This window comes from Nostoc sp. DedQUE12b, from assembly GCF_034530835.1.
Lineage (GTDB): Bacteria > Cyanobacteriota > Cyanobacteriia > Cyanobacteriales > Nostocaceae > Nostoc.
In genome coordinates this window covers 1-57,671 of record NZ_JAVRCI010000024.1, presented here as the reverse complement: position 1 = coordinate 57,671, position 57,671 = coordinate 1, and the positions used below count along the sequence as shown (strand labels likewise).

At 40.0% G+C, this 57,671-nt stretch carries 45 protein-coding genes (1 of these 45 running past the window's edge); 26 read left to right on the top strand and 19 right to left on the bottom strand.

Going from position 1 to position 57,671, the window contains the following annotated elements:
* Both RMY16_RS14550 and RMY16_RS14545 read right to left on the bottom strand, forming a co-directional pair.
* Nucleotides 1-1,984 carry the 5' portion of a GAF domain-containing sensor histidine kinase gene (locus RMY16_RS14550; RefSeq protein ID WP_322736935.1) on the bottom strand. The gene continues 302 nt to the left of window position 1, outside the view, so 1,984 of the gene's 2,286 nt are visible here — the first part of the coding sequence; it begins with the start codon at nucleotides 1,982-1,984; the stop codon falls past the left edge of the window.
* Nucleotides 1,985-3,126: 1,142 nt separating this feature from the next.
* Complete coding sequence (locus tag RMY16_RS14545) at nucleotides 3,127-4,794, bottom strand: iron uptake porin (protein WP_322736951.1); 1,668 nt, start codon at nucleotides 4,792-4,794, stop codon at nucleotides 3,127-3,129.
* 254 nt (nucleotides 4,795-5,048) lie between these two features.
* Between RMY16_RS14545 and RMY16_RS14540 the strand changes: the two genes are divergently transcribed.
* Nucleotides 5,049-7,406: a hypothetical protein gene (locus RMY16_RS14540; protein ID WP_322736934.1), complete on the top strand. Its 2,358-nt coding sequence runs from the start codon at nucleotides 5,049-5,051 to the stop codon at nucleotides 7,404-7,406.
* A 100-nt stretch (nucleotides 7,407-7,506) separates the two neighbouring features.
* On the opposite strand, the gene RMY16_RS14535 is transcribed toward RMY16_RS14540, so the two are convergent.
* On the bottom strand, nucleotides 7,507-7,701 hold the full coding sequence (locus RMY16_RS14535) for a hypothetical protein (protein WP_194041136.1): 195 nt from the start codon (nucleotides 7,699-7,701) through the stop codon (nucleotides 7,507-7,509).
* A 930-nt stretch (nucleotides 7,702-8,631) separates the two neighbouring features.
* On the opposite strand from RMY16_RS14535, the gene thrC reads away from it, so the two are divergent.
* The gene (thrC, locus tag RMY16_RS14530; RefSeq protein ID WP_322736933.1) at nucleotides 8,632-9,723 is read left to right on the top strand and encodes a threonine synthase; all 1,092 of its coding nucleotides are present in this window, start codon (nucleotides 8,632-8,634) and stop codon (nucleotides 9,721-9,723) included.
* Nucleotides 9,724-9,817: 94 nt separating this feature from the next.
* Here the strand turns inward: thrC and RMY16_RS14525 are convergent, their stop codons facing one another.
* Nucleotides 9,818-10,294 (bottom strand): hypothetical protein, encoded by a 477-nt coding sequence (locus RMY16_RS14525; protein ID WP_322736932.1) that lies wholly within the window; start codon nucleotides 10,292-10,294, stop codon nucleotides 9,818-9,820.
* 132 nt (nucleotides 10,295-10,426) lie between these two features.
* Here RMY16_RS14525 and RMY16_RS14520 point away from each other — a divergent pair, with 132 nt between their 5' ends.
* The 3 genes from RMY16_RS14520 to RMY16_RS14510 all read left to right on the top strand — a co-directional run bounded on the left by RMY16_RS14520 (nucleotide 10,427) and on the right by RMY16_RS14510 (nucleotide 12,870).
* Nucleotides 10,427-11,332 (top strand): YihY/virulence factor BrkB family protein, encoded by a 906-nt coding sequence (locus RMY16_RS14520; protein ID WP_322736931.1) that lies wholly within the window; start codon nucleotides 10,427-10,429, stop codon nucleotides 11,330-11,332.
* Between the two features lie 80 nt (nucleotides 11,333-11,412).
* Nucleotides 11,413-11,919 (top strand): DUF4112 domain-containing protein, encoded by a 507-nt coding sequence (locus RMY16_RS14515; protein WP_322666751.1) that lies wholly within the window; start codon nucleotides 11,413-11,415, stop codon nucleotides 11,917-11,919.
* A gap of 18 nt (nucleotides 11,920-11,937) precedes the next feature.
* Nucleotides 11,938-12,870, top strand: a complete 933-nt coding sequence (locus RMY16_RS14510; RefSeq protein WP_322736930.1) for an alpha/beta hydrolase — start codon at nucleotides 11,938-11,940, stop codon at nucleotides 12,868-12,870.
* Nucleotides 12,871-13,428: 558 nt separating this feature from the next.
* Here the strand turns inward: RMY16_RS14510 and RMY16_RS14505 are convergent.
* Both RMY16_RS14505 and RMY16_RS14500 read right to left on the bottom strand, forming a co-directional pair.
* The gene (locus tag RMY16_RS14505; RefSeq protein ID WP_322736929.1) at nucleotides 13,429-14,079 is read right to left on the bottom strand and encodes a hypothetical protein; all 651 of its coding nucleotides are present in this window, start codon (nucleotides 14,077-14,079) and stop codon (nucleotides 13,429-13,431) included.
* 200 nt (nucleotides 14,080-14,279) lie between these two features.
* Nucleotides 14,280-15,380, bottom strand: a complete 1,101-nt coding sequence (locus RMY16_RS14500; protein WP_322736928.1) for a D-alanine--D-alanine ligase family protein — start codon at nucleotides 15,378-15,380, stop codon at nucleotides 14,280-14,282.
* 310 nt (nucleotides 15,381-15,690) lie between these two features.
* Here RMY16_RS14500 and RMY16_RS14495 point away from each other — a divergent pair, with 310 nt between their 5' ends.
* Nucleotides 15,691-17,382 carry an NAD-binding protein gene (locus RMY16_RS14495; protein ID WP_322736927.1) on the top strand — a complete coding sequence of 564 codons (1,692 nt, stop codon included), beginning with the start codon at nucleotides 15,691-15,693 and terminating at the stop codon, nucleotides 17,380-17,382.
* Between the two features lie 40 nt (nucleotides 17,383-17,422).
* Here the strand turns inward: RMY16_RS14495 and def are convergent, their stop codons facing one another.
* Together def and RMY16_RS14485 are read right to left on the bottom strand one after the other, a co-directional pair.
* Entirely contained in the window at nucleotides 17,423-17,953 is a 531-nt protein-coding gene (gene def / locus RMY16_RS14490; RefSeq protein WP_322704675.1) for a peptide deformylase, read from the bottom strand.
* A gap of 101 nt (nucleotides 17,954-18,054) precedes the next feature.
* Nucleotides 18,055-19,296 (bottom strand): HhoA/HhoB/HtrA family serine endopeptidase, encoded by a 1,242-nt coding sequence (locus RMY16_RS14485; protein ID WP_322736926.1) that lies wholly within the window; start codon nucleotides 19,294-19,296, stop codon nucleotides 18,055-18,057.
* Nucleotides 19,297-19,551: 255 nt separating this feature from the next.
* On the opposite strand from RMY16_RS14485, the gene dnaA reads away from it, so the two are divergent.
* A complete protein-coding gene (gene dnaA, locus RMY16_RS14480) occupies nucleotides 19,552-20,934 on the top strand; it encodes a chromosomal replication initiator protein DnaA (RefSeq protein WP_322736925.1) in 1,383 nt (460 codons plus the stop codon).
* A 590-nt stretch (nucleotides 20,935-21,524) separates the two neighbouring features.
* Nucleotides 21,525-22,688 carry a DNA polymerase III subunit beta gene (gene dnaN, locus RMY16_RS14475; RefSeq protein WP_322668869.1) on the top strand — a complete coding sequence of 388 codons (1,164 nt, stop codon included), beginning with the start codon at nucleotides 21,525-21,527 and terminating at the stop codon, nucleotides 22,686-22,688.
* A 156-nt stretch (nucleotides 22,689-22,844) separates the two neighbouring features.
* On the opposite strand, the gene RMY16_RS14470 is transcribed toward dnaN, so the two are convergent.
* The 3 genes from RMY16_RS14470 to RMY16_RS14460 form a co-directional block, all read right to left on the bottom strand.
* Nucleotides 22,845-26,153: a GAF domain-containing protein gene (locus RMY16_RS14470; RefSeq protein WP_322736924.1), complete on the bottom strand. Its 3,309-nt coding sequence runs from the start codon at nucleotides 26,151-26,153 to the stop codon at nucleotides 22,845-22,847.
* A 256-nt stretch (nucleotides 26,154-26,409) separates the two neighbouring features.
* Entirely contained in the window at nucleotides 26,410-27,597 is a 1,188-nt protein-coding gene (locus RMY16_RS14465) for a TRC40/GET3/ArsA family transport-energizing ATPase (protein WP_322668866.1), read from the bottom strand.
* Nucleotides 27,598-28,083: 486 nt separating this feature from the next.
* Complete coding sequence (locus tag RMY16_RS14460; RefSeq protein WP_322736923.1) at nucleotides 28,084-28,461, bottom strand: hypothetical protein; 378 nt, start codon at nucleotides 28,459-28,461, stop codon at nucleotides 28,084-28,086.
* A 122-nt stretch (nucleotides 28,462-28,583) separates the two neighbouring features.
* On the opposite strand from RMY16_RS14460, the gene RMY16_RS14455 reads away from it, so the two are divergent.
* Nucleotides 28,584-28,769 (top strand): hypothetical protein, encoded by a 186-nt coding sequence (locus RMY16_RS14455; RefSeq protein ID WP_292775647.1) that lies wholly within the window; start codon nucleotides 28,584-28,586, stop codon nucleotides 28,767-28,769.
* Nucleotides 28,770-28,903: 134 nt separating this feature from the next.
* On the opposite strand, the gene RMY16_RS14450 is transcribed toward RMY16_RS14455, so the two are convergent.
* Nucleotides 28,904-29,092 (bottom strand): hypothetical protein, encoded by a 189-nt coding sequence (locus RMY16_RS14450; protein WP_322736922.1) that lies wholly within the window; start codon nucleotides 29,090-29,092, stop codon nucleotides 28,904-28,906.
* Between the two features lie 381 nt (nucleotides 29,093-29,473).
* Here RMY16_RS14450 and RMY16_RS14445 point away from each other — a divergent pair, with 381 nt between their 5' ends.
* Nucleotides 29,474-29,929: a hypothetical protein gene (locus RMY16_RS14445; RefSeq protein WP_322736921.1), complete on the top strand. Its 456-nt coding sequence runs from the start codon at nucleotides 29,474-29,476 to the stop codon at nucleotides 29,927-29,929.
* Nucleotides 29,930-30,498: 569 nt separating this feature from the next.
* Here the strand turns inward: RMY16_RS14445 and RMY16_RS14440 are convergent.
* The 3 genes from RMY16_RS14440 to RMY16_RS14430 all read right to left on the bottom strand — a co-directional run bounded on the left by RMY16_RS14440 (nucleotide 30,499) and on the right by RMY16_RS14430 (nucleotide 34,326).
* The gene (locus RMY16_RS14440) at nucleotides 30,499-31,914 is read right to left on the bottom strand and encodes a site-specific integrase (RefSeq protein WP_322736920.1); all 1,416 of its coding nucleotides are present in this window, start codon (nucleotides 31,912-31,914) and stop codon (nucleotides 30,499-30,501) included.
* A 192-nt stretch (nucleotides 31,915-32,106) separates the two neighbouring features.
* Nucleotides 32,107-32,388 carry a hypothetical protein gene (locus RMY16_RS14435; protein WP_322668865.1) on the bottom strand — a complete coding sequence of 94 codons (282 nt, stop codon included), beginning with the start codon at nucleotides 32,386-32,388 and terminating at the stop codon, nucleotides 32,107-32,109.
* Nucleotides 32,389-32,940: 552 nt separating this feature from the next.
* Nucleotides 32,941-34,326, bottom strand: a complete 1,386-nt coding sequence (locus RMY16_RS14430) for a hypothetical protein (RefSeq protein WP_322736919.1) — start codon at nucleotides 34,324-34,326, stop codon at nucleotides 32,941-32,943.
* A 723-nt stretch (nucleotides 34,327-35,049) separates the two neighbouring features.
* On the opposite strand from RMY16_RS14430, the gene RMY16_RS14425 reads away from it, so the two are divergent.
* From RMY16_RS14425 to RMY16_RS14410, 4 genes are all read left to right on the top strand, one after another.
* The gene (locus RMY16_RS14425; protein ID WP_322736918.1) at nucleotides 35,050-35,784 is read left to right on the top strand and encodes an SGNH/GDSL hydrolase family protein; all 735 of its coding nucleotides are present in this window, start codon (nucleotides 35,050-35,052) and stop codon (nucleotides 35,782-35,784) included.
* 238 nt (nucleotides 35,785-36,022) lie between these two features.
* Complete coding sequence (locus tag RMY16_RS14420; RefSeq protein WP_322736917.1) at nucleotides 36,023-36,721, top strand: HupE/UreJ family protein; 699 nt, start codon at nucleotides 36,023-36,025, stop codon at nucleotides 36,719-36,721.
* Between the two features lie 156 nt (nucleotides 36,722-36,877).
* The gene (locus RMY16_RS14415; protein ID WP_322736916.1) at nucleotides 36,878-37,441 is read left to right on the top strand and encodes a hypothetical protein; all 564 of its coding nucleotides are present in this window, start codon (nucleotides 36,878-36,880) and stop codon (nucleotides 37,439-37,441) included.
* A gap of 53 nt (nucleotides 37,442-37,494) precedes the next feature.
* Nucleotides 37,495-37,872 (top strand): DUF2358 domain-containing protein, encoded by a 378-nt coding sequence (locus RMY16_RS14410; protein ID WP_322736915.1) that lies wholly within the window; start codon nucleotides 37,495-37,497, stop codon nucleotides 37,870-37,872.
* 243 nt (nucleotides 37,873-38,115) lie between these two features.
* Here the strand turns inward: RMY16_RS14410 and RMY16_RS14405 are convergent, their stop codons facing one another.
* The gene (locus RMY16_RS14405; RefSeq protein ID WP_322736914.1) at nucleotides 38,116-38,805 is read right to left on the bottom strand and encodes a Uma2 family endonuclease; all 690 of its coding nucleotides are present in this window, start codon (nucleotides 38,803-38,805) and stop codon (nucleotides 38,116-38,118) included.
* Nucleotides 38,806-39,349: 544 nt separating this feature from the next.
* Here RMY16_RS14405 and bchB point away from each other — a divergent pair.
* The 3 genes from bchB to RMY16_RS14390 all read left to right on the top strand — a co-directional run bounded on the left by bchB (nucleotide 39,350) and on the right by RMY16_RS14390 (nucleotide 41,795).
* Entirely contained in the window at nucleotides 39,350-40,876 is a 1,527-nt protein-coding gene (bchB, locus tag RMY16_RS14400) for a ferredoxin:protochlorophyllide reductase (ATP-dependent) subunit B (RefSeq protein ID WP_322736913.1), read from the top strand.
* A 159-nt stretch (nucleotides 40,877-41,035) separates the two neighbouring features.
* The gene (locus RMY16_RS14395) at nucleotides 41,036-41,422 is read left to right on the top strand and encodes a hypothetical protein (protein WP_322736912.1); all 387 of its coding nucleotides are present in this window, start codon (nucleotides 41,036-41,038) and stop codon (nucleotides 41,420-41,422) included.
* Between the two features lie 16 nt (nucleotides 41,423-41,438).
* Nucleotides 41,439-41,795, top strand: coding sequence for a hypothetical protein (locus RMY16_RS14390; RefSeq protein WP_322736911.1), 357 nt, complete (start codon nucleotides 41,439-41,441; stop codon nucleotides 41,793-41,795).
* A 456-nt stretch (nucleotides 41,796-42,251) separates the two neighbouring features.
* Here the strand turns inward: RMY16_RS14390 and RMY16_RS14385 are convergent, their stop codons facing one another.
* Nucleotides 42,252-43,061 carry a hypothetical protein gene (locus RMY16_RS14385; RefSeq protein WP_322736910.1) on the bottom strand — a complete coding sequence of 270 codons (810 nt, stop codon included), beginning with the start codon at nucleotides 43,059-43,061 and terminating at the stop codon, nucleotides 42,252-42,254.
* Between the two features lie 549 nt (nucleotides 43,062-43,610).
* Entirely contained in the window at nucleotides 43,611-44,123 is a 513-nt protein-coding gene (locus RMY16_RS14380; RefSeq protein ID WP_322736909.1) for a hypothetical protein, read from the bottom strand.
* 580 nt (nucleotides 44,124-44,703) lie between these two features.
* Between RMY16_RS14380 and RMY16_RS14375 the strand changes: the two genes are divergently transcribed.
* The 4 genes from RMY16_RS14375 (at nucleotide 44,704) to RMY16_RS14365 (ending at nucleotide 50,205) form a co-directional block, all read left to right on the top strand.
* Nucleotides 44,704-47,871 carry a plasmid replication protein, CyRepA1 family gene (locus RMY16_RS14375; protein ID WP_322736908.1) on the top strand — a complete coding sequence of 1,056 codons (3,168 nt, stop codon included), beginning with the start codon at nucleotides 44,704-44,706 and terminating at the stop codon, nucleotides 47,869-47,871.
* Between the two features lie 89 nt (nucleotides 47,872-47,960).
* Nucleotides 47,961-48,137 (top strand): DUF6888 family protein, encoded by a 177-nt coding sequence (locus RMY16_RS33035; RefSeq protein ID WP_416211671.1) that lies wholly within the window; start codon nucleotides 47,961-47,963, stop codon nucleotides 48,135-48,137.
* On the top strand, nucleotides 48,134-48,325 hold the full coding sequence (locus tag RMY16_RS14370) for a DUF6887 family protein (protein ID WP_322709461.1): 192 nt from the start codon (nucleotides 48,134-48,136) through the stop codon (nucleotides 48,323-48,325). Before RMY16_RS33035 ends, RMY16_RS14370 begins: the two co-directional genes overlap by 4 nt.
* A 62-nt stretch (nucleotides 48,326-48,387) precedes the next feature.
* Nucleotides 48,388-50,205 (top strand): tetratricopeptide repeat protein, encoded by a 1,818-nt coding sequence (locus RMY16_RS14365; RefSeq protein WP_322687981.1) that lies wholly within the window; start codon nucleotides 48,388-48,390, stop codon nucleotides 50,203-50,205.
* Between the two features lie 304 nt (nucleotides 50,206-50,509).
* Here the strand turns inward: RMY16_RS14365 and RMY16_RS14360 are convergent, their stop codons facing one another.
* Nucleotides 50,510-51,721, bottom strand: a complete 1,212-nt coding sequence (locus RMY16_RS14360) for an FAD-dependent oxidoreductase (protein WP_322736907.1) — start codon at nucleotides 51,719-51,721, stop codon at nucleotides 50,510-50,512.
* A 278-nt stretch (nucleotides 51,722-51,999) separates the two neighbouring features.
* Here RMY16_RS14360 and RMY16_RS14355 point away from each other — a divergent pair, with 278 nt between their 5' ends.
* The 5 genes from RMY16_RS14355 (at nucleotide 52,000) to RMY16_RS14335 (ending at nucleotide 57,050) form a co-directional block, all read left to right on the top strand.
* The gene (locus tag RMY16_RS14355; protein ID WP_322736906.1) at nucleotides 52,000-52,710 is read left to right on the top strand and encodes a pentapeptide repeat-containing protein; all 711 of its coding nucleotides are present in this window, start codon (nucleotides 52,000-52,002) and stop codon (nucleotides 52,708-52,710) included.
* Nucleotides 52,711-52,979: 269 nt separating this feature from the next.
* Nucleotides 52,980-54,455, top strand: coding sequence for a pentapeptide repeat-containing protein (locus RMY16_RS14350; protein WP_322736905.1), 1,476 nt, complete (start codon nucleotides 52,980-52,982; stop codon nucleotides 54,453-54,455).
* Nucleotides 54,456-54,756: 301 nt separating this feature from the next.
* A complete protein-coding gene (locus RMY16_RS14345; protein WP_100900700.1) occupies nucleotides 54,757-54,996 on the top strand; it encodes a hypothetical protein in 240 nt (79 codons plus the stop codon).
* The gene (locus tag RMY16_RS14340) at nucleotides 54,984-55,427 is read left to right on the top strand and encodes a type II toxin-antitoxin system VapC family toxin (RefSeq protein WP_322736904.1); all 444 of its coding nucleotides are present in this window, start codon (nucleotides 54,984-54,986) and stop codon (nucleotides 55,425-55,427) included. Before RMY16_RS14345 ends, RMY16_RS14340 begins: the two co-directional genes overlap by 13 nt.
* 318 nt (nucleotides 55,428-55,745) lie before the next feature.
* Nucleotides 55,746-57,050, top strand: coding sequence for a P-loop NTPase fold protein (locus RMY16_RS14335; protein WP_322736903.1), 1,305 nt, complete (start codon nucleotides 55,746-55,748; stop codon nucleotides 57,048-57,050).
* The last annotated feature ends 621 nt before the right edge of the window (nucleotides 57,051-57,671 follow it).

The following is a 57,671-nucleotide window of genomic DNA, read 5'->3' as shown; positions in this document are numbered from 1 at the left end:
CTTTTTCAGCATATTTAATTGCATTTATCAAGAGATTATAGATTACTTGATTTAACATCACCTTATCTGTAAGTATTGCCATCCTAGCAGCATCACCAAATTCATATCTTACACCCTTTACATGTAAACCATACTCATTTAAAATAGGTTTAAGCTGGTTAACTGTTTTAACAACAATATCTCGAAAAACAATAACCGATTCCAGTTTAGGTTTTTCAGAGTAACTCCTACCCAAAAAGTATTCAATTTGTCTAATTTGATAAAGAAGTAAATCACAATCGGTTAGGATATCTTCAAACTTTATTGCAATAGTACTAGGAGCTAAATTTATATCACTAAAGCGTCTCTGAAGAAAGCTAGCATGGCTTCTTATACCTACGACTGGAGATTTTAGCTCATGAGTAATTCTGTCAATCAGTCCCGACTTTCTACGTTCAATAGCATGAACTGCATGTTCAACAAACCCCTTCAGTATTTGAACATCTTGCTCATAAATATGCTGTCTATATTCTCTTTTGTAACCAGCTTCAACGGTCCCTATGACTAGGTTGTTCAAAGGCTCAATCATTGGAATGAAAACTCTGATAATATCTTCATGTCCAAACTTCTTAAAAATTTCTTTGTCTAGTCCTGGATCATCGTTATCAGGTACTTTAATTTGTTTAGTTCGTACAATATTGGCTTGAATATCGTTACTCTCTAGATTATGTAACGCCATTTTCTTAAACTCTTCCTTTTTATCTTTTGAAAGCCCAAATATATAATCAGACTTAATGCTGGTTCTATCTGAATTAACTAGGGAAATATTAACCCAAGTGAATTCAAGAATTTTAGTAATACCTTTAATGACAATTTTTATAATTTCATCATAATTTTTAGCCTTAGTGATTTCTCTTTCAATTTCCCGTATAGCCACCAATTTTTTATAAAATTCAATTCTTTCAAGGCGTAAAGCAGTATGACGTGCCAATAGTAAAAGACGCTCTTTATATGTCTGAGGAAAATTATCAATTTTTGAACTTTCAATGTTTAATATGCCAATCCGCTTAGAACCTGCTTTGACATCTAAATTTTCTCGGATTGGCACTTTATCTATTAATATAGGAACAGATATCTGAGATCGCGTGTCTGGCCAACGTTTATGATAAGTTTTTGACCATTCATCGCTCAGAACATCATTAGCTATAATTGTTTTTCCTTCGATGAGTGCTTTATTAGTAATACCTATGCCAAATTCAAGCTCTGAAGTATTATTTAACTCTACTGACTCAAATTTGCCATTTTGATGATTTAAACGACCAATCCATATTCGTGGCTTTGAGCCTACCAACTTTAATGCTCCTTTTCTTAATAGGCTCCAAAGTTCATTAGCTTCAGAAGCCGCTGTCATCTCAAGCATAATAGCTGTCAGATCCTGAAGTTTTTCTCTATCATCGTAAATTTCCTTTTTGTCTTTTACAAAATATTTTTTTTGAATGCATAAAGAAGCAAAGTTTGCCAGTATATTAAATAAAATTTTTTCAGAATTATTGAAGTGGCGAGTCTCTTTTGTAAATACATCAAGAATACCAACAATTTTGCTTTCAATCTTTAATGGAATACTTAAAAAAGAGATCCACTGTCTTTTGTTGAGTTCATCAATATCAGCCAACCTAAAAGTTGCTTCATTTACATTGACCAAAGACAAGACTTTATCTCTATTCAAAATATACTGTACTCCTGGATGTCCTAAATCCATTTCAATTTTTTTGTACTTATCATCTACTTCTCCATAAGTAGCAATCACTTTAAACTTTGGTTTATCCTGATCTTTGTTCCAGAGAATGCATATTGGAACAGACAAAAGGTCACAAACTTTCTCAGGAAAGACTTGGAGCAATTCATCAGCAGAGGTTGAAATTAAGCTTTGTGACAAATCATTTAAATATCTCAATATTTCGCTAGAAGATTTCTTAAAACACTTGCTGTCTTCAATGCTTGCCATTCTTTTGTTTCCATTACGAATTTATTTTTAGAGTGCATTCAAGTTTTTATGCCTAAAACCAACAACCCAAAAAACATTCTTGAACAGAAATAAAACTATGTATTACGGTTCATAAACCTATCCCACTAATAAAATTTGTTCTAAAGAGCTTAAATATATTGACGATAAATCAAGTTTTTTAAGCAAACTTTACTTACTCAAAAAATTAGGAATTTTTAGAATAGTGGTATAAATTCATATAACTCTAATTGAATCTAGGTAATTAGTCACAAATAAGTATAAGTCAGCCTAAGTCACGCTACTTGCTCCGCAAATAACATTGCAGCTACACCCTCATTAGTAACCTCAGCCACCTAACTATTTATTATGCGAATTTATTATGCGAAAACTTTCCATATATCAAACTCACCGATCTAAACAGGAAAATGGTTTCAGGCATTTTAAGATATTTTAAGCATAATATCAACATTTTTACGGATTTTGACTGAATTCGAGGCTATACTTTATTTCATAATCAACCCCATTCAAAGGGTATGCTAAGTGCCAAAATCGAAGCATTTTTGACGGATTAGCCAAAGAAAAACTTGCTGCTTCTACTCGCAATCATGCTTTAAATTGAATTTTTTTATTTACGAATAGGTAATAAAGCAAGATTTAAATTTAAAAAATGATACAGTATACGTAAATAAATCTAAGTTTTTAATAATAATTATTACAAAAAAATAAATTTTAATAATAAGCGACAAACTGTCCCACTTATCGGGACTTTTTAGGTGATCGCTTAATTTAATAATTGAGATGGAAATAACACAAAAAAGTTAAATCGGGTTAAATGGTGAATTATCAGTTTTTAGGGTATTTACATACATTTTATAGGAAGATGCCCGATAAATATAATGATTATTAAATTAATTTGGAATGTTGTTATGCGCTGGATTTATATAGGTTTGGCTCACCACCAAACCTTTTTTATATCTGTTGAAAATATAGCATTGAGCATAAAAGGAGATATGTTGATTGTTTAGACCAAATTTATAACATTTCCCCATAAATTAATCTCTGCATCTTCCAAAGTTATGAGCGCTGGCTTGCAGCGCATCCTGTACTAAGGGGTAGAAGCTTCTTATTATGTGAAACTAAAATTAAAAACTAAAAGTACTCCGCACAATGCCGACAGTAACTGAGTCACTATCTGGTGTGTTACCAGGCTGGATAAGATGAATTATCCCTGGTGTAACACTGATATTATTTGTTAGCTGGAAACGATAAAATGCCTCAATTTGAGTGGTCGTGCCTGGTTGTCCACCCGCTCGTCCTAAACCTGTATTGATAAAATCAGGGACATTATTCCCTACTGGTAAGTCGCTACTAGTGATTTTAGGAGGTTGACCGATATAAATTCCTCCTAAATTTCCTTTAGCAAATAAATCAGGAAAATTCATGAACACCATATAATTTGTCGTTTCTACACTTCCCGATTGCCCAGGAATATAAGATTTAGTATAACCACCCCACGCACCTGCGCTAATGCGGGGAGAAATTTGCCAAGTGAGAGTCGCACCCACCGCGTTAGTTTGTAGTGGTGCTGATTTTCCGGTAGCGGTATTAACTGTAGTTAAGCACTCATCACCAACAAAGGTTAGCAAACAACCATCTGAAGCGTAATTGTTAATGTAATATAAACTTAAATCTAGAGTATCGGTTGGTGTCAGCAGTAATTGCACACCTGTAGTGGTGGTTCCATCAAATAAACCGCTACCTTTACCGGAATTTGCTGGTTGATAACTAGTATAAATTGCCTGCAAACTAGCACGTTTAGCAAATTGCCAATCAATAGCTATACCACCGTGACCATATCCCATATTTAAAATTGGGTTTCTTTGGGCAAAATAAGATAATGGTCCTGTTGCAGCACTTTCTACCCGATTGGGGCCTCGGAAAGCCGCTGGCATACTTACGCCTTCTGTTCCTACCATTACTGCTAATTTATTTGTCACCAGCCAATGAAAATTTAGGTCACTTACAATCAAGCTATCTGTAGGAAATTCATAGCCAAGTAAAACATCATTTCGGGAAACACTATTGGTAAATCTAGGTGTAGTTTTTCCGTTACCATCTAAAAGGCCTGTAAACAAGTAGCTACTGGGAGTGATTTGACTAGTTAAATACAGCTGTGCCAGAGATATAACATTAATATTTGTCCCTGCATCATCTGTATCCTTTTGTCCATCTCTAGGATTAACATCACCACGATTGTTAGTTCGTCCTTGAATGCCAACTATTAGTAATCCACTGAGTTTAGTTGTTGTTGAGAATTGGTTGGCTTCAATTTCAGCAGTTTTTGCTTCTAAATTATCGACACGACCCCGCAAAGTTGCTAATTCAGGAGCAAATTCTGACTGTAATTTTTGTAATGCTGCTAAATCTTCGCGAGTGACTAAATCGTTGGTGGCTGTAGTGATTAATTCGTTGACTCTATCTAAACAAGCATTTACACCCGCAGCAAATTCATATCGAGTTAAGGCGCGATTACCGCGATAGCTGCTATCTGGATAACCTGCTACACAACCATAACGTTCTACCAAAGACTGCAAGGCTTGAAATGCCCAATCGTTAGGTTGTACATCCTTGAGTTGAGATACCGATGTAACTTGAGCCATCGGTTCTTCTGGGGAGAGAGAGGGGGATGAGGGAATAATATTATCGCTCTTAACTTCTATCTCCTGAGTAGTTTCTGGATTGATGTACTCTTGTGCTAATGATTTTTGTGCAACTCCATTTATTCCCGCAATTAGTAACGATGCGAGCATCCAGGTTTTGCGATGACTGCGGCTAATAAGTCTACCTTTCAATTTTTTACACTCTGCTCACATACTTAAGTGAAGAGTGTATTCGCGATCATCTAGGGTTCACATGGGGACATTTACGGATTTTGTCGCAAATTAGACTTAATGCTTCTGGGCAACTTTTGCAAGGGCGAGTATAACAGGGTATTGGGAGTGGGGACTGGGGACTAGGAAAGAGTTTCTCAATCCCTAATCCTCAATTCTCTAATCCCGAATTTATGGCAAATCGTTCACGCAAGCTGACGCCAAAAGCCTCTAAACCAAATCAACCTCGTGCTGGTGCGATGAAACGTGTCGCTAAAAAACCCCAGAAAAAGCTAAAACGGGGAAGTTGGCTGTCGTCAATGCTAGCGATCGCAATTCTATTAAGTAGTGCTAGTCTAATTATGGCTTTTGCCTGGATTAGTGTTCTCTTCATCTTCAATCCAGACGAGGTAAGCTGGCTAAATAAAATTTTACCTACATGGGCACAAATCCCCCTTGGTAAACACGAACGCCCCAAAACTCTCAAACAAATTCAACTCGATTTGAGTAAAAAAAACCAAATATTTGGGGAAACTCTGCCTCTACATCAGGATGTGAAAACCTCATTTTTACTACCAGTTTTTCAACAACGTGCTAATTGTCAATCTGATTGTGAAGAACTGGTGGAACTCAGGGTTTACGAGCGCTCAGTTGAGTTAGAGTTTAAATCTCAGTCAGAAAATTACTACTATTTAGCGACTCAATTACCTGTAATTGGCCCAGATGAATCTTTTGTAATTTCTTCTTTGCTTGATGGAACATCAGAACCCCAGGATATCAGTATTCCCCTACCTTTAACTGAAGTACAACGCTTTGAAGGTAAGACACCATCATCAGGGGTTTGGTTTGATTTGCGCGGTAAACGTCAACAAGGAACTGGTTCTATCCGCTACGGTTACGTCGTATACTACAATCCAGAACGCACGAATTTACTACAAATGTTGTCTTGGACTAGTCCTAATGGACAATTGCCTAAATGGCAGCAGGTAACTGGTGATGGTACAAAAGAGTTAGTTGTCGAGCAAACAGTAGGTTTAGAACCGCACTTACAGGTTTACCAAGTCAAACCTTTGAAGTTATTCCTCAAACCAATTCAATTGGAGGCGATTAGCCTCAAATCATCGACCTTCAAGGATTCTGGATACCAAAGTGCCTTGTCAATTGCCCGTAGTGGATTGTGGACACCAGCTTTTGAATGGTTGAAATTCATCAAGAAACAGCGCAAAGGAGTTTTACCAGAAGCGGCGCAAGCACAAATGGATTTGATTCGCTTGCATTCCCAACTTACTAAAACCCAAGCCCAGAAAATTTGGGCAAGTCCAAGTCAAGAAGTGCTGGCAGATTTGATTGATGGTCGTTGGGAGAAAGCTTTACAGGTGTTTGAAGCGTCGCCACATAATGCCCAAGAAATTGCGACCTTACTCAAAGCTGATGAAAAACGATTGTGGAATCGCACAACAGCAGCGTTGCAGGTAAACCCAAATAGACGAGAGGTGCAAGCTTGGTTCGCGTTGATTTTAGCAGTTCAGCGAGGAGAAGAACACGCTAATTCTTGGTTAAAGGCGCAACCAAAAATTACCAAAGAGAATCTTGCGTATATTCAAGGTTTGTTGGCAAGACTCAGTGGTAAGGGTACATCGCAAATATCCTCTACTCACCCTAGTCAGATTGTTGGTACGGTGCAACTAATTACTCAAGTTACCAACACCGAATGGCTGCAACCACATTCCCCAGCAGATTTGAAACTTACGGATAACCAAGTTTGGTATCAGGTGGAGGTGAGTGCATTTAATGACGGGAAACGCTGGCTAAATTTTCCTTTTGAAAATTTCAACCCACCGAAAACTGACGCCGCCAAATTTTTCTGGAAAACTTTGGGAATCAGTTCTGACCCAGAAATCCAGATTGTAGTCTGGTTGCCTAACGGAGAACAAAAAATTACTATAGCCGCTATCAAAGCGGTGCAACTACGGGGTAAAGTTTTGCGCCTATTAGCTGCCGGTCCAAAAATTCCAGATAATCAAAACGATGTTCTCCAACCCAAACCTTTAGCTTTGACAAATGCAGCACTGGAATGGGTGCAACCATCTCCTATTACTCTACAAGAGCTGCATCAACAAAATCCCCAAGGGGTGAAAGTAATGCTATCGAGCCTGTGGCAATCTTTACAAAAATCCGGTGAAGTTCCATCTGGTGCTATTCCTAGCTTTGAACAGATGCAGGAAAAATTGGGTGATTGGCCCGTTCAAGTGATTGATTTAACAAATAACGCTCAACCAGAAATAATACTGACTATCTCACCAGAAGCCATAGCATCCTTAAATCAGCCGACACCTGAAATTCAAGGAGAAAACCCAGAAAAAGGCCGTGACCGGACTATAATTTTGTCTGATGTAAATAAAGTCATTTACACTGATTTTACAGGAAATTACTTACAAAGACTCTCTGCGATCGCCAAGCTTTCAGGGGTGCAATCCTTAGCTTTACTGGTAGAAAATGCTCATAACTACAGTTTGAGGCGCTGGTCAGAGAAAAATCAGCGCTTTGAATAACGCACCCCTGACTCAAATTTCCCCTTTACTCAAATTTAAATTAAAGAGGGCAAAAGCGCAGGCGTAGCCCGTCGTAGACATCGCTATCTAGAAGACGGACTTATTCTTCTTTTTGGTTGGTTTCGGCTAGACGTTGGTGCTTCAGGTTTTCTAACTGCTGCAACAGAGAGTCTACCTCTGCTTGTAAATGCATCAATTTAGCTTGCTGATCGTCTTGATAATAAGACTTGGTTAACTTACTGACCCAGGCAGTCTGGGACTCGCGATCGGAAACACTAGATAAATAAGTAGGCATCGCTAATTCAATCCACTATTTAACTCACACCATTAGAAATATTATAATAATGCTCTTTTAAGCTTTATTACATTATTGTATATTTTCAATCAATTACTCTAATGGATTTTGGGTTCAATCATAAGAGACGGTGATCCTAATGGCTGTGTTCCAAAAAAACACTGACCCAGGTGTGTAAAGCATCCTTCTACTGGATGGTACTTAGGAATAGTTAATTTATAGTCTGTCAATTATGATTGTACAAATGATTATCGCCGTTTTTGAGGAATTTACGCAAGAAATTATATGTAGACTATATCAAGAATTACGCTAAATTATGAAAAAACGTAGGGCAAGCACTTGCACTTGATGCAGTATCTCGTAGAAAGGGAGGTAAAAGGCTAACATCAAAAAGAGACAGCCTCTTAAGTATTTCCCTATCTTCACTAAAACGCATAGGGTGGGAAAATACATAGATAACCTTGAATAAAATAATTCACGAAACGCGACTTTAACCACGGTTAAAGAAGAGTTTCAGAGAGTTATGACGTAAGTCTGATATGGGAATTAGGCTTAATTCCTAAATTTACTTGTATAGACAGGGAACAGGGAATAAGGAATAAAATAAATACGTACTCAGTCTTGTTCAAAAATCAAATAAGAGTCCTATAGATTTACAGATGATTTTTCACCTTGTCAGTCTCCTCTAAGGTAATTTGTTGAACCGAAGGTCGCCGTGGCGGTTTATGATAAATTAACGTTCTAAATAAAATAGCAAGTGAAACGCCTGCACCACAAAAAATAATATTCTTAACAAGATTCTTTGGGATTAGGGAACTCTGAATCGGCAACTGGTAACGAAAAATCTACTTTCTTCCTCTTCCCATTTTGCTTTTCCCGATCCCACCCTTTCTAAATATCCAATCCTTACATTAAGAAATTTTAAATCCCGTGACTTTGAGCCTGTCTGTTGCTACATCTCATCGCCAACCCTGGCCTGGACTGATAGAAGCCTATCGCGAATACTTGCCTGTCAGCGAAGAAACACCGATTGTCACTCTATTGGAGGGCAACACACCTCTAATACCAGCGCCAGCGATCGCAGAACGCATTGGCAGACAAGTACGGGTATTTGTAAAATACGACGGTCTCAATCCCACCGGCAGCTTCAAAGACCGGGGGATGACTATGGCAATTTCCAAGGCCAAAGAAGCAGGGGCAAAAGCAGTAATTTGTGCCAGCACAGGCAACACCTCAGCTGCTGCTGCCGCTTATGCCAGACGTGGAGGCATGAATGCCTTTGTACTGATTCCCGACGGTTATGTGGCTCTGGGCAAGTTAGCTCAAGCATTACTGTACGGCGCAGAAGTATTGGCAATTAAAGGTAATTTTGACCAAGCGCTAGAAATTGTCCGCGAGATGGCCGAAAGCTATCCAATCACTTTGGTGAATTCAGTCAATCCCTACCGCCTAGAAGGACAGAAAACAGGAGCCTTTGAAATTGTCGATGCATTGGGTGATGCACCAGACTGGTTGTGTATTCCCGTGGGAAATGCCGGAAATATCACAGCATATTGGATGGGATTTTGTCAATATCATCAAGCCAGAAAGTGCGATCGCTTACCCAAGATGATGGGATTCCAAGCCGCAGGAGCAGCTCCATTAGTACATGGTCAGCCAGTGGCGCATCCTGAAACTCTAGCGACAGCAATTCGCATTGGCAACCCTGCAAGTTGGGAATTAGCGATCGCAGCCCAAACCGCCAGTCAGGGAAATTTCCACGCCGTTACCGATGCCGAAATTCTCGACGCTTATCGGCTTTTGGCAGCATCAGAAGGTATCTTCTGCGAACCTGCTAGCGCCGCTTCTGTAGCTGGGTTGTTGCAGGTAAAAGACCAAGTTCCCACAGGAGCGACAGTCGTTTGTGTTCTCACAGGCAATGGACTAAAAGACCCAGATACAGCCATTAAACACAATCACAGTCAATTTAAACAAGGTATCGCAGCAGAACTGGGCGCAGTCGCCAAGGCAATGGGATTTTAGGATATTGGGTATGGGAAGAGGTAGGGGGCAGCACTTCTCTGCGAGAGGCTGCACTTCGACTACGCTCAGTGACCGAGGGGCAGAGGGGATAAACTTACTGCAACTTCTCCCCTGCTCCCCTGCTCCCTACCCCTGCTCGTTCGCGTGTCAAGCTATCAATAGCATCACCCAAGGCAGTAGTCAGGCTATTGCGGGTTTGGGCGTGGTTGTCCTGCTCAGTTTTCAAAGCTTGCAAGAGGCGATCGCGTTCTTTGATCGCGGTGATGAGTTTAGCTTGCAAATCTTCCACAGATTTTAGTTGTTCTATTTCTTGTTGAATCGCTACTGGTGTCCCAGCAGGCAGTGTGTCTACTTCAAAACCTTGGAGTTTATGCAGTTCTGCCTTGAGGGAGGCGATCGTCTGTTGGGAAAGTTGGGCATCTGTGCGGCGTTGTTCTGCTTCTGTATTGTAAAGCTGACGCCATTTTTGGGCACTCTCCCAAGCCGTATCGCGCTCGTGTTGCAGCTGTGCCATCTGCTCTTTGATTACCTGGATTTCTGTCAACCACTGTTGTGTTAAATCTTGATTCATAGATTAATAGTCATTAGTTAGGAACTTTCCCCCACTTCCCACTCGGTATTCTTGCGGTAGAAAGATAGATGCGATCGCTACGCAAAATTTAGCACAGTAGTTAATCAACCCAACCAGTTTTAACTCTAAATTATGCCAAAGCCTCGTTTTTTTCACTTCTTTGGCCACCTCAATTGGCGCACGATTAAAAAAACTTTTTCCAGGACAATCGAAAGGCGACTTTTTGGACTCGCCTCGGAAATTGCCTACAATGCAATGCTATCGCTGTTTCCAGCAATTCTTGCTATTATCACAGCTATTGGTTTATTGGCAGAATCTTTACAAAACACCTTTAAACAACTGGCAGTGCAACTAAGTCAAGTCTTACCGGAACAAGCCTTGGATTTGATTCGTGATTTTGCCACCACAGAAATTACCAACTCCAAAAACAGCGGTTTGTTTTCTCTAAGCTTTGTATTAGCAATTTGGGCTGCTTCTGGGGCGGTAAATACAGCTATGACAGCCCTCGATCAAATCCATCAAATTCCTCCAGAAAACATCCGCCCTTTTTGGAAAGCCAAGCTCGTCTCTCTGGGATTAACGGTTGGTACTATGTTGCTTTTAGTATTGGCTTCTTTCTTAGTGTTTACCAGCGATTGGCTATTGGGAATAGTAGTACGTGAAAATGCTTCTTTAATCTTTTTGTTACATCTTTGGCAGCTGTTACGCTGGCCTTTAGCTTTAAGCATTGTTGCTGTCGCCTTTGGCTTTGTCTATCGCTATGGGCCAAGCAAGTGGGACTCAGGCACGCCAATGATGCCTGGAGCAATTTTAGCAGCTGTTTTTTGGGCAATGTTGTCTGCCCTATTTCGGCTGTATGTGGCGAATTTTGGCAATTATAATAAAGTATATGGTGCTGTAGGAGCTGTGATAGTTTTAATGCTCTGGCTGTCAATGAGCGCTGCTGTTCTGTTAATCGGCGATCAGTTGAACGTGACTGTCGGCGAAGATATGCGCTTAAAAGCCCAGCCGCAATCGAAAGTAAAATATTATTCGTAAATCCCTGAGAAAATGATTGCAAAAGCTCAGTAGGGGAGTAAAATATCTAACGATTCAATACAAAGTTAGCGATCGCCTCCATGCCTGATTCTCCTCCTCGATTTCCGATGATTGAACCTGATGCGAAAGCACCCACCTTGAAACGCCTGCGTCAGTTAAGTCGGCTGCTGGATAATGTTATTACCATTCCTGGCACAAAAATTGGTTTTGGTTTAGATCCAATTTTAGGATTCATACCGATTGGTGGTGATTTTTTGGGAATAATGTTTTCTAGCTACATCATTCTAGAAGCAGCGCGGCTAGGCGTATCTAGAGCTACTCTAGGTAAAATGGTTTTGAACGTAATCATTGATGGCTTGGTAGGCGCTGTCCCAGTTTTGGGAGACTTTTTTGATTTCGCCTGGAGAGCTAACACTAATAATATCAAGCTGTTGGAAGAATACTTAAAGTTTCCCAGCGAGCAAAAGAGTGCAGACAGATGGTTTATCTTTGCCGTTTTAGTTGGATTATTGCTAATCTCCATTGTCTTAGTAGCATTGCCTGTGATACTAATTAGAATCTTGTGGAACGCCTTAACTGGCGGTTAAATTTTTATTGATAAAAGAATGAAAGATTGGTGGCAAGCTACTTTTCCCAAAGGTCGGCAAAGTCTAGTTATTACTGATGCTAAAGGTTATCCTATACAAATTGCTTATGGCGAAAAAGGTACAGGTAAACCGCTAATTTTGTTACATGGAATGGGGAGTTGGAGCTACAATTGGCGCCACAGCGTAGCAGCATTATCTAAATATTACCGAGTAATTTGTTTTGATGCTAAAGGTTTTGGTTTTTCCGAAAAACCATTGTCTCGTAGAGAACACAATGGTCATCAAGTTATTGAGTTTCAAAGAATTATTCAGGCATTATGTGATGAACCCGCAGTGATTGTGGCCGAATCTCTGGGGGGATTAGTTGCCCTTGCTCTTGCTCAAGAAAATCCGCAGTTAATCGGACGGCTGATAGTAGTAAACATACCTGTTTTTGCCGAACAGCTACCCCATTGGTCTATGTGGTTGCTTGCCAAAACGCCCCTAGAAATAATGCAAACAATTGACTCGTTACGTCTGACATATCTGTTTGCACCTCTATTTAGAGAAGTTATGGCAATAGAAAGACGTAGGGTATTATTCGATCCCTCAATCTTGACGCAGGAAGATATCTATTGGATAACTTACCCGTTTACTGAATTGCCTGGTACGATCGCAAAAGTTGCTGAAGAGTTACAAATAGCCGCGCGAGAAATTGAGAATTGGCAAGCAAATAAGCCCAATATGCTCACCAAAATTCAAAATAATCTGAGTGCAATTAAGTGTCCTACATTAGTTTTGTGGGGTGAGCAAGATAGTTGGTTTCCTGCTAGTCATGGTAGAAAATTACATCAACATATCCCCAATTCCAAATTACAGATTTTATCTAACTGCTGTCATGATGCTTCAACTGGCGCTTCTGAGGTGTTGAATAAAACGATTCTTGAGTTTTTACAAGATACTAACTTCTAAAGAAGAATTCAGACTCCTGAATTCTATTTCGATAAAAAGAGAGTGGGAGGAAGCATATCAGTCAGCTTTCAAACTCCCACTCTACCATTTGCTGCTGAAGTGAACAGGAATGTATACAGACGTTACCCGTTAGTTGGGGGCTAATGCGTAGTTCAACAACGCCTGCACGCATTTAATATTCCTGTTGCAGCAAATGCCAAACCTGATTATTGAATTTATTTACTGAGATAAATACTCTGCAAATAATTGTTATAGATAGCTTTTTGTTTTTGTAAATCACTTAGTAAATAGTGTTTTACAAAAGGAATTTGCTTAGGTGGTAGCCCCTGATAATCAAACCCTTGAAGTCGTTTATCTTCATACAATTTAACTTGAATCATCAAAAGCTGGTTGCCATTTTGGCAAGTTTTTAAATTTTCTAATTGCTCATATCTAACTTTTTAAAAGTAGTCAAACCGCTATATAACAAGATTCCCGACTTCTTAAATAAAGTCGGGAATCTAAGCCAAGCTAATTGGCAAAAAGTATTAGTTTAACGGGGTTTTACTTTACGTAGTATTAATACTGGCGTAAAATAGCAGACAATGAACTATTTTTACGAAGATCCATCAAGTCTGCTAAGGGTTCTGTGCGCGTATCCAGGTGGTGCTTATGTTCTGCTGGGAGAACAGTTACCAGATGCTTTGTTTTAGGTTGCATCTGCATAAGGGGCATTAGTTGTGGCTGTGGCACAAAAATTGGCTGACTCTTGGGAAGATTTGGTTCCAATTTTTGGTGATGCTTCTGTGCCAAGCGTACCTGATGGCGATTAATCTGTTTTTGAACTTTTTGCGGTTGCTTGGTGCGGTTAAGCATTCGGAAAATCAGCAATGAACCACCACCACAACTGAGAACGATCGCAGCAATCATCCATAAAGGTGTAGGATTGCTATTCTCAGAGGGCGGACTGATTGGTTCTTCAACTATAACTGGGATTTTTTCTGGTTCTTCTTGTGGTACGGGGCCAGCATTACCTAAGCTATATAAGGCAAAGGTGCCACCTCCCAGAAACATGGCTAAACACCCAGTCAACAATAGCCAAGGATGATGTGCAACCAGATATATCAGAACATTCGAGCTGTTTCTTAGTCTCGATTTCCTGTTTGTCAGCTCTGGAGTAGCCCTTTTTAATTGGGTTCGCTCGCGCTGTACACTCTGACTTTTTTCCATGATTACTTTCAGATTTGTACCCCTCTAGTCAATAAATTGTACTGGAGGAGTCAAGCATCAGGTATCCGTAACAAAGTTGAGATTTTAGTAGCTTTTTTGTAAAACATAAGTTACAAAATCTGGCTAATTTTTGCCAAAGTTCTGTATTTATCGTGACTTTTTACCGTAATAATCTAAAATTAGTTCGCTTATTTCCTCTGTCAGCTAGGAGAATGCCTTTCAAGAGCAAGTTGAATTAACCGATCTACTAATTCTGGAAAGGAGACTCCACTATGGGCCCAGAGTTGAGGATACATACTCGTCGCAGTAAAGCCTGGTAACGTATTGATTTCGTTAATAAATACTTCTTGTGTTGCTTCCACATAGAAAAAATCTACCCTTGCTAACCCAGCAGCGTCAACAGCGGCAAAAGCTTGCAAAGCCATGTCCTGAATTTGACGAGCGATCGCATCTGGAAGCTGTGCGGGGATCAGTAAATCTGCTCGACCCTCAGTATATTTAGTTTCATAATCATAAAAATCGCTGTCATAAGTAATCTCTCCAATGACAGAGGCTTGGGGTTGCTCGTTACCTAAAACGGCACACTCAACTTCTCTAGCGACTACTCCAGCTTCTACAACTAGTCGGCGATCGTAACTGGCAGCACTATCTAAAGCAGCTTCTAATTCTTGGCGCGATCGCACTTTGGCAATACCCACCGATGAACCCAAATTAGCAGGCTTGACAAAAGCTGGATAACCTAATGTTGCCTCAATTTCATCACACAGTTTCGGAAATACGCAAGGATTAGACCAAACCTGCGATCTAGTTACCGCCTTGTATTTTACCTGGGGTAATCCCGCTTGCTCAAAAGCCATTTTCATGGCAATTTTATCCATTCCCATTGCCGAACCTAACACCCCAGAACCGACAAAGGGGACTTGCATCAAGGTGAGTAACCCTTGAATTGTCCCATCTTCACCGTTAGGGCCGTGGAGGATGGGAAACCAAACATCTACTTGGGCAACTTGAGAGGGAGATTGCCAATTGCTCAGAGTTTGGGCTTGAGGGTTGGATGTCAGATTTCCAACAGATGTTGATTCTGCCGATTCCAGTAGCGGATTGCCGGTGGTTAAAACCTTTTGGGGTGCTTCTCCTGCCAGCCAGTGACCATTTTTTTGGATGTAAAAAGGCAATATTTCGTACTTACTAGCATTTTCCTCTGCACTCAAGGCGTTAGCGATCGCCCGTGCTGATTTGATCGAAACTTCATGTTCTCCCGAACGACCGCCAAACAGTAACCCCACCCGCAGCTTAGTCATTTTCGGCTCCTCCACACTTCTCAAGCAGATAGCGTATCACAACCTACAAAAATTGCCATATTTTTCTAGATTATTTTATTGCCTGTTCAAACCCTGCTTGCTCTCCATTTCTCACAAGCTTGAGCGGAAAAAGGGGCAAAGAGGCAGAGGGGAAAAACTTACCGCAACTTCTCCCCTGCTCCTCTCCCCGCTCTCTGCCTCTAATTGAAACAATCGTGTTGTCAGCTACAGTTATATTCCAGGAAAGTAAGCAACAATATTGATAATTAACTAGAAATGCAGCCCTACCTGTAAAAGATGCTGCCGTTTCATGAAACCCAGAATTATTGTTTGTGGCTTAGGACGTACCGGATATAAAACCTTTCGTCTGCTGAGACATCAGGGAGCCTTCGTTGTTGGCATTCATCACCAATTTATCCCCGGCGAAACAGCAGGAGATGTGATTGTTGGAGATTTACAAGCAGCTTCTACCCTAACAGCAGCAGGAATTCAACAGGCACACACTTTAGTCATCGCTGGATCTAAAGATGCTCTGAATTTATCTATTATGATGCAAGCGCGGGTGCTGAATCCCCAGATTCGGATTATCAACCGTTTTTATAATACAAATTTAGGAGAGCGCCTAGATCAAAGTTTGCCAGACCATTTGAGTATGAGTGTTGTCGGATTAGCAGCACCCGTATTCACCTTTGCAGCGCTGGGAAACCGAGCGATCGGACAAATCAAATTATTTCAGCAAACTTGGCCAATTCACGAAGAATACATCGATGAAAACCACTTCTGGAGAGGTTTAAAGCTGAGTGAATTGTGGGAAGACCGATCGCGGATGCTAATTTATTACTTACCAGTTAAAGGTGAGATGGATTTGGTATCAGCTGTCATAGCTGGCCAAGAAATCCAAGTAGGCGATCGCATAATTATTGGTACACAACCCCGCATCCGTTCCCCCCGGAGATCGTTGATTAGAAAACTGCTAAAAGTTATGACTAATTTTAGGCAGTTTCAGGAACACGGGCGATCGGTAGTGGTGGGTGCTATTGCACTATTGACGGTTATTGCGATCGCTACATTCACCTATATGTCGGCTGAGTTGAGTTTGTCTCCTGTGGATGCTCTATATTTTTCTGTAGGCATGATTACGGGAGCGGGTGGTAATGACAAAGTAGTAGAAAATGCTCCTAACAGTATTAAGTTATTTACTGTTGTGATGATGCTGATTGGAGCAGTGGTGATTGGTATTTGGTATGCCATGCTCACCGATTTTGTCTTAGGCAGCCGCTTTAAGCAATTTTGGGATGCAGCCCGAATTCCCCAGCGATCGCACTACATTGTCTGTGGCTTAAGTGGTATTGGGGTGAGAATTGTTCAGCAACTCCACGCCAGCGGACATGAAGTTGTCGTCGTTGAACCCGACTCCAACAGTAAATATATCAACACCGCCCGCGAACTCGGTATCCCTGTGATTCAGGGTGATGCCAGCTTCCGCACAATACTCAAAGCTAGCAATATAAACTCTGCTGCCGCAGTGATTACTGTTACTAGCAATGATGCTACCAATTTGGAAATTGCCCTCAAAGCCAAAGGTTTGGCACCCAGTATTCCGGTGATTGTTCATTATGGCGATCCTGATTTTGCTGGCATAGCCCAACAGCTATTTGGCTTCGATGCAGTGCTGAGTCCGGCTGAATTAGCAGCGCCAGCTTTTGCTGCTGCTGCGCTAGGGGGACGTATCCTGGGCAATGGCATCACAGCCGATAGTCTTTGGGTAGCTTTTGCCACTGTAATTACAGCTTCACACGTCTTTTGCGGTCAATGGGTAAAAGATGTTGCGATGTCTGCTGATTGTGTACCTTTGTACGTAGAAACAAATCACCAAACTCTTCATGGTTGGGATTTATTAGAAACCAATCTCAGTGATGGTGATGTTTTATATATGACAATGCCAGCAACTCGGCTATATCAATTATGGCGGGGCGAGCAAGTTTGCGAATCACACGCTTAAATTTGTCATTTGTCATTAATACACTACTCCCCACTCTTATTTATTTGTTAACTACTCGTTGTTGATATTCTTGCTCGGTAATCATATCGAGAGTATTCTCTAGGCGATCTACAAATACGATACCGTCGAGATGATCGTACTCGTGTTGAAAAATCCGAGCGATAAAATCGGTTAATTCTTGTTTTTGTAAGTTGCCTTCAGAGTCAGTGTATTCGACTTCAATAGATTTATAGCGAGGAACTAACCCCCTAATTCCTGGAACACTTAAACAACCTTCCCAATCTTTGACAACTTCAGTTGAATGAGCAATGATTTTGGGATTAATCATGGCAGTAGGTTCCATTTCCGGGGCGTTGGGATATCTGGCATTAGGACGGGAAGCCACAATAAATAAACGATAGGATTGTGCTACTTGAGGCGCAGCGATTCCCACACCGTTAGCCTTGGCAACAGTGGCGATTAAATCTTCAATTAATTTTTGGATCTGCTCATCTTGAATATTTTCAACCCAAGCAGCCTTTTGGCGCAATGTTGGATTGCCTAATTGAATTATTGGCGCTAATTCAGTCATGATAAAGCTCCTTTAGGTAATGGGGCATTGGGCATGGGGCATGGGGCATGGGGCATAGTATGTCAGTTATTTTTCAAATGACAAATGACAAATGACTAACATCATCCTTCACGTCTAACAGGCAAAGGAGCAGGTTGAACTCCTACTTGGACAATTTGCCCATTGCGTTCCACTTCTATGGGTAATTTAGTACCGATTTTGCTCTTTTCTACTAGCCTTTGTACTTCTTCAATTTTAGTAACAGGCTGGCTGTTAATGCTTTTAATTACATCACCGACTCGTAGTCCAGCTACAAATGCAGGCGATCGCGGCACAATCTCAACCAGCAAAACGCCTTCATCTGCTGTAAGATTTAAGCGATCGCCTGCTCCATTTTTTATCTTTTCTTTAATTTCTGGTGTCAGTGTCACCATCTGCACACCCAAATAAGGATGATCCACCTTACCTGTAGCAATTAATTGCTGGGCAATCCTTTGTACAGTGTTAATAGGGATAGCAAATCCCAAACCTTGAGCGCCGCGAATAATAGCTGTGTTCATCGCAATTACCTGTCCACGAGCATTAAGCAATGGCCCACCAGAATTACCAGGGTTAATCGCTGCATCCGTTTGGATGTAATCAACCCGCTTGTCACTAGCACCAATATCGCTACCAGAACGACCTGTGGCACTAATAATCCCAGAAGTGACGGTATTATTCAAGCCTAACGGGTTGCCAATAGCTACTACTGCTTCTCCTGGTTGCAAGGTATCGGAGTTACCCACAGCTAGAGTTGGCAGATTATTAGCGTCAATTTTAATCGCAGCCACATCAGTTACCGGATCTTCACCAAGTACTTTCCCATCAAAAGTTCGGCCATCTTTGAGTGTGACAGTCACTCTATCAGCACCATCTACCACATGGGCATTAGTCAAAATCTGCCCTGAAGAATTAATAATAAATCCAGAGCCGCTACCACGCTCTACCCTTTGTCTAGACCGTGGGTTTCCCTCTCCAAAAAACCGCCGGAAAAATGGATCGTTAAATTCGTCTGGTACACGAGAAGTGATTGTTCGGGAAGAATCAATGCGAACTACCGCAGGCCCCACCTGTTGCACTACTTTCACGACAAAATTAGGATCTCCAGACGAAGAGAAAATCTGCGGGGGGACAATTACCGGATTAGGTTGTGTTGTGTTTTGGGCTTGAGTATCGCTTTGCTGATTATCAACAGTCCTAGCAGGTAGAAGAGAGCAGCTCCCCAGGAACACCACTGCTACCCCGTATGAGAGCATCCACAACCTATGGGGTAAGCCCCTGGTTTCAATCTTTTTGGGCGCTGAGTGATGGTTTGTTATCTTCATGTGTTGTTGCTTCTCCGTGTCAATGAGAGTGCTGAGTTAAAAGTGCTGAGTGCTGAGTTAAAAGACCGCTCATAATAAAGGGACGAGACATATACTGAGTACAAAAGCTCTGATAAATTTTTGCTTTACTCAGCACTCAGCACTCAGCACTCAGTTTGCTTACAACTTAAAAGCTTATTTTAGGTCTAGCGTGTCTCAATGCTAAATTAGTGCTTTCTCTTCTATTGTGACGATTAGCAGCAAAGGTGGTGGATAATGGAAATTCCCATAGAAAGTCTGTGGAGTCAGGTACTAGAGCGCCTAAAGCTTGAACTATCCCGACCTACCTTTGAAACTTGGATCAAAACTGCTAGTGCAGAGCGATTAGAAAATAATTGCTTGGTTATCCGCACTCCTAACCCATTTGCTCGTAATTGGTTACAGAAGTATTACATCAATACCATTGCTCATGTAGTCCAAGATATTCTTGGCCATCCGGTGGGAATTTATATTACCGTTGCTCAAGGTGATGAAGTTTCTCATTTTAGTGAACGAGAGGTTGCTTGGGAATCACCAAATTCCAGCAGTATTTCTGAACCTGTTGCTAATCACAATCATAAAACTACTGACTTAAACTCTAAATACGTCTTTTCGCGATTTGTAGTTGGTGCTAACAATCGTATGGCTCATGCTGCTTCTTTAGCAGTTGCAGAATCTCCAGGTAAAGAGTTTAACCCTTTATTTTTATGCGGTGGTGTCGGCTTGGGTAAAACTCATCTGATGCAAGCTATTGGTCATTATCGCTATGCAATTTTTCCTAATTGTAAAATATTTTATGTTTCTACTGAGCAGTTTACTAATGATTTAATTACAGCCATCCGTAAGGATAGTATGCAAAGCTTTCGAGAGCATTACCGGGCGGCTGATGTTTTATTAGTTGATGATATTCAGTTTCTTGAAGGAAAGGAATATACCCAAGAGGAATTCTTTTATACTTTTAATACTCTACATGAAGCTGGTAAACAAGTTGTCATTGCTTCCGATCGTCCACCTAACCAAATTCCTAGCTTGCAAGAACGTCTTTGTTCTCGGTTTTCTATGGGCTTAATTGCCGATATCCAAAAGCCGGATTTAGAAACGAGAATGGCAATTTTGCAGAAAAAGGCTGAGGATGAAAATATTAGTCTTCCCCGCGATGTGATTGAGTATATTGCTTCTAACTATACTTCTAATATTCGAGAATTAGAAGGAGCTTTAATTCGGGCGGTGGCTTATATTTCTATTTGGGGTTTACCAATGACGGTGGAAAATATCACACCAGTTTTAGAACCGCCTAATGAAAAAATGGCAGCAACCCCAGAAGCAATTTTAAAAGTTGTGGCGGATAATTTTGATGTTTCAATAGATGACCTCAAAGGTAACTCGCGACGAAGAGAGATAAGCTGGGCGCGTCAATTAGGAATGTATCTCATGCGCCAACACACAGCTTTGAGTTTGCCGAGAATTGGTGAGGAGTTTGGTGGTAAAGACCATACAACGGTAATCTATAGTTGCGATAAAATTACCCAACTCCAGGAGAGCGATCGCACTTTAGCACAAACAATCCGCCAACTGAGCGATCGCATCAATATGACTAGCCGTTCTCAAAAACCATCTTGAAGATTTATTTTAAGTTTTCCACAAGCAGCAGTCTGAATTATGAATTTTGACGGCTGAAGAATTAGTCAAGAATATTAAGTAACGTCTAAAAATTGATTAAATTTAACTTATATTGTGCAAAAAACTGGGGAAAACTTGATATTCTACAGTCAAAATTTATTTAAGTATAATTACCTTGTGGAAAAACTCAAGTAGTTTTCCACAAGTTTTCCACAAGGTAAACTTGCCTAACTATAATTGCAATAGACATTATGGAATTTTCTAGTAATCCATTAAGTTTGCTGAGTTTGTAGTAAGCGCTTTAGCACTCAAATCAAGGACTAAAGTCCTTACTACAAACTTATTCACCCATCAAATAATAAATGGGATGAGCCATCGCCTTTGCCTTAACTTTTACGATAAAATAGCCCCTTAAAGCTCAATACGGTTTGGATAAGCATTTTGAACTCAGATTTTAAGGGGATTAGGGAATCAACAAGTGCCTAAAATCACAGCTAACTACTTTTCAAACAACCTCTTAAGCAACTTCGTTAGCGATCGCCTATAAACATAAGGATGTTAGGATATCTTTCACTAGCTGCATCTGACTTATGAAATTAGTTTGCTCCCAAAGCGATCTCAGTACAAACCTCTCACTTGTTAGTCGTGCAGTACCTTCACGACCAACTCATCCAGTACTTGCCAATGTGCTGTTACAAGCGGATGCTGAAACCAACCAAGTAAGCTTAACAGCTTTCGATCTCAGTTTGGGAATCCGCACCAGCTTTAACGCAGAGGTATGGCAAAGTGGGGCGATCGCACTTCCTGCTAAGTTACTTGTAGACATCACCTCTCGTCTTCCAGAAGGCGAAATCACTCTAGATGATGAATCAGCCGTGACAGGTGCAACATCTGGTGGAGAAGGTTTAATAGTCACACTCACACCCAAAAGTGGACATTACCAAGTCCGAGCAATGGGGCCGGAAGAATTTCCCGAACTACCTATAATTGAAAATACAGAAGTAATCCATCTCACCACCACTGCATTAATTGAGGGATTACGCGGTTCATTGTTTGCTACGAGTGCTGATGAAACCAAGCAAGTACTCACTGGTGTGCATTTAACAGTTAAACAAGACACCCTAGAATTTGCAGCTACAGACGGACATCGCCTCGCAGTCGTAGAAACTAGCAACGAGCGTCCTCTAGGCGGAACTAGTCAACTAGAAGTGACAGTACCAGCAAGAGCATTACGCGAACTTCAACGAATGTTAGCTCATAGCGCCTCATCAGATGAACCTGTAGCTTTATATTTCGATCAAGGTCAAGTTGTGTTTGCATGGCAAAATCAACGCTTGACTAGTCGCACATTAGAAGGGCAATATCCTGCTTATCGACAATTAATTCCCCGCCAATTTGAGCGACAAGTAACAATTGAACGGCGACAATTTGTCAGCACTTTGGAACGGATTGCTGTTTTAGCCGATCAGAAAAATAATATTGTCAAGCTCAGTATTGATAGCGAAGCTCAAGAAATTACTTTATCTTGTGAAGCTCAAGATGTGGGCAGTGGTAGAGAGTCGATGCCAGCACAAATTTCTGGGGAAAATATTGAAATTGCTTTTAATATTAAATACTTGATGGAAGGCTTGAAAGAGTTGCCATCCTCCGAAATTCAAATGCATTTAAATCAAAGCCTAACTCCAGTCATTTTTACACCATTGGGTGGTTTGAAAATGACCTATTTAGCTATGCCGGTGCAACTTAGAAGTTAGAGGTTATTTATCAAATAAAAATCCAATTACTGTAGGATGAAATGTTATTTAACCCTGATTTAGATCCCCAACTTCTTCAAAGAGTCTGAGATCGGTTAATGCACTTCACTTAAAGGTAAAAGTCTTTGCCAATGACAAATGACTAATGACAAATGACTAATGACGAATTTGTTTAATCGGAATTTCAATCCAAAATTCTGTACCTAACCCCAGCTGAGAATCACATTTAAGCACACCGCCGTGTTTATCTACGACAATCTGGTAACTAATTGATAACCCCAAGCCAGTGCCTTTTCCCACTGGCTTAGTTGTAAAAAATGGATCGCAGATTCTTGCCTTCAGGGATTCGGGTATTCCTGGCCCATTGTCTGCAATGCGAATTACTACACTTTTGATATTGCCTTCAAGTTTTCCAAGAGCAGTACGGATAGTAATTTCGCCGTTATGAGGTTTTGATTGAGATTCTGTGTAGTCTTCTAAAGCATCGATCGCATTGCTTAAAACATTCATAAATACCTGATTTAGCGGCCCAGCATAGCACTCCACTAAAGGAAGGTTAGTATATTCTTTGATTAATGTAATTGCCGGACTTTCTGGTTTTGCTTTCAAGCGATGCTGCAAAATTAGCAAGGTGCTATCAATCCCCTCATGAATATCAACTGGTTTTTTTTCTGCTTCATCAAGGCGAGAGAAATTCCGTAAACCCAAGACAATCTGCCGGATGCGATCAACCCCAATTTTCATGGAAGACAGAGTTTTGGGCAAATCTTCCATAATAAATTCTAAGTCAATCTCAAGGGCGCGATCGCTAATTTCGGGACTAGGGTTGGGAGTATTCTGTAAATAGAGTTCTAGTATACTAAGCAAATCTTGGGTGTAATCGTTGACATGATTGATGTTGCCATAAATGAAGTTCACGGGGTTATTAATTTCGTGAGCAACGCCAGCTACCAGTTGACCTAGTGAGGACATTTTCTCAGTTTGGATCAGTTGGGTTTGAGTTTGCTGTAAATCATGCAAAGCTTGAGCTAGCTTTTGAGTCTGTTCTTTGGTTTGATTATGTAATTGCCCTTGTTTGAGTGCAACCCCAAGCTGATTGGCAATTTGAGTAATAAATTTAATTTCCGAGGCTTCCCAATGGCGGGGTGCAGAATTTTGGTAAGCTGCTAGCAAGCCCCATAGCTGTTGCCCGATAAATATAGGTGCGATCGCATAAGCTCTTGCTTGAATTTGCTCTAAAGCCGTAACATGGCATTCAGAGTGGCCAGCTCCATAAATGTCATCGACTACAAAGGTTTCATTGTGACGATATCGCCCACCTTGGGTTTCTTGTAAATAGCTATCTTGCCAAACTGTCTTGGTATCTGAACCTACTAACTTTAACCAGTTACCACCCACAAACTCGGCGATATATTCACCACTCCAATCAGCCTCAAAGCGGTAGACTGCAACTCGATCCGCTTGTAGTGATTTACAGATTTCTTGGGTAGTTGTCTGAAAAATCGCATCTAGGTCAAGAGATTCCCTAACTTTCGCCACAACTTCAAACAATACCCGTTGTTGTTCTGCTGCTTGTTGCAAATCTAATGTCTGCTGTTGTGTCTGAGAGAGTAAATCAGCTTGCTGAAGTGCAACACCCATTTGGGCCGCAATCTGACTGAGAAAGTTAACTTCAGAAGTTTTCCATTGCCGAGGGCCAGTGTGTTGATAAGTTGCTAGTAAACCCCAAAGTTTTTGCCCAACAAAAATCGGCGCAAGCACAAAAGCGTAAATTTGAAACTGCTCTAGATTGTCGATATGACACTGAGTAAACCCCATCTTGTAGATGTCATCAACTGCAAATGTTTCATTGTGGCGGTAACGTCCTCCTTCTGTATCTTGTAAGTAGGTGTCATTCCAAATTGTATTAATACCTAGTTCTGACTCATTCGACCAGTATGGACTAGCAGCTTCAAAATCTCCGACAAATTCACCACCCCAATTAGAATCGAAACGATAAACAGAAACGCGATCGGCTTTGATTAATTGACAAACTTCTTTAGTTGTGGTTTGAAAAATCGTATTTGTATCCAAAGATTCTCGAATCTCAGCAATAACTTTAAACACAGCCTGTTCTTGTTCAGCTGTGCGTTGTAACTCAACAGTGCGTCTTCTAACTTGTTTTTCTAAATTTTCATTGAAAACTTGTACTTGTTGGTGTAGTTCATACTGCTGAACTGCGGAAGCAAAATGTTTACTGAGGTTTCTAGCCAGTTCAATCTCTTCAATTGTCCATTGTTGAGCTTGTGCTTTTTTAGATTCGCGCCAAACCTCAAAGGATCGCCGGGGGTACTGTTGCCTTTGATCGCACTCATGCTGCCCCGCCCATAAAGTTTCTGTATCTACTTCATTGCGGAAAATACTTAAATAGCCTAACAACTGCTGACGATACTGGAGTGGGATCATCAACACGCTGCGAATTTTAGTTGGTTGAAAAGCAACTTGCAAACTTCGCAAGCCAGGAGTGTTATGTATATCTGAAATTGCCCAAACATCGTAGTTAGTAACCTTGTAGTGTTCCTGCCAGATACTATATTGCTCGATCAGTGGATATATAGTTTGTTCTGGCATTACAGGTTGCTGTCCACAGATATAAAGCTTGATACAAGTATTTCCTGGTATTAAGCATTCTGTTAAGCTTGTGACGTTGCCATTGTGGAAATCAAGAGCTTCATTTCTAATACAAAGCCTGCCACCAACACCATCAAAGGCAGCAACAGCCGCTTCTAGGGCAGGTTGTAAAACAATCGTCGGTAGTGAATGTAGTAGGGTAGCAATGCGGTTAACGATCGCTTCTCGTTCGGCTGTTTTGCGAACTTGAGTGTGAAGGGTGCTTTGAGCGATCGCCATTGACAGTTGCTCGACTACCATTTGTATGGCTTCTAGTTCATATTCTGAAATTGAACGCGCTTGGGAATTATGAGACACCAGCATTCCCCAAAGTTGATTTTGATAGAGAATAGGCGCTACTACAGAAGATTTTACGCCCATTGCCGTTAAGTATTCAATATGGCAGGGGTCTACAGGGCGGTAACGAATCTCCTCTGATATAGTTTCTCCATTCTCCAAGTCACGCAGGTGAATTTGACCAATCTCTTTAGTGTCAACATTTACAACAGAACGCACCCGTGATTTGAGAAATAGTTCACGGGCATAGGATGGGATGTCATCGGAGGGAAAATTTAGCCCCAGTAGCGACGGCAAACAATTTTTATTAATTGATTCAGCAATCACTTGACCACTACCATCGGGATGAAATTTATAAATCATCACTCGATCAGTTTTTAATAGCGATCGCACTTCTGCCGTTGTCACTGTGATAATTTCTTCCAACTCTAAGCTGCGTCGGATACGGTTTGTAATGCGGCGTAGTAAACTTTCTTCATGACGATATAAGGGCAAATCTTGTTCAGGGTTGGAGGTCATTGTTTATAGCAAAATAAATTAATAATTTGAAAACTGGCATAATTAAATCTAAAGATATTGTGAAATTTATTTGATCATTTTGTCTTCAGTAAAACTACGGTCAAATCATTAATAAAAATATTTTTTTTGCTTTTATAAAAATTTACCAAAACATCATAAAAACAGACGCTAAAAAGATTGCGTCTGTACTAGCTACAAGAGAAAATTCTTGCTTTTTAGTTTTAAGTTTTTGTTGACAGAGTAACCTTCAACAAAATTAAACTTTTGTGATGTCAGCAAAGCGAATTTTTAGATAGTCATTTTCCATCTTTGCTCCGGCTGGTTGTAGTGCTGCTAAGGCTTGTGGCAAAACTAAGTTACGACGATGGTTGCCAATAGTGATGTTTAATTCGTCTCCAGTTTTACTAAGTTGAACTTGGTCTTTAGGAATACCAGGTAAGTAAAGTTCTAAGCTGTATTGGTTTTCCTCTTGCACTACTCTAAGAGTTGTTTCTTTGTAATAAACCTGAGTTGGATCTTCATCTTTATAAAGAGTTTCTTTCAGGCGTTCTAATGAAGCCAATCCACACATTTCCTCAGAAAATAGGGGAACTTCTTTCACAGGTAGAGGGTGAAAATCATCATGAATTTCTCGGCGATATTGCTCCTGACTTTCCTTCCAGCGTTGGAAAAATGGATCTTGAACTTCACTTGGAATAATCCGATTCGCCACAACTAAATCTGTTGCAACGTTATACAAACTTAGATAAGCATGGGCACGGAGAGACTCTTTAATCACCATTTTTTCGGGATTAGTAACAAGACGCACTGAGGTTTGAGTATTATCTGTTAATACTTTTTCCAGAGCTTCAATTTGTTCATAAAACTCATAAGGTGCATCCATTACTTCTTTATCAGGTAGCGAAAAACCGGCAATTGGCCTAAACAAAGGTTCAACTAGGGGTCGAAGTGCCACCGAGATGTTTTGAAATGGTTTGTAAAAACGGCGCATATACCAGCCACCGACTTCAGGTAAACTCAGCAAACGCAGTGCTGTGCCGGTGGGGGCTGAGTCGATAATTAAGACATCAAACTCACCTTCATCGTAATGGCGTTTCATCCTTACCAAACCAAAAATCTCATCCATTCCTGGTAAAATCGCCAATTCTTCCGCTTGTACGCCGTCTAAACCCCTTGCCTGTAAAACTTGGGTAATATAACGTTTCACAGCACCCCAGTTTCCCTCCAGTTCTTGCAGCGCATCCAGTTCAGCACCCCAGAGATTTGGGCGAATTTTTTGGGGTACGTGTCCCAGTTCCATATCAAAACTGTCTGCGAGGGAGTGGGCGGGATCTGTACTTAAAACCAACGTCTGATAGCCTAGTTCTGCGCAACGGAGTCCAGTTGCAGCAGCGACGGAAGTTTTGCCCACGCCGCCTTTGCCAGTCATTAAAATTACACGCATACAAACAAAAAACCTATGCTTTGAGAGTTTATTTTTCAGAAAATGCTCACTTAATGCTCAAATACCATAATTTAAGTAATTAAGCATCAAGAATAAGTATTAATATATACTCATTGTTGATGCTCAATAAACGCTCACACACTTTTAACCTCAAAAAAACTCCAAGTAATACTTTAAGTCTAACTCACTCCCCACCACACAAGGGTTACAGCCGTTTTTGCCACTAGGGGGTTTATTTTTAATTACTGGTAGATTCCATCATGCTCTTGCCAGTACTAGGTTCTAGGGCATTTTAGGCATAATTCAGACCACAGCGAGAGTCATTATCACCCACTATTGAGAATGAGAGAAAGTAGTACAAAAATATTATCTATACGTTGATTATGTTCTAGTTTCTCTAAGAACTACTTGGAGAACTTCGGACACAAACAAAAAAAAAGACCTCCCATGAGGTCTTTTGCTATTAGCTTGAAATTCTTAACCTATCTACTCAGCAAGTAAATACATCACCTCTTCTAGCTTTTGTTTAGCTATGTAGAGATTGAGAAGCTTTTGCTGTTCCCATGATTGAGGCGGATGAAGTGAACGTCTTTCCATCGTGATTTTGATAAGCGCTGCTTGTTCATCAGTTGGAGAATTCATTTGATCGAGTGCAGCGCCGATATTTTGGAAAGCTTCAAAACTTAACCGTCTTAATCCCCTACCTTCTTGCATCTGGTTAAGTGCGATCGCAGGAAAGGCTATAAGTGAAGTAACGTAGCTAGTCTTATATCCAGCGTTACCAGTTGGTTTTAAACCATAACGACGGCATAAATCACGTAACTCTTGAATAGTTTTGCTTTCAAGTTCCGAACGTGTAAACATAGAGTAACCATTTGCTAAAAGTGGTATCGGTAGGTAACAACTTTCTCAGGGTAAATTGCCTACCGAATAAAACTGTATTTCGATGCTTGCGCCGAAACAAGCTATGTTTACATCTCTCAACAATGCCTAACCGTAAGGGTAATCCTCAAAACTTTGACAATCCGCCAAGTAAAGAATTAACTGAAAATGTTACTTTTAGAGCTACCAAGGAAATGAAGGAAGAAATACAGAAACAGGATAATCCAGCACAGTTTTGTAGAGATGCCGTTCAAAAAGCACTGGATGAAAAGAAAGGAAGGCAACAGTAATTAGTGCTTTATTTCTAAGATTCTGTCTAAACTACAGATAGTTGAAAAGCAATATATATATAACAGATTTAAGGCTAGGGTTAGAAAATTGACTCTAGCCTTAAATTTATAGTTTTACAAAACTTTAATATTTTCTAACTTTTAGGAACAGGTTTAAAAGCAGTTTCTAAAACATGGGAGGCTGCTTGTAGCTTGGCTAAATCTCCATCCAATGTTGGATTTTTGAGCATAGCTTCTATATATTCAGCAGAACATTTAGCTGTTTGCCAAAAAGCTAACGTTGCTTCTGCCTGTACTTCTTTTATGCTTGTTTGCTTTGCCATAAAAATTACAGATTGATAAAGGTTGTATCAAAAATAGCTTATGTTTTTTCAAAAAGCGCGTTATTAGAAAAATTTTAAAGATATCAATAAAGCTATCACAACCAGGTAAAACCATTACGGCACAATTTTTAACGTTTTTTTAGAACCTCGCACGTCCGTGCCGATTGATTTTCATCGTCAGGCTGTAGACCCTGCGATCCAGAGCCTACAACGATTTAACACCTATTAACCGGAATTGTTCGCCATTGCTACACCATCAGCACCATCCACAGAAGATGTGAGAATCAGGAATCTCTATACCTATCCGCGCCAATCTATCACAGGTAAGAGTTTTCAAGCTTGATATGGGAAGACTAAGTTTATACAGTTGAGGAAATACTTATGTACGATTTTAATGCAGATAACAAAAACGAAGAGACAACAGGCGAAACTGATCTTATTTATTCCTCTGAATTTGAAGATTTCTTGTTCAAATATCTTAACTCAAACAATAAAAATGTCATGATTGAAAAATATCAAAATTCACCTAATTCTGAAAAGTTTATAGATGAAATTGTTGGTTTGAATGGCAATAAATGTAACGTCAAAAAAGAGGATTTCATTATAGGTATTTATCAATATAGATATCTTTTAAATCGCGAACAACCATTTTGTAAATACGAAAAAATACAAAAATATTACAAAAAGTTATTAACAGAAAAAGTATATGATTTACCAGGGTGGCAATCCTTAAGATACTCTGTGAACAAATATACAAATATAGTAAAATTACTAGAAAACTTTATGAACGAAAGTTTAATAGACAAAATCTTTAAAAAGTTTCTAGAGGATGTTTGAAAAGGGTCGGCTTGAGCGTCTTTAATTCCAATGTGGTGATACACGTATTTCCCGACATTTTTATCAGATGTATGGGTTCTAAAAGCTGATGACAAAGCTTTTAGTTCTGATGAAGACTTTTATCATAATGTTATCAAGCCTGTTACTTTGATTTTCTTTGAGAAGTATTGACTAATCTTCATGAGCTTGCAACTGCGAAATTGACTGCATACTTAATGTATCAAGCTGAAAACAGGATAATCAAGGGTTCATACCAAATTACCTACTTATCCTACTTTTCCTACCTTTTTATAAAGCGTTACGAAACAGGAATTTATTCGCTGATGAGTGTGAATGTATGTCTGCTACGTCGTTACTGCCACCAAAAATAAAATTATAGTTTTGCAGTGTCTAGAATGCTTGCTACACACACCTTTCATAAAAATGGATCTCAAAGGTGAGTGTGATTTTAGTTGTTTATCAGTTATTTAGTGTAGGTGGCATACACAAAAAAACCTCTAGGATGCTTATTCCTAGAGGTTTTTAATTTACTTAGAGTCTGTACTTGGAGAAGTTTGGAAAATATTTCTCTATTTACCTTTACTTTCCATTAGTCGATTAATTAACTCTTGCTGTTCGGCTAGCTGTTGTTTAAGTAAATCAATTTCTGATCGTTGTAAACTTTGCTGATCGTCAAGTAAGTCAGGGTTTATTTGCAAAGCTTTGTCCGATATATCTTGATAATGCCTTCTGCTGACTTTTTCCGAATGTTCGCACCATGCATTTACTATTTTTTCATCCCTACTTAAATCAAATACTTGATGAGTAATAAACGTGTGTCTAGTGTTGTAAGGTGGCAAGTATTTAGATAGTTTACCTAGCTCTATCAAACTTGGAATAATCCCTTTTGTTCCGTTAACGCCACCATGCCAAGTATTGTTGAAAGTTCTAGCAGAAATAATTCTATTGTTTTTTGATTTAAAAACAATTTCATTTAACTCACCTTGTGGAACTGATTTCAAGAGATTCCATAGTTCACCGTTTTCAGGCATGGGGAAAAATCTTATAGTTTCATTCTTCGTGGGAAGAAACTTTTTAATGCGTTCATTATATGTTCGCCTAAAAACAATTTGTTTTTTATCCCATAGTACATCTCCCCACATGAAGGCAATTGCTTCACCTGTTCTACATCCAGTCAAGAATTTAAATTTTACAAAAAAATACCAATGACAAACATAAGGATTATTCTTTATGTAAAAAAGTACGTCTTTAGCTTCTTTCCAGGTATAAGCTTTTGTCTTGTCTAAAACATCTTTATCATTTTCTATTTCTACTTCACTATGTTTTTTCCCTTTTGAGCCTACTTGCTGTAAATCTTGAGCCATATCCTCAAAAGGATTGTAATTAACAAGCTTAGATTTTATCGCTCTATCGTATGCTTTTGATAAATAAGATAAAAGATTTTTAACTGTTTCAAAATTTCGATTTTCTATCAACCAGTTTCTAATTTTTTCGCCGTCTTTATCTCCTACTGCTTTAATTGCTGATTTAATTAAATTTGGGTAACGTTTACAGTAGTCAAGCTTGTAGACTGTTTCTTTCAAGGATGGTTTTTTGTACTCACAATACATATCCCAAACCTCAAGAATAGATAACTCTGGTTTAGGTGGGAGTTGACCGTCTGACGTTGTGGCATTCTCTACTATTTTTAAATTTGGTTTAAGCCTTTGCTCTACAAGAATTTCACGAAATCTATTTTCGTTAAATGTTCCATCTGGGTTTGTAAGCTTTCCCTCCTCTACCTCTAGCTGTAACCTACGTTTCAGTATTCCTGCCTTGTCTTCCCATCCCTCTATTTTTGAAATACCTGTTGCTTTCTTCACTTGGTGAGGTTCACCTGGGAAGTAAGGACGCGGGAAACAAGCCTTAACATTCCCAGAGTCTAACCTGACTGATACTTCACCCTTCCTAGCCTTACCAGTGGCAGTTTTAACGCTGCTAACCATAAATGCTCATTCCATGCTCAAAATGTGGATTTCAGTCTTTTAATGACTGAAATAAAAGCATTTTAGCAGTTTTTGGAATTACACGCATAGATGCTTTTATCCTGCCTGAGATTTTTTTACATTTATTTACATTATCGACTGTTTCAGGAAAATAAATGTTGTTTCAACACGTCTAGGCATTATTATGAGTGTTTACCCTAACTCATCCGTTGGCTTTTGCTGCAATAACTGGTCAAGCTTAGTTTCCAGTGCCGAGAGTTTTTTAAGAATTGTGGGGCGATCGCCATCAATAGAAATTAGTAAATTGGTTATTCTCTCTTGTATATTCGTTAATTGTGCTACTGCATTCTGAATTTGGAGCATTCCTTCTCGGAGTTCTTGGCGTTCTTGTCGTGCTTCCGCCATTTCATCTAACATAGCTTGGACTGTTTTAGCATTACTCTCAATTAGATGTTTGAGTTCTTTATCAGTCATTGCGATCGCGCTTTGAAGTTGAGTTTATTATTAACTCTAAAGTATTGAGGGATTTTGTTTCAATCCCCCGTAGGGCAGCACAGCTGTGCTACCGGGTACTATGGTTTAATTACCTAAAAATTGCGATCGGGGCTGTTTACTAGCAATTAGATTTTTTTATTCTTATGGTAAATATTTATACCTATAGTCACTAGTCATTACAAGGCTTGAGGGTTATATCATGTCCGCCTAATTAGTTATGATTTCCACAGTCATTGCACCCCACACGCCAGATGCTCCACTTGGGGAGACCCCAAGACCGCACTGGCTCCCCTTAATCCCCTCCCCGCTCTTCGGGAGGGGAGACGAAGCGTAGCTTTGGCGGGGTGGGGTTCTTCGGGTTTAGTAAGTAATCAAGCGAACATGATATTACTCTTTGTAGTGCTAACTTTGGGTAATTTTTAGCACTACAAAAAGTGAAGTGTTCTTGTTGCACTTCTGATAACCGACTGCTGCGATTTTCAAGCCCTCATCCCACTCCACAAGATTGGATAATTTATTTGTTGAAAATTCTTAATTCACTGTCCCAAGTACATTTTGCTGTAGAGGAACGCCACTAAAGGCAATTTCCTCAACATTCAAGACATTCAAGGTAAATTGATCCCGCTTAATGGTGTAATTGTTGGGGCTGCCTGTACCTGTAATAATATAATCACTTTTGAAATTAGACAGAATTAGCTTATCCGATCCCGATCCACCATCGAGCGTGGCATTACCGTAACCAACATCAAATATGTCGTCGCCACCTCCACCCTTAATCAATACATCGGCAATAGCACCCCCTTGATTGGAAACAGTATTACCGTTAGCATCAATTCGACGGGCTTTGAATTCATCTTTACCGTTTCCGCCATCAATCGTGCCGCCTTGAATGCCAATGCTGGTGCCATAGCCAGTAAGGATATCATCTCCTGCCCCTTGATAAATAATGCCATCAGTATTAAGAATACCTGTGCCTTGACTAATGCCACTGCCAATGAGGGTATCGTTGCCATCGCCTAAATTGATTGTGCCACTGTTAACAATGCCTATACCTACACCAGGTGCAAGCTCCACTGGTCCTTGCCCAAAAGGGTTATCAGCGTAGAACCTTGCACCACCTGTGCCTGTGCCAGAGAGATAGTCGTTTCCCTGCCCAAGAGCGATCGTGCTACCCTTGCTGTTGGAGATGCCTATACCCCTACCCGCATAGTACGATCTAAAAGGTTCTTCGCTTGCATCACTCCCCTTGCCGATACCAACAATAGAATCGTTTCCTTTCTCTCCATTAATGTTGCTACCACCACTGTTGAAGATACCTGTACCTTCTCCTCCAGTACTACTAGTTCCACCAATTCCAGTTCCCTTGATGGAATCATTCCCTTCTCCTCCATTAATGTTGCTGCCCTCAGTGTTAGAGATTCCTATAGCATTCCCCTCAAATACTCCAATTCCAGTTCCCTCGATAGAGTCATCCCCAAATCCTCCATCAATGCGGCTATCCTGAGTGTTTTGGATGCCTATTCCACCATTTCCGTCACCTCCCGTTCCGGTTCCCTTGATCAAATCTTTTCCGTCTTCTCCATTAATGTAACCACCCTGAGTGTTAGAGATACCTGTACCAGATTGAAAGTTTCTATACCCGGAACCACCACTGCCTGTGCCAGAGATCGTATCGTCTCCACTCCCTGCATTGATGATGCCACTGTTAGCAATGCCTGTGCCTGTGCCACCAGCGTCACTGTCGTCGCCCCCGGTGCCACTACCCTCGATAGTATCGTTATCTGCTTCAGTATCAATGACTCCGTTTTTTAGAACCTCAATTCCAATTGCTGGGATTGCGTTATCCTCTTGTCCCACCACTAGATCGGAACCAGAAGTGCCTATGAATGGGGGTAAAGAAACAATTAGTCTGGACATAATATAATTTTCCGCGATTGTGTGCGATCAAGTTTTAAACCCTGAAAGTCTTGCTCTTTGAAAAAGAATTTTCTAAGTCAGAATTTCAGCAGTTTGAAAATTTTTCGTATCTAATCAAAAATTCAGGGTAAGCAATTATTCATTATTCTGCTGTCCACGATTTTCTCATTGGGATTAAGAGAAGATTTCTGGTGAATAATAAGCAGTAGTTTCTAAACAACGGTTAGGCAATGCCAGATCAAGTAAACGACAATTCATCTTCATCAAGCTAGTACCTGTTTACTTTACGATGGACGCACAAGTTTTATGCAGAGCCAGCCAATTTTTTATAAAAGTTCATAAAAAAATCCTGCGTGATAATTTCACACGTGCATATTGATTTATCAGTTCTGGCTCACACCATAAATAAATTATGATCAGTTACAAGATTTAGATAAAGCACAGAGTGAGTATAGATTAGCCGCGCAGGGAAATTTATCAATTGCATATAGTGTCACCCAGCAAAGTTGTACCTCCTTCACAACAAACCAGTCGAAGCAGAGAAAATTTGCAATATCTTGGGAAAAACTTTCATATACTCATCAATAACCAGAACTATTCCCAAAAAAATCTTGTCCAAGAATAAGTTATACTACAAAGGTTTCAGGGATGATGAGCAACACCAACATAACCAACATAGTATATGTATCTTTATTCCTCTTTCTGATGATTGTCTTGTTTAAAATGCTAAAAAGGCAGATTCAAAAAAACTCTTTTACAGTAGCTGAACAGCAGGCAATCAGAGTTTTATTTATTGGCAACAGCTATACATATTTCAACGATCTTCCTTGGTTGACACAACAGTTGGCTGCTTCAGCGAAAGAACCTAAAACGCTGGAAACTGAAATGGTTGTGGTTGGTGGAGCTACACTCAAAAGCCACTGGAAACGTGGTGAAGCACTCAGGCTTTTGAAAGCGAAACGCTGGGACTACGTAGTACTGCAAGAACAAAGTACTTTACCAATTAACAATCCCAAGGAAATGTACAAGTACGCTACTCTGTTTGATGCTGAGATTAAGCGAGTGAATTCCCAAACAGTGTTTTACTTGACTTGGGCAAAGCAAAATCAACCAGAAACGCAACAGATATTAACTGATGCTTACATGAACATTGCTCAAGAACTGAAAGCTAAAGTTGCACCTGTGGGAATAGCTTGGCAAAAAATTCAAGAAGCGAATCTAAAATTAAACCTTTATAGTTCTGATAAAAGCCACCCTAGTCCGATTGGATCGTATGTCGCAGCGTGTGTATTCTATACAACATTTTACGAGAATAGTCCCGTAGGCTTGAGTCGTCGTATATATAGTTGCGATTCTAGTAACCCACAAGAAAACAACAGAATTGAGTTGGAAAGTTTAAGTGAAACAGATGCCCAAATCATTAAAAACTTGGTTGATAGCATCGTCATAAAAATATAAAAATAACCTTTTATATTTAATTAGCGAATTTATAAAAAAGAAAATATGCACTTATTAATTGCAAAGTTTTTTATCTATTTGCTAAGAGATTGCTCGAATTGCTGTATTCAGTGCTTTTTCTACGACTGCGGCTTTACAGAACTTTATGAAGGTAGTACGATCTAGCGTAATTACCACGTTAGTTTTTTGGGGTAGGTGGGTAGTATAAATTACCTAAAAACTAATTTGGTATATAGCGATGTTCAAGACTAAACTATCGGAATCCCGTGCTTGGGGGGAACTTAATACCTCAAAGTTCATGGATCGCCATCTTGGGGCGATCGCAGCTTTAATTTTAATGAGCTTACTGAGTTCATTGAGTGGAACACCATTTGACCATAACATCTCTAACGGCTGGGAAGCCTTTGTTTGGGGATTGGCAGATCCAGTAATTAGCTTGAATTGTTTAGTTGGTATTGTTGCTATTGGCTTACTCTCATCTGTGTTTGTTAGTGGCGCTGCGATCGCTGGATGTTTTGTCTTGGCAACAGTTTTGGGCATTGTAATTCATATATTTCAGTTAGATTTACCAGGCACAGAAATAGCGTTCGCTGAAAGCGTTGGCGCAGCCATCGCCATTTCTACCATTGTTTTTGGTACTATGCTGATGATGCCAAATCAACTAAACTTTCTGGTGCTTGCTCTGGTGGGCATCAGTGCTGGTTTATTTCAGGGTTACGCTAATGCTGAATCTATTGTTAGTGCAGGAACAATATCAGTAGTTGCCTATATACTAGGTATTGCCTTAACTCTGTTTGCCGTTGCTATGAGTGCCAGAGAAATTGGTGTTGGGATGGGTATGGGAGAGATAAACCGAACTTTATCCTGGAAAATCAGCCTTGCTGGCTTTGCTTTATGTGCGATCGGTATCGTATTTTTGAGCAATTCGCTTATTTAAATCAGATATTTCAATTCAGTGGAATACATTCATTCGTGGGGGCGTACACCTAGCTGTGCGCCCCCACTGCGTTTTCAGATTGGACAAGCAAGCATTCTAGTGAATAAGTTGATGCACCTCTGCGCTAATCTAGAGGCTATATATAAATAAAAAGTTATGACACCTGAAGAAATTGCGGCTACGCTCACAGAATTATTTGACACATCGGCTGTTGCTACGACTGCTCCTGGATCATGGCAAGTAGACACTCCTACTTTTCGGCTGTTGGTGCTGCTTTCCGAAGATTATACTTGGCTGCGAGTTTTACTGCCTATTCTCCCTATTCAAGAAGCCCAACCATTTTTAGAACAGTTCCTAGAAGCCAACTTTGATGACACTCAGGAAGTACGTTACGCTTTGTATGAAAGAGTAATTTGGGGGGTATTTCAACATCACAGCGGAACTTTAGTGAGTGCAGATTTATCCAATGCAATCAACCGACTTTTATCTCTCCATCAGGCTAGATTAGATAATGTCTTTAATCAACTAATTGAAAGCCGTATCCGGCAAATTATTCAGGCAGCAAAACAGCAAGGACAATCTCTGCAAGCTACTATGCAAAGCTTAGAACGCTTTTACGCCGAAGGAATGATGGGCGAAATCAATCAAACTTCACAAGGACGAGAAGAAGTCTTAACTGCTTGGCGGCGTCAGTTAGAACGTTTATGGAATGAGGGTTAATTTCAGTTTTTCAGTTTTCATATTCAACCAATTTACAGATATATTTATCTATCATGAATCTCGTTGAAATCCTCAAACAAGACTATCAAAGATTCCCAGTCAATCAAACTTACAGCATTTATGCCCCAGAGGTTTATTTTCAAGACCCGATGAATAAATTCCGTGGTGTTAAACGTTACAAAGCAATGATTAATTTTATCGAAACTTGGTTTTTAAATCCCAAGATGGACTTACATAATATTCAACGTTTAGGAGACACAATCAAAACTGAGTGGACACTCAGTTGGAATACTCCTCTACCTTGGAAGCCACGGATCTCTATTCCTGGTTGGAGTGAATTAGGTCTTAACTCTGATGGTTTGATTATTTCCCATATTGATTATTGGAACTGTTCCCGCTTAGATGTAGTGAAGCAGCATTTTTCCTCTTGAAAAAGTGGATGATTCAAATAATATAATTACCGTCAAAACCTTCATGGTTTGTAGTGAGGACTTTAGTCCTCTCTGACGAGATGCTACGCGAACAAAATTAGGACTAAAATCTTGTTATTACACTAGATGTAACAACGAAAGCCATTAATTATTATGATGGTTGCAAAAAATCCTGAAATATCTGCTGAATTAACTATATATACTACAGAATTTGTATAAGATATTTTCCCTATTTAGAAGGGGTTAATAACTACCTAATTTCTGGATAAAATCCCCATGTTCAGCAGACTGCAAACCTGCTTGTAAAACCTTCAACACACCCTGCATATTACCTGCTAATAACTCCGTCGCCGCTAACCACAACCCTGGAAATACCCGACTTTGCAAAACGCCTTCATTGTTAGGTACTAATTCCAGATATTCACCCTGTTCCAGAGAAAACCAAGTCAATTTTTGGTCTAAAACTTGCCAAACAATATATTCTTTGACACCATTACGACGATAAGCCTGTTTTTTGCCATGAAGATCGATAGCCGTACTACTAGCAGCAATTTCCACAACTAACTCTGGGGCACCTTGAATATAATCATCTTCACTCAGCCGCGTTTGACCACCTGCTTCCGGTTCAATCAACAGAACAGCATCGGGTTGAGGTTCGTTATCTAAGTCCAAACGGACGGTAGGTTCAACTCCCAATGCTACATCAGGAGTTGCAGCTTCGTAAGTACCAAGCCATGTCAAAATCCAACCATGCGGTTGACCGTGACTTCGGAAACGCAGGGCAGCAGGCATAATATAGACAATTCCTTCGGTTAATTCAGCTTTTTTCAGGTTAGGGGTGGCATTATAGCGACGCTCAAATTCGTAGCGGGTGAGTTTGTCGCCATTTTCCAAAGGAGGAATTGTCCAAAGCTGGGAGGGTGTTTTCACCATAATTGTTGTGAAAATGAGCTTGTGTACATCTTAACGAATTAGGTAAAAACGCAACCGACTAGGGAATAAGAGATTATTGAAGAAGAATTCAGAAGTCAGAATTCAGGAATCAGAATCACTCTTTGTGGGGATTCAGACTTGCCACTGATAGCGGGGAGGGTACAGGACTCATTCTGAATTCTGTTTGAACATTAAGATTTTTTTACAAAATCACCAGCAATGTTGTTGAAATTGATAGCTGTATCCCAAGCAGTAAATAGGTTTCAGCCATATCGCCTCCTTTAAAACCCGCAACAAACCTTATTTTTTTTCAGCCAGCAGGTTTGAGAAAATCAGAAACGATTTAATAATCAAGCACTTATTAAGTAAATGGGCTGAATTAAAGATAATACCTCTCTCCAAACCTCTCCCCTTCTCTACCAACGGCACACTGGGCGATGCCTACGGCGGTAAACTACGCACCAAAGGGGTTGATGGTAAGCTCTATCTTATATTTTTTACGCCCATTTACTTAGTTATTTGAGTTTAAAAGGGAGACACAAACATGAAATTGGCTTACTGGATGTATGCTGGCCCAGCCCACATCGGCACTCTGCGAATCGCTAGTTCTTTTAAAAATGTTCATGCGATCATGCACGCTCCCATTGGTGATGACTACTTTAACGTCATGCGCTCCATGCTATCGCGGGAAAGGGATTTTACTCCGGTGACAACCAGTGTCGTCGATCGCAACGTTTTGGCACGCGGCTCCCAAGAGAAGGTGGTAGATAACATCGTCCGCAAGGATGCCGAGGAACACCCAGATTTGATTGTGTTAACTCCCACCTGTACCTCCAGCATTTTGCAAGAGGATCTGCACAACTTTGTCGAACGGGCGCAGTTGGAAGCGAAAGGAGACGTAATGCTGGCGGATGTGAACCACTACCGCTACAACGAACTGCAAGCCGCCGATCGCACTTTGGATCAAATCGTTCAATACTACATTGAAAAAGCTCGGAGGCGAGGCGAATTGGCTGAGGGCAAAACAGCAAAGCCCTCGGTGAACATTATCGGTACTACCACCCTCGGTTTCCACAACAACCACGACTGCACCGAACTCAAACGACTAATGGCTGACTTGGGGATTGAGGTAAATACCTTAATTCCCGAAGGTGCTTCGGTGAATGACTTGAAGAAGATGTCCCAAGCCTGGTTTAACTTAGTGCCTTACCGCGAACTCGGTTTGACCACAGCCCGTTACCTGGAAGAACAATTTGGCACACCTTATATAGACATTACTCCAATGGGTGTAGTGGAAACTGCCCGTTGTATTCGCAAGATTCAGCAGGTAATTAACGCTCAAGGTGCAGAAGTTGACTATGAAGACTTCATCAATGAGCAAACCCTCCATGTATCTCAAGCTGCTTGGTTCTCCCGTTCAATTGACTGTCAAAACTTGACTGGTAAAAAAGCTGTAGTCTTTGGTGACAATACCCACGCCGCCGCCATTACCAAGATTTTGGCGCGAGAAATGGGGATTCATGTTGTTTGGGCTGGAACTTACTGTAAATATGATGCAGACTGGTTCCGCGAACAGGTTAGTGAGTATTGCGATGAAGTGCTAATTTCCGAAGATCATGGTGCAATTGGGGATGCGATCGCTCGTGTCGAACCCTCTGCTATTTTCGGCACGCAAATGGAACGCCATGTTGGTAAGCGCTTAGATATTCCTTGTGGCGTAATTGCTGCACCAATCCACGTCCAAAACTTCCCTATTGGTTACAAACCATTTATGGGTTACGAAGGTACAAATCAGATTACAGATTTGATCTACAATTCCTTCACTTTGGGAATGGAAGATCACCTGTTAGAAATCTTTGGCGGTCATGATACCAAAGAAGTTATTACTAGAGGAATTTCTGCTGATTCTGATTTGAATTGGACAAAAGATGGTCAAGCAGAATTGAATAAAATTCCGGGATTTGTGCGCGGCAAAGTGAAGCGTAATACTGAAAAATTTGCGCGCGATCGCGGTTTCAAAGAAATTAACGCTGAGGTATTGTACGCTGCAAAGGAAGCTGTCGGGGCTTAGATTAGAGTTGAATTGAGAAGATTTAGGGGTGAGGAGTTATGTATACTCTTTACCCTATTTTTTACTTTAGTGATAAAAATTAAATTATGAAATATCATAGATTTAATATTAAGTTTTATATATTTCTTTCAATAAGTATTTAAAAGAACTAAATTAAATATGAATAATGACAAAGCAGCATTGTTTGCGGCACTATGTCAGGCTGGTATTAATCACAGTCCAGAAAAAGTTGTGCGGATTGCCAAGCAAACCGATGGCAAAATCGTATTTTTAGAGCAGGGAAAAGCTGGTAGAAGAGGTAGCGGATTAGCACACATCTTAAATAAACATCAAGATGACTTTGCCAGGCGTGGAATCTCTCAGAATGAAATCCCTGATGCTGTTATAGCTGCTGTGACAAGAGGAAAGTTTCTTGGTTATCAAGGAACAATAGAACCTCGCCGGGAAATCTATGAAGTAATTTTTAATGGACAAACACAATACATAGCAGTGAGTGTGGGCGATAATGGTTATATAGTCGGAGCAAATCCCGCCTCTGTACCATAATTTCACCTGAATAGCTATGGCAGTAAAGATAAAACTAATGGCTGATTATGGGTGCGAACCTTTATGGTGGGCAGATGCTGATAAAGTTGGTAACATCGATCCAGCAAAACTGCCCCTCAGTCAAGAAACCATTAGCCATTTAAGAAAATGGGCATCTGCTTACAATGCAACATTAAATTGGCAAGATCCTGCTAACTCACCAGATTTGAGTGTAGAGGCTGAAGCGGCTTTTGAAGAAGAAGGAATTAGTCTTTGGAAGGAATTGCAAACAGAACTTGCACCGAATTATCAAGTTGTGTATTTCAGTGAGCCATTAGGCAAAGTTTTAACTCATCCTAATGAATTAGAAGTTTTACGTTCTATTCAGCAATGATTTCACGTAACAGAATATAAATCTAGTGCAGCACCAATAAATTTAATTGCGATCGCGGTTTCAAAGAAATCAACGCTGAGGGTGGTTGGATTGAGCAACAAAACCTAATATTATCAAGGCTTTGTTGGGTTTTGTTTTCGCTCAACCCAAACTACTATTCTTCTTAACTGAACCGTGTTGGCTTTAAATTAGGTATGAAAGTACGGTTAATTTTAGTTACTTTTATTACATTACAAAAATAACGATGCTTAGGGCTGACTGCATCTACGCACCTCATATCTATTGCAAAAACTTAGTGCGATCGCCTGTATTTTTCTAACAATTGCGCCAAGTAATCATAACCGTCCACATGAATAAATTTAATAATGTTAGTTCGGTTTTGTAACAAGACTGAAAAGCTTCTTGCTTTTCAGTCCGTGAGAATTTCTCGCACAGTTGGGTTAACTGAAGCTTAATTTAGTTTTTGTTTTTGGATTTTTCCCATTCCTCTTGAATACTTTGTAATGCCTTCAAGGTACGATTTAAACGAGCTTTCTTTAACTCAGGAGTCTCTTTTTGGAATAAACTCGGAGAATTTATTACTTTATGTAGTTCAGATTGGGTGAAATGCAAGCGATCGCTCAAACAGCGTTCAAAGATTTCATCATTACCACTACTCACATTTTCTAATAATTGGCGATATATATACTCTTTAGAACTGATTTGACTGTTGAGGGCTGTATTGACAATTTCCTCGATTAACTTGTGGTAGGAGTCAGATAATAAATTAGATACTGTGGCTGGCGTGGGTTGTGCTGCAAGATTATTTGTTTCAGAAGTAGAGGGATCGGATATTTCTTCTTTAGTTGGCGTTACTAAAGTTTCTTCAGAAGTAGGGAATTCTTCTTTAGTGGGTGTTGGTAAAGTTTTCCGAGAATTTGTAGGTGAAGAATTGGTTTTGGAATTAGATAAATAATAATCTGCTAAAGAGCCGCAGAGAAACTCTTCACGAAAGCGGTTTATCTTGGCACGTGACTGGATTTTGTGGTAGCGACGTTTTTGATACCATAAACCAGAAATGAGTAAGCCTGCAATGGCTCCTATGCCAACTCCTGCCATAGCAACCTTGCCATCTTCTAAAGCTTGATTTTGTTGCTTAGATTCCACAGTCGGATTGGAAGATGCACTTTGAGCAATCGCATAGTCACTCGCTGAATTTAGCTGTACGCTAGTGGCGATCGCCGCAGCCGACAGTATAAGTTTAAATATTAACTTTGATTTCCACATAATTTTATAGCTTAAAAATATGTTGTCTATTTCTGGAGATTAACCGTCTCCCCAAAGAGTGAATAGTTAAGAATCAAACTAACTAGATATCTCTTTTACCAAGGAAGTTCCACTCCACTTATATAAAAAATAAACTTTGTCAACAGTAGTTTCCAGAATATTTTCTTATTTTTTAACATTATTTGTTCGTCTAGGAATTTTGACAAAGCCATATATTAATACCATTTCTCAAAGTATATGTATTAGGTACTTCTTAAAATGGTTATGATTTATAGCGATCGCGTAATCAAGCAGCATTGAGTTCAGTAGGCAATAGTCGAGGATGTGCGATCGCTACTAGATTCTCCATTGGTATCGCATATTGCTGGGTATAAAATCTGTAATGACATTAAATTGCAAGTAATATAACAAAAGTTGGCATAAATAGCACTAGTACCTCATCGGTAGTGTAGTATTAGCGATCGTCATAGCCCATTGTAGACATCGCCTCTTGGATTTGAAAGGTATGAGCCAATAAAATGTAAACTTTCAAAGACTTGCACCAAGTTTTTAACTACCTTGCTTTTTAATTTCTCTGTGCGTAGTTCTATTTATAGAATAGGTGCTTCCCCGAAAGCTCAACTTATGAGTTGCTTGTGGTGTGACAATTCCAGTCGATTGGGTATTAGGATCGGCGCCAACAACATAAGTACATCCTCGAAAGCTCAACTTATGAGTTACTGATGGTGTGGTTTCTCGATCTAATTGGGGGTTGAGGCCATGACGATAGGAAGCTCCACGATAGATTAAGTGATAATCTGGTTCCGATTTGGGAACTGGCTGTTGTGTATATTGTGTTTCCCTGCTGACTACTTTGCTTGTATAATACTCGTAGCTTGTACTGATAAGAATAAGAGTTAACAGTAGAAGTAAAATTTGCCAAGGAGCCAACATTAAACCCAAAATCAGGCTGATAGCTGCAAATACAGTTACTAAATGTGAGATTTCATTATTTCTATTTTTGAATAAAAAATAGCCAGTGATGAAACAAACACACGGAAAAATGAAAAAGTACAAAGCCATATTTCCTACATTCGCAATTAAAAGCAAAGGGTTTATAAAGCAGATTGAACTTAATTTTAAAAGTTGTTGTTTATTTTACCTCCAATCAGCTTAAGAAGTTACCGTGCTACTGGAGTAAAAGTTTTACGTTGAGGTATCTGTATTAGCTGCGATCGCAAAGAAAAATTAATACTCAAGACTATCTCAAACCTTTGGAGCGGAGTTTAAGGGTTATGTAGAGTGAGCGTTTTGTATTTATTCATTCAGAGAGGTTACGGGCGTGGTATGGAGTCGATGCTCAGTGTAAAGCTTTTGCTGAAGTATATGAAGATATTACCTCATAGCGATGTCATGTAGCGATCGCATTCCTTAACGCAGAAATTTACTGATAAATAAAAATTAAAAGCGAACAAATATCACAATACAAAATTATTACTTCGGGGATCTAATAGGCAGAATAACCCACTACAGCTTTAACCGATGTGTCTCCGGCAACGAAGTAAAAAAAGCATTATAAAAGCCTCGCAATCTCGCGTATTAAAAAAAAGCAGATGCATGTTACTGTTTTAATCTCATTGTCTTAACTTTCGAGCCTTTCCCTATGCATCTGCACTATTTACACCCCCAACACCTTGAAGAATTAGTCAAGAGTAGTGGTATAGACTTACACTTAGTGCAGCTGAATTTTAGGTCGCTCCAAGGTGTAACTGCTTATGAGTACCTGTTGATTTCTGAGCTACTCCCCCGCACCAATACCGGAATGGTGAAAAGTAGTTGGTTGCAGCGTTACGCTCACATCACAGAAGGTGGTTGGTGGTGTTCGGGACTAGACCCTCTAAATAATTGGCAAATGATGGAATGGGGATGCTTTAAGCCAAACCAACCCCGACAAAATCACAATGGCAAGTCCATCAAGTACGAGCATCCTCCCAGCACACCAACGCGGGTGTTTTGTTTGCGGGTAACGTTGCAAGTGTGGCAGCAAGTCGCTGGGCGTTACAATTTGGTCATGCCTAATAATATCACCATTACTCCTGATGGGGAGGCTGGGGGCTTTTGGCAATGGGTAATGCAACAGAACATCCCCCTCATCATCTGCGAAGGTGTAAAAAAAGCAGCCACATTGTTGACGCAAGGATATGTAGCCATTGCTATTCCCGGAATTACCAGTGGTTATCGGGTTGTGAAAGATGAATTTGGTAAAGTTACCCGTCGTCAGCTAATTCCCGATTTAGCCGCGTTTGCAATTACAAAGCGCAGCTTTTACATTTGTTTTGATTTTGAAACTCAACCCAAGACAATTGCTGCTGTAAATAATGCTATTTCTCAACTTGGCTGTTTATTTCAGCAAAAAAATTGCCCTGTAAAAGTCATCGAACTTCCGGGTATAGAAAAAGGGGTTGATGAGTTTATTGTTGCTAAGGGTGCAAATAGTTTTGAGAAAGTTTATCGCCAAAGTGTTGATTTAGAAATTTATCTTGCTCAAACCAAACCCCACACCGAGTTAAGCATTCCTGCGGCACTTACCTTCAACCGTCCTTATATAGATGAAATACCTTTTCCCACCTCTGGATTAGTAGGAGTCAAATCAGCGAAAGGAACGGGGAAAACTACGGCATTGCAAGGCGTTGTTCAACAAGCAAAAAGTCGAAACCAACCTGTTTTGTTAATTACTCACAGAATCCTACTTGGACGATTCTTGTGTGAAAAAATTGGTATTCAATGGGGAACACATAAAGAAGATGGTGAGAAAAAGATTAATAAAACACTTACCCCTGCTCCTCCCATACTGCGCTCTCTATTCCCTCAGCAATCTTTCGGCTTGTGCGTTGATTCAATTTGGAAACTTAACCCAGAACATTGGCGGGGAGCAATAGTAATTTTAGATGAAGTAGAGCAATCTTTATGGCATCTGTTAAACAGTAATACTTGTAAGCATAAACGGGTAAAAATATTAAAGTTATTCCAGCAACTCATTGCAACAGTTTTAACAAGTGGGGGGTTAGTAATTGCTCAAGATGCTGATTTATCAGATGTTTCACTTGAATATTTACAGGGATTGGCAGGAATTAAATTAACACCTTGGGTAGTTCTCAATCAGTGGAAGCCTCAGCAAGGTTGGGACATAACTTTTTATGATTCACCGAATCCAACACCGCTAATTCACCAACTAGAATTGGATTTACTTGCTGGACGTAAATGTTATGTTACTACCGATAGTCGGGCTGGGCGTTATAGTTGTGAAACAATTGAACGTTATTTGAAAGAAAGGCTACAAAAATTACGGCGACAATTTCCTAAAACTCTGGTGGTTAGTAGTCACACAACAAATACACCTGGTCACGCAGCAGTTGATTTTATTGCAGCAATCAATCAAAAAATATCTGAATATGACGGCGTTTTTGTTACCCCTAGTCTTGGTACAGGAATTAGTATTGATGTCCAACATTTCGATCGTGTTTATGGCATTTTTCAAGGGGTAATTCCTGACTCGGAAGCAAGACAAGCGTTAGCAAGAGTCAGGGATGATGTACCGCGTGTTGTCTGGTGTGCTAAACGAGGTATTGGTTTAATTGGTAGTGGGAGTACAAATTATCGCTTGTTATCTGATTGGTATCAAGAAAATCAAAAAGAAAACTTAGCTTTGCTGAGTCCCCTACATAAAATAGATGTGGATTTACCCTTAGTTTATGACCCGATTCATTTGCGAACTTGGGCGAAGTTATCTGCAAGGGTAAATGCTTCTATTCGCCTCTATAGACAATCGATGCAAGATGGTTTGATTGCTGATGGGCATCAAATTCAGGTGCGGAGTAATGCGGTTCACAATAATATTATTCGAGATTTACGCCTAGCCTTTTTAGCAACCGATGCCGATGATTTAGTTACCCGCAAAAGGTTAATTTTAGAAATTGTTAAAGTTCAAAAAGATTGGGCACAAAGTCGTCAAAAGGCTAAAGAAATTAAACGTAAAATTAAAGATATTAAGCAGCAAAATCAACTATCGGTAGCAACTGCTGTCGCTAATGCTAAAGATATCGATTATGTAGAATATGAGCAGATGTTAGTTAAGTATTCTCTAACGGATGGAGAACGCAACCAAATTAACAAATATATTCTTAGACAAAGATATGGTGTAGAAATTACTCCTTGGCTGAAGTTGCAGGATGAACAAGGATACTATCGTCAACTATTAATTCACTATTATTTAACTCACGAGAGCGAGTATTTTCACATTAGAGACGAGCAAGAATGGCATCAGCAATTGTCTTGGGGTGAAGGAAAAGTTTTTCTCCCAGATTTAAAAACTTACACGCTCAAAGTTGAGGCTATGAGAGCTTTAGGGATGCTTCAGTTTATTGAAGAAAAACGAGAGTTTGTTGAAAACGATCCAGATTTGATATTGCTGAAAAATGTCGCGTTTCAACATAATAAGCATATTAAAAGAGCGCTTGGGATTAATTTGGTTGGGGAGAAAGAACAGGTTTCGGCAATAAAAATACTCAGCCGACTATTAAATTTATTGGGGTTGAAGCTGAAGCGAGTCAATGAGGTTTATCAAATTGATTTAAAAACACTATATGATGGCAGAGAGAAAATATTTGCTGTTTGGCATCAACGAGATGAGTTGATGTTGGTTCATGTTAAAAGTGTTGGTTATGAATTGCCTGATTATTCTTCTGATTGGAAGTTTGAAATTATGCAAACGAAGTCTGGAAAGTCTAATCAGATGGTGTCTATGCCTACTCTTCCGTTATCAACGATATAGTAATACCAATTGAGTTATGAGAAAATACGGAACCCCAAAAACTCTAAGATAAATGAGTTGAGTAAATTCTGAATAATAAACAAGGTGAAATGGAGCCAACGCCAGAGCAGTTGAAATCCTTTTATCGAATGTCAGTAAGGATGACCAATTTGCTGCGACCAATAAATCTGGTGCGAATGGACGAAAGGACAAAACGCATAGTAATGTTGGTTGGAGAGACAATAGAGATAGAGATTTATCCTAACGGGGAGGTGGTTACAAAATGACACAGCCCAATTTTGCAAATATGACGGATGCTGAATTACGAGCTTATGTATTGCAAAACCCTGAAAAGACTGAAGCTTTTCATGCGTATGTTGACCGTTTGCACGCGGCTAATCCAAATCCAAGACTAATGTCGATTGAAGAGGCTGAAGCTGAATTGGAAAGGAGAGTTAATCAAGGTCAAAAATAGTAAGTAAATTAAGAGTGCTGGGTGAAAATCTAGCGCTCTTTATAAAGCCAAAAAATTATTATATGAATGCGGAAGATTTTTTTAACCAAGGATTAAACCAAAATTTGCAAGGTGACTATCAAGCAGCGATCGCAGCTTACACCCAAGCAATCAAGTTAAATCCTGACTATGCCGAAGCTTACCATAATCGAGGGCTGATTTTAAGTGGTCTCAAAGATTATCGCACTGCGATCGCTAACTTTAATCGCGCCATCGAAATTAATCCTAGTTTTGCCACAGCCTATTATAACCGCGCTAATGCTCGTTACTTTTTAGCCGATTATGAAGGAGCGATCGCAGATCATAACGTAGCATTACAAATCGATCCCAATCTAGCGCAATCTTACCACAGCCGGGGGAATGCCTACTTTGCTTTGGAAAACTACGACAAAGCGATCGCAGACTATATCCAAACAATCGAAATGAGTACCCAATTAGCTGATAATATCAATATTGATATTGCTAACGCTTATCATAATCGCGGCGTAACTCGTTTTGAACGTGGCGATCATCAAGGAGCAATCGCAGATTTTCAGCAAGCTTTACAATGGCATCCCCATTTTGCCGCAGCTTACAGCAATCGCGGTAACATCCACCATATTTTAGGCAATTATCAAGAAGCGATCGCTGACCATAACCAGGCATTACAATTAGATCCTAATTTGGCAGAGGCTTATCATAACCGAGGTAATGCTCACTACGCTTTAGCAGATTATCAAAGTGCGATCGCAGATTACAACCGCGCCCTAAAAATCAATCCCAACTTTGCCGGAGCATATTATAATCGAGGTCTTGTGCTTGCTCACCTCAAAAACTATCAGGAAGCAATTGAAGACTTTAACCAAGCATTAAAGCTGAATCCTGATGATGTGCAAGCCTATTGTGAGCGTGGTCTGGTTCGTAGTACTCTTGAGGATTATGAGGGTGCGATCGCAGATTACGATCGAGCTTTACAAGAAAACCCGACTCTCGCTTTAGTATATGGCTTTCGCGCTAATGCTCGTCGGCGATTAGGAGATTATCAAGGTGCAATTGAAGATAGCAATCGCCTATTACAACTCAATCCTAATTTAGCAGAAGGATATTGTGATCGCGCGGCGGCTCGTCGTTCTATAGGAGATTATAAAGGTGCAATTAAAGATTACGATCGAGCATTGCAAATTAATGATAACTTAGCCGCAGCTTATTATGGTCGGAGTATTGCTCGTGAAGCCCTGCAAGATTTACAGGGTGCAATTGATGATAACACTCAAGCCATAGAGCTTGTTCCTGATTTTTCTCAAGCGTATTGCAATCGGGGAAATGCTCGTCGTCTTTTAGGAGATGAACAAGGAGCGATCGCAGATTATAACCAAGCATTAAAAATTAATCCTGATTTAATTGAAGCATATTACAACCGAGGTTCCACCCATTATGCTTTAGAAGCTTATGAAAGTGCGATCGCAGATTACACCCAAGCTTTGCAAATAAATCCCCAATCAGCTGCATTTTACAGCGATCGCGCTAATGCTCGCTATGCCCTAGAAGATTATCAAGGGGCAATAGAAGATTACAGTCGAGCGATCGCGATCGACCCCAGCTTTGCCGAAGACTGGTACAATCGAGGTCGTAGCCGTTCTTTGTTGGGAGACTTACCAGGAGCGCTTGCAGACTTAAACCAAGCCTTACAGCGTCAACCTAATTGGGCTTCAGCTTACATCCTTCGGGCAGATGTCTACCGGAATTTGGGAGACTCTCAGGGAGCAATTAAAGATTTTCAGAAATCCGCAGACTTATATTACCAAGAAGGGAATATTCAGTATTACCAACAAATTATTGAGCTAATTGAACAGCTTAGATGAGGGGATTTGTCATTTGTCATTTGTCATTAGACTTCTTGCAAAAGTAGGGAAAAGGGTAAGGGGGAAAGGGGAAAGGAACAATAAAAAACCTTTTCCCTTTAACCTTTCCCTTTTTCCCACAAGAGTGCAAAAATTACTTTTGCAAGAGACTCCATGAGCTACGCTCACAAGGAACAATGAAAATGATCTTGGAACGATTTTGCGTTGTTTCAGCCTCTATTTTCAAGGCAGGTCTATTGGAAAGAGGCAGAGGGGAAAGAGGTAATTTTATTCTCCCTCCAGTCCCCTGCTTCTTCCCCACTTTCTACTCCTTTGTTTCTTCAAAGCGAAAGCGTTCCATGAAGCGACGGTCAATCCAATCTTTGTAATGCCACAAGAGTTTGTGGGGTGGTAAAGTAAAAGTGCCTCGTGTTGCGATCGCTCGTTTGTCTCCTGTACCAATTAAACTCAAATATTGTTTTTGTGGCTTATAAGGTTTGAGCGACTTATCTAATAAAATTCGCTGCAAATTCTCAAACAAAGGTTTGCCTTGTCTGACAGCAAATACCCCAGCTTTTGGACGTGGATGATTTACCATCGTGGCAATGTCACCAGATGCAAATACCTGCGGGTGCGTTTGAGATTGCAACGTATCTTCTACCAAAATAAAACCTTGCTCATCAGTTCCTAGTCCAGCGTTCTTTAACCATTCGGGTGCTGATGCTTGTGTTACCCAGAAAATCTTGTTGCACTCCACTGTCAAACCAGATTCACATTTAATTTCAAATACTTCTTTAGCTTCATTATGGGCTTTAGGTGCAATTTTACACACAGATTCTCCCAGATGTAACTTAATCCCTTGGTCAGTTAAAATTTGCTGAAGTTGATGCCGCACTGATTGATGATAATTGGGCATCAGTTCTTGTCCGCGCTGGAATAAATGAATTTCTATGTTTTGAATAGATTGTCGATCATCCAAAATCCGATGTAAACGAGATTGCATCGATAGCGCTAATTCTACACCGCCAGCGCCACCACCGACGATCGCAATCCTAATTGGTTCTTGAGGATTTTTACCTACGGTTTCAATTAGTTCATACCAATGTTCTAATAACTGCGATACTGGTTTAGCAGCGATCGCATATTCTGCCGCACCTGATACAGACAGTATGGCCGGAGTGCTGCCAATATCAATAGACAGCACATCAAAATCTACCGCAAGTCCGTTATCACAAAGAACTTTGTTATTTTTTAAGTCAAGGGCAACTACTGTGTCAATATACAATTGTACTTGAGCAAAGTTCGCCAAGGGTTGCAAGTCAATATGACATTCATTGTGGCTGTAAAATCCGGCAATATGTCCTGGTAACATCCCAGAGTAGGCTGTCTCTGATGCTGTGGTAATCAGTATCAAACGTACTCCTGTTAACGGTTTGATACCGAACATTTTTATAACAATAGCATGGCTGTGACCGCCACCAATTAATACCAGATTTTTAAGTATTGGTTGTATATTTTGTTGGGTTCTAATAGTCATCTTTAGTTAATGAATGATTATCAATAAATCAGAATTATTATGACGATAGTTAATTGTCCGTGAAGAAGAAAGACTAGTGAATACAACTGATTATTGGGAATGCCAAGAGTAGGTATGCTTATGTTTACTTACTTAGAAGTTATATTTTCCATTTTGTTGATTACATAAAAATATTTCAGGACTAAATATGTATGAAACAATAGCAGACGTAAATAATTTATTCAATAAAAATTAGATATTAAAATTTATTTTCGTTAATTATTAATGTCTTTAATACCATGAAAAACATTTTATCAAAAAGTCACATCCAGCTATCCCAAATGTTCCTGCGGATACCTGTTTCCCAGAAACAAGTTAAACAAAATCAGCATCAGTCGCTAAAACGACGTTTCAGAATAGCAAGCGAACAGCTAGAAAATAACACTCTAGAAATCAGTCTAGCTGTAATTAATGATTTAGAACAAATTGCTTATACCTATCCACAGTACCATTGGACGATCGTAGATATTCTTACTAGTTTTGTACGAAAAAATGCTCCTTATATGCCCCAAGAGGAAGTAACGAGCCACCTGTCAACAAAAATTCGTTTAGATATTCAAGCCGCGCTGACTGTTATTGCTAGAAGAGATGCAAACAAAGATCCAGTAAATGAGCAACTTGATTTGAGCTTCACGGATATCAGAGGAGCAAACTTGAATGGGGCGAATCTACAACAGATAAATCTCTATCAAGCTAATCTAGCTGGGGCTAATCTTAAAGAAGCTAATTTAGCGGGGGCAATACTTAGTGCAGCTAATCTAGAAGGAGCTAATTTATATCTAGCGAACTTAGAAGGAGCAATCCTCAGTGCAGCTAATCTAGAGAAAGCTAACCTTTCTGAAGCTAACCTGCATCGTGCCAGTTTATATCTAGCTAGCTTGCATGGAGCAATTCTCTATAACACCATACTTGATAAAGCAAACCTCAGAGAAACCAAATTCTCTGAGTAATATCATATCCGCTTGATTACTTATTGAAAATTTTTCCCTACTCTTTAGTAGAGACATAACTAATTGCGTCTCTCATGATTCTCTATTTTCAGCGTAATTCGTAATTTTTGTAGCGCAAGCGTTTCTTAATGTGTGACGTAAAATTATATTAGATATAATTCCCTAGTTCAATGAGTGTTTTGACACCTGTTATAAATTTCTGCTAAATGCTATACTATTTTTCCTCAACATCTAAGTAATAATTCTAGGTTGTAAGGAAAATTTTTACCATGTCTTCTAAAAAGACAGACGCTCTTTTGAATTGGTTGATAACTTTAACAGCCATATTTGGCTGCTCGTTGACTGTAATTTTCTTTGCCTTGTCCAATATTAAAGAATTGTCAATTCAAGAAAAAATCCAGTATAGAAACCAAGCTTTAACAACTACTGCAATAGTTTTTCTCGCATCGGCAGCAATGTTTAATACTTATTATGCAGCAAGGCGTGCCCAAGCGATGCAGAAGAGTGCGATCGCATCTGAGAAAAACTTAGAAATTGGCCTGCAAAATGCCAAACTCAATCAAGACAGATTGATTGCAGAACGCTTTATGGGCGCAATTGCCCAGCTTGGCCATGAAAAGGTTGAAACCCGGACAGGCGCAATTTATGCTTTAGAAAGGGTTGCTCAGGATTTTCCTCAAGAACACTGGACAATTATGGAAATTCTCACTGCCTTTGTGCGAGAGAATGCACCCATCCAGCACATAAAAGGCAAGCAACAAAAGCCAGAATATCAAGCAGCAATTTACTCAAGTCGGCGTAGAGGTGGGTCGCGTCCGACACCGCAGGTAGATCAAAATCTCCATGAAGAATTCCCCAAAATACGCACCGATATTCAAGCAGCCCTGACTGTTATCGGCAGGCGTAATTTACTCGAAGACCCAAAAGATCAGAAACTTGATTTACGTAACACCGACATTAGACAAGCAGACCTGCTAAAAACTAACCTGCAACAAGCAGACTTGCGTGGGGCTGACTTGAGTGGGGCTGATTTACGTGGGGCTGACTTGAGTGGATGTGACCTTAGCGGCGCTAAACTCATTAGGTCGATTCTTTATGAAACCAAATTACTAAAAGCTAGTTTATATGGAGCCAACCTTTGTTGGGCTAACCTGAATCGCACTGACCTCTCTGGAGCAAACCTGCGTTCAGCCAACCTGTCTGGTGCAAGTCTGCGGGCTGCTAACTTACAGGGAGCGAATCTTTATAAAGCTAACTTGCAACAAGCGACTTTAAAAGTTGCTAACGTCTCTGGAGCAAAGTTGTTTTTAGCTAACTTGCAAGGAGCAAAATTGGGTAAAGCCAACCTGCACCAAACGGGTTTGATTGGTGCTAACCTCTGTGGAGCGAACTTAAATGGAGCTAACCTTTCTGGAGCTAATTTGAATGCAGCTAAACTCCATCAAACAGAAGTATATTTTGCCAACCTCTCAGAAGCTAGCTTAACAGAAGCTGACCTATATCAGGCTAATCTGATTGGAGCGAACCTTTATAGGGCAACCTTTTATCAAGCTAACCTGACTCAGGCAAACCTCATGGGAGCTAACTTGTCACAAGCTAATCTCAATGATGTCAAATTGGAAGGGACAATTTTGACAGGAGCAAAAAACTTAGAGTTACATCAGATTAGAGAGGCAGTTGGCGATCGCACCACTCGCCTACCTGATTATATCGAAGCACCGGCACATTGGCGGCAATTGGGTTAAGCGATCGCAGCATCATTAGTTATTTAGGCGCATTCTACCAGTTTTATTTAATGCTATAGTTTTTACTAAAAGTCTCCGTAATAATTCTGGAGATTAACCAGATCAAAGTTATGTCTGATAACAACACAGACACACCGAAAAATTTGTTTATAGTTCTAACTTTATTTATTGGATTGTTTATTTATTTAGCGAAAAACAAAAAATAGAAATAGATGAGAGTACTGCTATTCTCTATGAATTGTAGGAGAATATAGAAGAGAACAATCTTGCCTACAGTATTAATCAACGTTGAGAAAAAACCATGCAATCAGCTTTACGTATCACAACCAAAGTTTTACCAGGAAACAAAATAGAAATTGAAATTCCAGAAGCTGAAATAGGCGATAGCGTTGATGTATTTGTGATTTTACCAGAAAAAGCTGAACCCAAACATCGTTCTGTACTGGACATTATAGAAGAAAGCCGTAGGAGACATCCTTCTCGAACTGCTGAGGATATAGACAGACAACTACAAGAAGAACGCTTATCATGGGACAGCTAATACTTCCAACAAATGGCTCTATTTATATAGATACTTCGGTGGCTATTTATACTATTGAAGGCAACCCTGATTATTACTCTCTTCTGCAACAACTATGGTTGAAGTTTTATACAGGAGACATTCAAATCATCAGTAGTGAACTAATATTAATGGAGGTTTTAGTTGTTCCATTACGTAATGGCAATAATTCTTTAGTAGCAGACTATGAAGAACTATTATTATCATCTCAAGTGCAGTTAATTCCTATTAGTCAATCAATACTGCAACAATCTGCTAATCTTCGGGCTACAAGTAACCTCAAAACACCCGATGCTATTCATGCTACAACAGCTTTATCTGTTAATTCTAACCAATTTCTTACCAACGATAAAGGCTTTCGTAATGTTCCTGGTTTACCTGTTGTTATCCTCAGTGAAGTTTTAGCATCTTGAACAATGCCTACCTACGATATAATTCACAATTGCAATTAAAAATTAGTAGACCAAATTAAACTCATTCTTCTGGCGATCGCACAATCATCCTACCGGAAAATCTTCAACCACCTGAACATTGGAAAGCTCAAGTTTCACCCTTAGATACTGAAACTTGAACCTTTGAGCATCATCGTCAAACCTCTAAGCTTCATCGTTGAACCTTTAAGACAAAAATAATCACTAAATCTGAAGAAGTTTTTTCCGAAATAGCGGCTTTATCGTCTGTATAATCACTGAAATGGGCAAGAGCGTTAAGCTGATTTCGGGTAATTTGTAATGAAACTAGATTTAGTCAGGTTTTTTCAAGCTTGCAACCCCAGTAAAACTCTGGTCGTGAGCAAACCGGAGGATAGACAATATTATATTGATTTCTCTAAAGTGCGTGGTGCCAAGATTATTGAAGAACTTGGGCGAACTATCACCCACCTTTCACCTGAGCAGCCTACTTGTCAATTGTTTACCGGACATATCGGTTGTGGCAAATCCACTGAATTACTGCGGCTAAAGGCAGAGTTAGAGCAGCAGGGATTTCATGTGGTTTATTTCGAGTCTAGCCAAAGCCTGGATATGGCTGATATTGATGTTACAGATATTTTATTAGCAGTAGCTCGTGAGGTTAGTCAAAGTCTGGAAGCAATAAAAATTAACCTCAAACCAGGATACTTTAAAAATTTGTTTACGGAAATTTCTGAGTTTTTACAAACGCCGCTAGATATAGGCGTTGAGGCTGAATTATCTGTAGGTATTGCTAAAATTACCGCCAAAACTAAAGATAGTCCCAAACTTCGCTCTCAGTTACGGCAATATTTAGAACCGCGTACCAACGGCATTTTAGAATCAATTAACAAAGAATTGCTCAAGCCTGCTAGAGAAAAACTCAAGCAGCAGCGTAAAAAAGGACTAGTAGTAATTATAGATAATCTCGACAGAGTGGATAATTCTCAAAAACCTTCCGGTCATTATCAGCCAGAATATCTCTTTGTGGAACGGGGCGAACAGTTAAACCAGCTAAATTGTCATGTTGTTTATACCATTCCCTTAGTGTTGATTTTTTCCAACGCTTTAGGAAGGTTAACAAATCGCTTTGGCGTAGACCCCAAGGTTTTGCCGATGGTTCCTGTGGAATTACAAGATGGTTCGCAATTCTCACAGGGAATTGTACTGCTGCAACAAATGGTTATGGCGAGGGCTTTTCCTGGTGTTAGTTGGGAACAAAGCCAGCATTTAATTACTGAGGTTTTTGATAGTCCTGATACTTTAGAGCGACTTTGCCGAGTTAGCGGTGGTCATTTGCGTAACTTGTTGATGTTATTGTTTCGTTGTCTTCAGCAAGAAGACCCACCTTTATCGCGGGAGTGTGTGGATAGGGTGATTAAACAACGCCGCAATGAGCTAACTTTGGCAATTACGCCCGATGAATGGGAATTACTGCGTGAGGTAGCGCAAGAGAAAAATTTAAGAGGTCATGAAAGATACGAACTTTTGCTCCGCAGTATGTTTGTATTTGAATACCGAAATGAAGATGGTTCGTGGTTTGATATCAATCCGATTTTGGCACAAGCCAAAGAATTTAGGTTATAAATCGGCGTATATGAACAATTACCCCCCTTACTCCCCCCTTATAAAGGGCTACGGTGTACACACAAGTCGAATTACCCCCCTCAATCCCCCCTTGCAAAGGGCTACGGTGTACATACAAGTTGAATTACCCCCCTTAGTCCCCCCTTGTAAAGGGGGGAAACAAGAAAAATCCGGTTCCCTCCCCAATACATACGGGGAGGGTTAGGGTGGGGTAATTCGAGAACTGGTAGTAATTCGATAACTTGTGTGTACACCGTAGCTTGCAAAGGGGGAAGCCGGAAATCTAATTCCCTCCCCTTTGCAAGGGGAGGGTTAGGGTGGGGTAAAAACCAGATTCGTAAACGACTCCAGACTTGTGTGTACACCGTAGCTTATAAAGGGGGGAGACCGGAAATCTAGTTCCCTCCCCTTTATAAGGGGAGGGTTAGGGTGGGGTAAAACCTTGGTTAATCAGCTATTTCAGACTTGTGTGTACACCGTAGCCTTAAAGGAAGAGAAAAATAGAAGTGAGGTTTTCCAGATACCGCGATAAGTCAGGTGCGGGAGCTAGATCAGTAAGTGCGGCAGCTAGATCAACAACTGCGGCAGCTAGATCAACAACTGCGGCAGCTAGATCAACAA

Coding starts and splice junctions, on each gene's coding strand:
- RMY16_RS14545 (WP_322736951.1), bottom strand. CDS start 4,794: ATGCTCGCATCGTTACTAATTGCGGGAATAAATGGAGTTGCACAAAAA.
- RMY16_RS14540 (WP_322736934.1), top strand. CDS start 5,049: ATGGCAAATCGTTCACGCAAGCTGACGCCAAAAGCCTCTAAACCAAAT.
- RMY16_RS14535 (WP_194041136.1), bottom strand. CDS start 7,701: ATGCCTACTTATTTATCTAGTGTTTCCGATCGCGAGTCCCAGACTGCC.
- RMY16_RS14525 (WP_322736932.1), bottom strand. CDS start 10,294: ATGAATCAAGATTTAACACAACAGTGGTTGACAGAAATCCAGGTAATC.
- RMY16_RS14520 (WP_322736931.1), top strand. CDS start 10,427: ATGCCAAAGCCTCGTTTTTTTCACTTCTTTGGCCACCTCAATTGGCGC.
- RMY16_RS14515 (WP_322666751.1), top strand. CDS start 11,413: ATGCCTGATTCTCCTCCTCGATTTCCGATGATTGAACCTGATGCGAAA.
- RMY16_RS14510 (WP_322736930.1), top strand. CDS start 11,938: ATGAAAGATTGGTGGCAAGCTACTTTTCCCAAAGGTCGGCAAAGTCTA.
- RMY16_RS14505 (WP_322736929.1), bottom strand. CDS start 14,079: ATGGAAAAAAGTCAGAGTGTACAGCGCGAGCGAACCCAATTAAAAAGG.
- RMY16_RS14500 (WP_322736928.1), bottom strand. CDS start 15,380: ATGACTAAGCTGCGGGTGGGGTTACTGTTTGGCGGTCGTTCGGGAGAA.
- RMY16_RS14495 (WP_322736927.1), top strand. CDS start 15,691: ATGAAACCCAGAATTATTGTTTGTGGCTTAGGACGTACCGGATATAAA.
- def (WP_322704675.1), bottom strand. CDS start 17,953: ATGACTGAATTAGCGCCAATAATTCAATTAGGCAATCCAACATTGCGC.
- RMY16_RS14485 (WP_322736926.1), bottom strand. CDS start 19,296: ATGAAGATAACAAACCATCACTCAGCGCCCAAAAAGATTGAAACCAGG.
- dnaA (WP_322736925.1), top strand. CDS start 19,552: ATGGAAATTCCCATAGAAAGTCTGTGGAGTCAGGTACTAGAGCGCCTA.
- dnaN (WP_322668869.1), top strand. CDS start 21,525: ATGAAATTAGTTTGCTCCCAAAGCGATCTCAGTACAAACCTCTCACTT.
- RMY16_RS14470 (WP_322736924.1), bottom strand. CDS start 26,153: ATGACCTCCAACCCTGAACAAGATTTGCCCTTATATCGTCATGAAGAA.
- RMY16_RS14465 (WP_322668866.1), bottom strand. CDS start 27,597: ATGCGTGTAATTTTAATGACTGGCAAAGGCGGCGTGGGCAAAACTTCC.
- RMY16_RS14460 (WP_322736923.1), bottom strand. CDS start 28,461: ATGTTTACACGTTCGGAACTTGAAAGCAAAACTATTCAAGAGTTACGT.
- RMY16_RS14455 (WP_292775647.1), top strand. CDS start 28,584: ATGCCTAACCGTAAGGGTAATCCTCAAAACTTTGACAATCCGCCAAGT.
- RMY16_RS14450 (WP_322736922.1), bottom strand. CDS start 29,092: ATGGCAAAGCAAACAAGCATAAAAGAAGTACAGGCAGAAGCAACGTTA.
- RMY16_RS14445 (WP_322736921.1), top strand. CDS start 29,474: ATGTACGATTTTAATGCAGATAACAAAAACGAAGAGACAACAGGCGAA.
- RMY16_RS14440 (WP_322736920.1), bottom strand. CDS start 31,914: ATGGTTAGCAGCGTTAAAACTGCCACTGGTAAGGCTAGGAAGGGTGAA.
- RMY16_RS14435 (WP_322668865.1), bottom strand. CDS start 32,388: ATGACTGATAAAGAACTCAAACATCTAATTGAGAGTAATGCTAAAACA.
- RMY16_RS14430 (WP_322736919.1), bottom strand. CDS start 34,326: ATGTCCAGACTAATTGTTTCTTTACCCCCATTCATAGGCACTTCTGGT.
- RMY16_RS14425 (WP_322736918.1), top strand. CDS start 35,050: ATGCTAAAAAGGCAGATTCAAAAAAACTCTTTTACAGTAGCTGAACAG.
- RMY16_RS14420 (WP_322736917.1), top strand. CDS start 36,023: ATGTTCAAGACTAAACTATCGGAATCCCGTGCTTGGGGGGAACTTAAT.
- RMY16_RS14415 (WP_322736916.1), top strand. CDS start 36,878: ATGACACCTGAAGAAATTGCGGCTACGCTCACAGAATTATTTGACACA.
- RMY16_RS14410 (WP_322736915.1), top strand. CDS start 37,495: ATGAATCTCGTTGAAATCCTCAAACAAGACTATCAAAGATTCCCAGTC.
- RMY16_RS14405 (WP_322736914.1), bottom strand. CDS start 38,805: ATGGTGAAAACACCCTCCCAGCTTTGGACAATTCCTCCTTTGGAAAAT.
- bchB (WP_322736913.1), top strand. CDS start 39,350: ATGAAATTGGCTTACTGGATGTATGCTGGCCCAGCCCACATCGGCACT.
- RMY16_RS14395 (WP_322736912.1), top strand. CDS start 41,036: ATGAATAATGACAAAGCAGCATTGTTTGCGGCACTATGTCAGGCTGGT.
- RMY16_RS14390 (WP_322736911.1), top strand. CDS start 41,439: ATGGCAGTAAAGATAAAACTAATGGCTGATTATGGGTGCGAACCTTTA.
- RMY16_RS14385 (WP_322736910.1), bottom strand. CDS start 43,061: ATGTGGAAATCAAAGTTAATATTTAAACTTATACTGTCGGCTGCGGCG.
- RMY16_RS14380 (WP_322736909.1), bottom strand. CDS start 44,123: ATGGCTTTGTACTTTTTCATTTTTCCGTGTGTTTGTTTCATCACTGGC.
- RMY16_RS14375 (WP_322736908.1), top strand. CDS start 44,704: ATGCATCTGCACTATTTACACCCCCAACACCTTGAAGAATTAGTCAAG.
- RMY16_RS33035 (WP_416211671.1), top strand. CDS start 47,961: ATGGAGCCAACGCCAGAGCAGTTGAAATCCTTTTATCGAATGTCAGTA.
- RMY16_RS14370 (WP_322709461.1), top strand. CDS start 48,134: ATGACACAGCCCAATTTTGCAAATATGACGGATGCTGAATTACGAGCT.
- RMY16_RS14365 (WP_322687981.1), top strand. CDS start 48,388: ATGAATGCGGAAGATTTTTTTAACCAAGGATTAAACCAAAATTTGCAA.
- RMY16_RS14360 (WP_322736907.1), bottom strand. CDS start 51,721: ATGACTATTAGAACCCAACAAAATATACAACCAATACTTAAAAATCTG.
- RMY16_RS14355 (WP_322736906.1), top strand. CDS start 52,000: ATGAAAAACATTTTATCAAAAAGTCACATCCAGCTATCCCAAATGTTC.
- RMY16_RS14350 (WP_322736905.1), top strand. CDS start 52,980: ATGTCTTCTAAAAAGACAGACGCTCTTTTGAATTGGTTGATAACTTTA.
- RMY16_RS14345 (WP_100900700.1), top strand. CDS start 54,757: ATGCAATCAGCTTTACGTATCACAACCAAAGTTTTACCAGGAAACAAA.
- RMY16_RS14340 (WP_322736904.1), top strand. CDS start 54,984: ATGGGACAGCTAATACTTCCAACAAATGGCTCTATTTATATAGATACT.
- RMY16_RS14335 (WP_322736903.1), top strand. CDS start 55,746: ATGAAACTAGATTTAGTCAGGTTTTTTCAAGCTTGCAACCCCAGTAAA.